Source organism: Aquabacterium sp. J223 (assembly GCF_024666615.1).
In the GTDB taxonomy this organism is placed as follows: Bacteria; Pseudomonadota; Gammaproteobacteria; order Burkholderiales; family Burkholderiaceae_C; genus J223.
This window is the reverse complement of sequence record NZ_CP088297.1, coordinates 1-57,671: the sequence shown is the minus strand read 5'-3', so window position 1 is coordinate 57,671 and position 57,671 is coordinate 1. Positions and strand designations below refer to the sequence as shown.

General features: G+C 71.8%; 36 protein-coding genes, 5 pseudogenes and 1 riboswitch (1 of these 42 running past the window's edge). Of the genes and pseudogenes, 14 read left to right on the top strand and 27 right to left on the bottom strand.

Annotated elements, in window-relative coordinates:
• The 3 genes in view from LRS07_RS00205 to LRS07_RS00195 are tightly spaced (at most 13 nt apart) and all read right to left on the bottom strand, a layout consistent with a single transcriptional unit that may run on beyond the window.
• A protein-coding gene (locus tag LRS07_RS00205) for a FecCD family ABC transporter permease (RefSeq protein WP_260500044.1) crosses the window boundary here: on the bottom strand, nt 1–911 show its 5' portion. Its footprint begins 61 nt before the window's first position; 911 of the gene's 972 nt are visible here — the first part of the coding sequence; its start codon is at nt 909–911; its stop codon lies beyond the left edge, outside the window.
• Nucleotides 908–1,792, bottom strand: a complete 885-nt coding sequence (locus tag LRS07_RS00200) for an ABC transporter substrate-binding protein (RefSeq protein WP_409450582.1) — start codon at nt 1,790–1,792, stop codon at nt 908–910. Before LRS07_RS00200 ends, LRS07_RS00205 begins: the two co-directional genes overlap by 4 nt.
• Nucleotides 1,793–1,805: 13 nt before the next feature.
• A complete protein-coding gene (locus LRS07_RS00195; RefSeq protein ID WP_260500042.1) occupies nt 1,806–3,812 on the bottom strand; it encodes a TonB-dependent receptor in 2,007 nt (668 codons plus the stop codon).
• A 75-nt stretch (nt 3,813–3,887) separates the two neighbouring features.
• Nucleotides 3,888–4,137, bottom strand: a riboswitch (cobalamin riboswitch).
• 58 nt (nt 4,138–4,195) lie between these two features.
• Between LRS07_RS00195 and LRS07_RS00190 the strand changes: the two genes are divergently transcribed.
• Entirely contained in the window at nt 4,196–4,843 is a 648-nt protein-coding gene (locus tag LRS07_RS00190) for an arylsulfatase (RefSeq protein WP_260500041.1), read from the top strand.
• On the opposite strand, the gene LRS07_RS00185 is transcribed toward LRS07_RS00190, so the two are convergent.
• A complete protein-coding gene (locus tag LRS07_RS00185) occupies nt 4,811–5,917 on the bottom strand; it encodes an NAD(P)/FAD-dependent oxidoreductase (protein ID WP_260500040.1) in 1,107 nt (368 codons plus the stop codon). The two genes, LRS07_RS00190 and LRS07_RS00185, sit on opposite strands and share 33 nt — an antisense overlap.
• Before the next feature lie 92 nt (nt 5,918–6,009).
• Here LRS07_RS00185 and LRS07_RS00180 point away from each other — a divergent pair, with 92 nt between their 5' ends.
• The gene (locus LRS07_RS00180) at nt 6,010–6,780 is read left to right on the top strand and encodes an SDR family oxidoreductase (RefSeq protein ID WP_260500039.1); all 771 of its coding nucleotides are present in this window, start codon (nt 6,010–6,012) and stop codon (nt 6,778–6,780) included.
• A gap of 4 nt (nt 6,781–6,784) precedes the next feature.
• On the opposite strand, the gene LRS07_RS00175 is transcribed toward LRS07_RS00180, so the two are convergent.
• The gene (locus tag LRS07_RS00175) at nt 6,785–9,241 is read right to left on the bottom strand and encodes a DUF3772 domain-containing protein (protein ID WP_260500038.1); all 2,457 of its coding nucleotides are present in this window, start codon (nt 9,239–9,241) and stop codon (nt 6,785–6,787) included.
• 376 nt (nt 9,242–9,617) lie between these two features.
• Between LRS07_RS00175 and LRS07_RS00170 the strand changes: the two genes are divergently transcribed.
• Entirely contained in the window at nt 9,618–10,382 is a 765-nt protein-coding gene (locus tag LRS07_RS00170; RefSeq protein ID WP_260500037.1) for a GGDEF domain-containing protein, read from the top strand.
• Nucleotides 10,383–10,400: 18 nt separating this feature from the next.
• On the opposite strand, the pseudogene LRS07_RS00165 reads toward LRS07_RS00170, so the two are convergent.
• Nucleotides 10,401–11,979, bottom strand: a pseudogene (locus LRS07_RS00165) (malonate--CoA ligase).
• Between the two features lie 190 nt (nt 11,980–12,169).
• On the opposite strand from LRS07_RS00165, the gene LRS07_RS00160 reads away from it, so the two are divergent.
• Entirely contained in the window at nt 12,170–13,603 is a 1,434-nt protein-coding gene (locus LRS07_RS00160) for a sigma-54 interaction domain-containing protein (RefSeq protein ID WP_260502206.1), read from the top strand.
• Between the two features lie 19 nt (nt 13,604–13,622).
• Here LRS07_RS00160 and glgX read toward each other — a convergent pair whose 3' ends face one another.
• Nucleotides 13,623–15,740, bottom strand: a complete 2,118-nt coding sequence (gene glgX / locus LRS07_RS00155; RefSeq protein WP_409450581.1) for a glycogen debranching protein GlgX — start codon at nt 15,738–15,740, stop codon at nt 13,623–13,625.
• A gap of 451 nt (nt 15,741–16,191) precedes the next feature.
• Here glgX and LRS07_RS00150 point away from each other — a divergent pair, with 451 nt between their 5' ends.
• The 7 genes and pseudogenes from LRS07_RS00150 to LRS07_RS00120 all read left to right on the top strand — a co-directional run bounded on the left by LRS07_RS00150 (nt 16,192) and on the right by LRS07_RS00120 (nt 24,292).
• Complete coding sequence (locus LRS07_RS00150) at nt 16,192–17,424, top strand: substrate-binding domain-containing protein (protein WP_409450580.1); 1,233 nt, start codon at nt 16,192–16,194, stop codon at nt 17,422–17,424.
• 89 nt (nt 17,425–17,513) lie between these two features.
• Nucleotides 17,514–18,299, top strand: a complete 786-nt coding sequence (locus LRS07_RS00145; protein WP_260500036.1) for an ABC transporter ATP-binding protein — start codon at nt 17,514–17,516, stop codon at nt 18,297–18,299.
• Nucleotides 18,292–19,041, top strand: a complete 750-nt coding sequence (locus LRS07_RS00140) for an ABC transporter ATP-binding protein (RefSeq protein ID WP_260500035.1) — start codon at nt 18,292–18,294, stop codon at nt 19,039–19,041. Before LRS07_RS00145 ends, LRS07_RS00140 begins: the two co-directional genes overlap by 8 nt.
• Nucleotides 19,042–19,049: 8 nt before the next feature.
• A complete protein-coding gene (locus LRS07_RS00135) occupies nt 19,050–20,081 on the top strand; it encodes a branched-chain amino acid ABC transporter permease (protein WP_260500034.1) in 1,032 nt (343 codons plus the stop codon).
• Nucleotides 20,082–20,089: 8 nt separating this feature from the next.
• Nucleotides 20,090–21,208, top strand: coding sequence for a branched-chain amino acid ABC transporter permease (locus LRS07_RS00130; protein ID WP_260500033.1), 1,119 nt, complete (start codon nt 20,090–20,092; stop codon nt 21,206–21,208).
• Nucleotides 21,205–23,433 carry a 3-hydroxybutyrate oligomer hydrolase family protein gene (locus LRS07_RS00125; protein WP_260500032.1) on the top strand — a complete coding sequence of 743 codons (2,229 nt, stop codon included), beginning with the start codon at nt 21,205–21,207 and terminating at the stop codon, nt 23,431–23,433. The genes LRS07_RS00130 and LRS07_RS00125 overlap by 4 nt, the downstream gene beginning before the upstream one ends.
• A gap of 17 nt (nt 23,434–23,450) precedes the next feature.
• A pseudogene (locus LRS07_RS00120) lies at nt 23,451–24,292 on the top strand (alpha/beta fold hydrolase).
• A 16-nt stretch (nt 24,293–24,308) separates the two neighbouring features.
• Here the strand turns inward: LRS07_RS00120 and LRS07_RS00115 are convergent.
• Genes LRS07_RS00115 through LRS07_RS00100 form a run of 4 tightly spaced genes read right to left on the bottom strand, consistent with a single transcriptional unit; the run spans nt 24,309 to nt 29,243 of the window.
• Entirely contained in the window at nt 24,309–25,871 is a 1,563-nt protein-coding gene (locus LRS07_RS00115; RefSeq protein ID WP_260500031.1) for a DHA2 family efflux MFS transporter permease subunit, read from the bottom strand.
• Nucleotides 25,871–27,190, bottom strand: coding sequence for an HlyD family secretion protein (locus LRS07_RS00110; RefSeq protein ID WP_260500030.1), 1,320 nt, complete (start codon nt 27,188–27,190; stop codon nt 25,871–25,873). The genes LRS07_RS00115 and LRS07_RS00110 overlap by 1 nt, the downstream gene beginning before the upstream one ends.
• Nucleotides 27,191–27,204: 14 nt before the next feature.
• Nucleotides 27,205–28,683 carry an efflux transporter outer membrane subunit gene (locus LRS07_RS00105; RefSeq protein ID WP_260500029.1) on the bottom strand — a complete coding sequence of 493 codons (1,479 nt, stop codon included), beginning with the start codon at nt 28,681–28,683 and terminating at the stop codon, nt 27,205–27,207.
• 41 nt (nt 28,684–28,724) lie between these two features.
• Complete coding sequence (locus tag LRS07_RS00100) at nt 28,725–29,243, bottom strand: MarR family winged helix-turn-helix transcriptional regulator (RefSeq protein WP_260500028.1); 519 nt, start codon at nt 29,241–29,243, stop codon at nt 28,725–28,727.
• A 131-nt stretch (nt 29,244–29,374) separates the two neighbouring features.
• Between LRS07_RS00100 and uvrA the strand changes: the two are divergent.
• Nucleotides 29,375–35,229, top strand: a pseudogene (uvrA, locus tag LRS07_RS00095) (excinuclease ABC subunit UvrA).
• Here uvrA and LRS07_RS00090 read toward each other — a convergent pair.
• From LRS07_RS00090 to LRS07_RS00065, 6 genes are all read right to left on the bottom strand, one after another.
• Nucleotides 35,204–35,764 carry a hypothetical protein gene (locus LRS07_RS00090; RefSeq protein WP_260500026.1) on the bottom strand — a complete coding sequence of 187 codons (561 nt, stop codon included), beginning with the start codon at nt 35,762–35,764 and terminating at the stop codon, nt 35,204–35,206. The pseudogene uvrA and the gene LRS07_RS00090 sit on opposite strands and share 26 nt — an antisense overlap.
• A gap of 98 nt (nt 35,765–35,862) precedes the next feature.
• Nucleotides 35,863–36,504, bottom strand: coding sequence for a protein-methionine-sulfoxide reductase heme-binding subunit MsrQ (gene msrQ / locus LRS07_RS00085; protein WP_260500025.1), 642 nt, complete (start codon nt 36,502–36,504; stop codon nt 35,863–35,865).
• Nucleotides 36,504–37,496 carry a protein-methionine-sulfoxide reductase catalytic subunit MsrP gene (msrP, locus tag LRS07_RS00080; protein ID WP_260500024.1) on the bottom strand — a complete coding sequence of 331 codons (993 nt, stop codon included), beginning with the start codon at nt 37,494–37,496 and terminating at the stop codon, nt 36,504–36,506. Before msrP ends, msrQ begins: the two co-directional genes overlap by 1 nt.
• Before the next feature lie 87 nt (nt 37,497–37,583).
• The gene (ccsB, locus tag LRS07_RS00075; RefSeq protein WP_260500023.1) at nt 37,584–38,966 is read right to left on the bottom strand and encodes a c-type cytochrome biogenesis protein CcsB; all 1,383 of its coding nucleotides are present in this window, start codon (nt 38,964–38,966) and stop codon (nt 37,584–37,586) included.
• A 12-nt stretch (nt 38,967–38,978) separates the two neighbouring features.
• The gene (locus LRS07_RS00070) at nt 38,979–41,126 is read right to left on the bottom strand and encodes a cytochrome c biogenesis protein ResB (protein ID WP_409450579.1); all 2,148 of its coding nucleotides are present in this window, start codon (nt 41,124–41,126) and stop codon (nt 38,979–38,981) included.
• A 44-nt stretch (nt 41,127–41,170) separates the two neighbouring features.
• A complete protein-coding gene (locus tag LRS07_RS00065) occupies nt 41,171–41,737 on the bottom strand; it encodes a c-type cytochrome (protein ID WP_260500016.1) in 567 nt (188 codons plus the stop codon).
• A 120-nt stretch (nt 41,738–41,857) separates the two neighbouring features.
• On the opposite strand from LRS07_RS00065, the gene yihA reads away from it, so the two are divergent.
• Entirely contained in the window at nt 41,858–42,577 is a 720-nt protein-coding gene (gene yihA, locus LRS07_RS00060) for a ribosome biogenesis GTP-binding protein YihA/YsxC (protein ID WP_260500015.1), read from the top strand.
• A 12-nt stretch (nt 42,578–42,589) separates the two neighbouring features.
• On the opposite strand, the gene LRS07_RS00055 is transcribed toward yihA, so the two are convergent.
• The 9 genes and pseudogenes from LRS07_RS00055 to LRS07_RS00015 form a co-directional block, all read right to left on the bottom strand.
• Complete coding sequence (locus LRS07_RS00055; protein WP_260500022.1) at nt 42,590–44,128, bottom strand: DUF1631 family protein; 1,539 nt, start codon at nt 44,126–44,128, stop codon at nt 42,590–42,592.
• A gap of 150 nt (nt 44,129–44,278) precedes the next feature.
• A pseudogene (gene groL / locus LRS07_RS00050) lies at nt 44,279–45,926 on the bottom strand (chaperonin GroEL).
• 33 nt (nt 45,927–45,959) lie between these two features.
• Nucleotides 45,960–46,250, bottom strand: coding sequence for a co-chaperone GroES (groES, locus tag LRS07_RS00045; protein WP_047493456.1), 291 nt, complete (start codon nt 46,248–46,250; stop codon nt 45,960–45,962).
• A gap of 379 nt (nt 46,251–46,629) precedes the next feature.
• Entirely contained in the window at nt 46,630–47,439 is an 810-nt protein-coding gene (locus tag LRS07_RS00040; RefSeq protein WP_260500012.1) for an alkaline phosphatase D family protein, read from the bottom strand.
• A complete protein-coding gene (locus LRS07_RS00035; protein ID WP_260500021.1) occupies nt 47,384–49,546 on the bottom strand; it encodes an alpha/beta hydrolase in 2,163 nt (720 codons plus the stop codon). Before LRS07_RS00035 ends, LRS07_RS00040 begins: the two co-directional genes overlap by 56 nt.
• On the bottom strand, nt 49,503–52,811 hold the full coding sequence (locus LRS07_RS00030; RefSeq protein WP_260500020.1) for a GMC oxidoreductase: 3,309 nt from the start codon (nt 52,809–52,811) through the stop codon (nt 49,503–49,505). The genes LRS07_RS00035 and LRS07_RS00030 overlap by 44 nt, the downstream gene beginning before the upstream one ends.
• 54 nt (nt 52,812–52,865) lie before the next feature.
• The gene (locus tag LRS07_RS00025) at nt 52,866–53,201 is read right to left on the bottom strand and encodes a response regulator (RefSeq protein ID WP_260502202.1); all 336 of its coding nucleotides are present in this window, start codon (nt 53,199–53,201) and stop codon (nt 52,866–52,868) included.
• Nucleotides 53,090–54,766: a sensor histidine kinase gene (locus LRS07_RS00020; protein WP_260500019.1), complete on the bottom strand. Its 1,677-nt coding sequence runs from the start codon at nt 54,764–54,766 to the stop codon at nt 53,090–53,092. Before LRS07_RS00020 ends, LRS07_RS00025 begins: the two co-directional genes overlap by 112 nt.
• A gap of 16 nt (nt 54,767–54,782) precedes the next feature.
• Nucleotides 54,783–55,562: a response regulator gene (locus LRS07_RS00015; protein WP_260500008.1), complete on the bottom strand. Its 780-nt coding sequence runs from the start codon at nt 55,560–55,562 to the stop codon at nt 54,783–54,785.
• A gap of 406 nt (nt 55,563–55,968) precedes the next feature.
• Between LRS07_RS00015 and LRS07_RS00010 the strand changes: the two genes are divergently transcribed.
• Nucleotides 55,969–56,382: a helix-turn-helix transcriptional regulator gene (locus LRS07_RS00010; protein WP_260500018.1), complete on the top strand. Its 414-nt coding sequence runs from the start codon at nt 55,969–55,971 to the stop codon at nt 56,380–56,382.
• 4 nt (nt 56,383–56,386) lie between these two features.
• Here the strand turns inward: LRS07_RS00010 and LRS07_RS00005 are convergent.
• Nucleotides 56,387–57,452 (bottom strand): annotated as a pseudogene (locus LRS07_RS00005) (VWA domain-containing protein).
• Nucleotides 57,453–57,671: the final 219 nt, after the last annotated feature.

The following is a 57,671-nucleotide window of genomic DNA, read 5'->3' as shown; positions in this document are numbered from 1 at the left end:
ACGCCGACCGGCAGTTCCTGCGGCGCGACGAGCCGGCGCGCCGCGATGTCGGCGCCCAGCAGCAGCAGGCCGCCCAGCCCGGCGCTCGCCAACAGGCCGCGTCCGTGGCGGCCCGGCGCCAGCGCGCGGGCCAGGTGAGGCGCCACCAGGCCGACGAAGGCCACCAGCCCGGCCTGCGACACCGCGGCACCCGTGGCCAGCGCCATCAGCAGCACCAGCGCCAGCCGCTGCCGCGCCAGCGTCAGGCCCAGGCTGCGTGCGGTGTCCTCGCCCAGCGTCAGCGCGTCGAGCAGCCGGGCCCGCCGCCAGGCGAGGGGCAGGACCATGAGCAGCGCGCCGGCCAGCCAGCCCACGCCCGACCAGCCGAGCAGGGCGGTGCTGCCGAGCAGGAAGGCCTGGCGGCCACGCAGCGCCTCGCCGGACCAGGTCGTCACCAGGTCGGCCACCGAGCCCAGCAGCACGCCGACCACCACGCCGGCCAGCAGCAGCCGCGTGGCCTGTCGCGCGCCACCGGCCAGCAGCAGCGTCAGGCCCACGCCGCCGGTGGCGCCGACGAAGGCCGCGGCCACCACGCCGAGCTCGGCCAGGCCCTGCGCGGTGGACGGCGCCAGCGCGCTGCCCGCGGCCGCCAGCACCCCCACCACCGCCAGGCTGGCGCCGGCCCCGGCGCCGAGCAGGTAGGGGTCGGCCAGCGGGTTGCGGAACAGGCCCTGGGCCAGCGCGCCGGCCAGGCCGAGCAGCGCCCCGGCGAGCCAGGCGCCCAGCGTGCGCGGCAGGCGAATCTGGCCGACGATGAGCGCCGGTTCGTCGGCCGGCCAGGCCCACCCCTGCGGTCCCGCCGCCAGGCCGGCCAGCACCAGCGCGGCCGTCAGCAGCAGCACGCCGGCCGCCAGCGCGCCGGAGCGGTTCACCGCGCCAGCCCCTGCAGGCAGTCGGCCAGCACCCCGGCGGCCTCGCCCAGGCGCGGTCCCGGGCGCAGCAGCAGCTCGTAGCGTCCCGGCGGGAAGCCGCAGTGGCGGCCGCCGCGCAGCGCGGCCAGGCCCTGCCAGCCCGGCCGCGACGGCATGGCCTGCACGGCGGCGCGCGCGCCCATCACCAGGTCGGGCCGGGCGCGCACGACGAACTCCGGGTTGAGCTGCGGGAAGGGCCCAAGCGCAGGCGGCACCACGTTGACCAGGCCCAGCCGGGCCAGCGTCTCGCCGATGAAGGAGGCCGCGCCGGCGGCATGCGGCGTGCTCGCCACCTCGAAGTACACCGTGCGCCCGCGGAGCCGGGCCGGCACCCGGCGCGCGGCCTCGTCCAGTTGCGACTCCACGGTGGCCCAGGCCGCCTCGGCCGCCGCCGGCGTGCCGAGCAGCGAGGCCAGCCGCGACAGCACCCGCCGCACGTCGGCATGGCTGTCGGCCTCGAACGCCAGCACCGGCAGGCCGAGCGCGCGCAGCCTTGGCCCGGCGGACGACGACCGCGACAGCAGCACCAGGTCGGGCCGCAGCGCGACCACGCCCTCGACCTGCGGGTCCTCCAGGCCACCGAGCCGCGGCAGCCGCTGCACCTCGGCCGGCCAGTCGGCATAGCGGTCGACGCCGACCAGGCGGTCGCAGCCGCCGAGCACGCACAGCGCCTCCGTCAGCGACGGCTGCAGGCTGACGACGCGCCGCGGCGGCGCGGCGAGCGCCACGGTGTGGCCGAGGTCGTCGGTGACCTGCACCGGTGCGGCGACGCCCGCGCCCGGCACGGTGAGGAGCAGGCCGAGCAGGCCCACCACACCGATCCGGACGCCGCGCCACCGCATCGCCGTCAGCCGCTCAGAACCACCAGCGCAGCGACGCCGTGGCGCTGCGGCCGGGCTCGGGGTAGAGCGAGGTCGGCGCCGCGCCGTTGCAGGCGAAGGCCTGCGTGACGTAACGCCGGTCGGTCAGGTTGGCGATGGCCAGCGCGGCCTCCAGCGCGCCCCAGGTCTTGGCGTAGCGCAGGTCCAGCGTGGTGTAGCCGGCCAGGCTGCACTGGTTGGCCAGGTCCGGGTGCGAATGGCCGACGTGGCGCAGCACCGCGTCCACGCGCTGGTCGCCGGTGGGCCGCCAGTCGGCGCGCAGGCTCACCGTGCTGCGGGGCGCCAGCGGCACGTCGCGGCCGGCGTAGGCGCCCTCGACGAAGCGGGCCTGCCGGCGTGCGGCCACCAGGCCGACCTGCCACTGCGCGTTCACGCGGTGGCGGGCCTCCAGTTCCAGGCCCTGCCGCCGCGTCGGGTCGAAATTGGTGTTGGCGCCGAGCCCGCCGAAGGGGTTCGCCACCGCCGGGTCGAAGCCGATCTCGTCACGCAGCGCGCTGCGGTAGGCGCGCAGTTCGAGGCGCGTCGGCACCGTGGTCCAGCGCAGGCCCAGCTCGTGGTCGCGCGAGACCTGCGGCCGCAACGTCACGCCGGGCGCTGTGAAGGTGAACTCGTCGGCGTTGGCGACGCGGAAGCTGCGGCCGGTGCGGCCATAGGCTGCCCAGTCGCCGCCGAGCGATTGCGTCAGCCCCACGTCCCAGGCGGTGAGGCGGGCGTCGAGCGCAGCCACCGTCGCGTCCTTGTCCAGCCGCTCGCGCCGCACGCCGGCGGCGAGCCGGGTGCCGGTGGGCAGCGCCACCTCGTCGCGCAGGTACAGGCCCACGCTGCGCTGCTCGGCGGTGCTGCCGAAGGCACCGAGCACGCTGCGCGTCCAGTCCTGGCGGTCGACGCCGGCGCTGACCTCGTGGCGCAGGCCGCCGAGGTCGAGCGCCCGCCGTGCGCGCAGCGACTGCTGGCGCGCCTGCACGTCGTAGTCGTAGGCCGAGAAGCCGAAGGGGCTGCTGGTGACGCTGCGCAGCGCCTTCTGCCGCCAGGCGAGGTCGGCCGCCACCTGCCAGCCGGCCAGCGTGACCTGGCCGAACAACGATGCCCGCTCGTTGCGGATGTTGGCCCGGTCGGTGGGGTGCGTGGTCTGCCGCGGGTCGGCGGCGTACTCGGCATCGGTCAGCGCACCGGGCAGGCCGGTCTTCAGGTCGTCGGCGGCGAGCCGGCCGCCGAACGACAGGCCCTGGTCCTGCCAGCGCAGCCCCAGTCCCAAGCCCTCGCTGTCGGAGCGGAAGTTGTCGCGGTGGTTGTGCGCTTCGCGCTTCTGCAGGGCGAGGTCGCCCGTCCAGGGACCGCGGCCCACGCTGCCGGAGGCGCGCAGTTCGCGCAGGCCGAAGCGGCCCACCGCGCCGTACAGCGACGAACGCGGCGCGCCGCCGCCCGCGCCGAGCCGCGTGGTGATGACGATGGCGCCGGCGGTCGCGCCCTCGCCGTACAGCACCGCCGCGTTGCCGCGGACGACCTCGATGCGCTCCACCGTGTCGATCGGGATGCCGGCCAGCCGGGTGCCGCCGGTGTCGGCCTCGCTCAGGCGAACGCCGTCGAGCACGATGACCTGGTTGCTGTCGGCGCTGCCGCCGAAGCCGCGCAGGTCCAACGCCAGCTCGCCGCCACCGTAGAAGTCCTGTCGGCCCGGCACGCCGAGCAGCTTGGACACCGCCTCGCCGACGGTCGCCACGCCGGACGTGCGCAGGTCCTCGGCGGTGAGCACCGAGACGCCGAAGGGCAGGTCGGCGCGCGCCTGCGGGAAGCGCGTGGCCTGGACGAGCACGTCCTGGCTGTCTTGGCCGTGGTGGGTCTGCGCCAGGGCGGCGCTGCTGCACAGCGCGGCCGCGGCCAGCGACCGCCGCCAGTGGCGCCGCGAGGGAACGACGAGGGACGGCCTGCGCAGCGCAGGCACATGGGCCGGGCGGTGCCGGCCGAAGGTGGTACGGGTCATGGTGTGGATGGGAACGGACGCCGTGGCCACCTGCCTCCCCGCAAGGGCCACCGTGCAGCACCGTCGCCCCACGGGCGTCGGCACCTCCTGTTGGCCGGTATCCGGGCTGGGCGGATGCAACCCGTGTGACCTTCCCAGATCCTTTCGGACCCAGTGGCTTCGACACGAGCGGGTGACCTTCGCCCGAGGGCTTGGGAGCACCGTCCGCCGACCGTTGCGGGGGCAGCTCAGGTGGGGCGCGGTCGGTTGCGGCCGCCGTGCCGTCCTGATTCCCGTTGAACTGCACCTTGTGAGGGGCGCGAGCACCAACGGCGCGGATTCTAGGGCGCCCCCTGCACGGCCGGCCTCGGCGCGGGGGCCGGGCGTTGACCGACACTTCGGCCATGAACCGCATCGCCCTCATCCACGCGCTCGCGCATTCGGTGGCGCCGGTCAACCAGGCCTTCGAGCGGCTGTGGCCGGAGGCCCGGCGCATGAACCTGCTCGACGACTCGCTGTCGGCCGATGTCGCGGTCACCGGCCTGGACCAGGCCATGCACCAGCGCTTCGACCGGCTGTCGCAGTACGCGCTGGACTGCGGTGCCGACGGCATCCTCTTCACCTGCTCGGCCTTCGGGCCGTGCATCCAGGCGGTGGCCCGCCAGCACCCGGGCGTGCCGGTGCTGCGGCCCAACGAGGCGATGGTCGACGAGGCGGTGGCCGCCGGCGGGCCGCTGGGCCTGGTGGCCAGCTTCGGGCCGACGCTGCGGTCGATGCCGGCCGAGTTCCCGCCCGGCTTTGCGCTGGAGCTGGTGCTGGCCGAAGGCGCGCTCGACGCGCTGAACGCCGGCGACGGCGCGCGCCACGACGCGCTGGTCGCGCAGGCGGCGGTGGAGGCCTCGCGCCGCGGCTGCCGCGAGGTGGCGCTGGTGCAGTTCAGCCTGGCCCGCGCCGCCCGCGCCTGCGAGGCCGCCACCGGCCTGCGCGTGCGCACGACGGTGGACAGCGCCGTCCACGCGCTAAGGGGGCGTCTCGGCGCCCGCGTCGGCTGAGTCGCCCGTCGCCGCGCGCCGGCGCGCGGCCTCCTCCTGCCGGCGCAGGCTGTTGTGCAGGGCGGTGGCGGTGGTGGCGCCCTGCGCGCAGGCGACGCTGATCTGGTCCAGCCCGCTGACCACGTCGCCGGCGGCGTAGAGGCCTTGGACGTTGGTGCGGCCGTGCACGTCCGTCACCAGGTTGCCCAGGCCGTCGACGCGCGCACCGAGCATCACGCCGAGCTGCACGTGCGGCTGCACGCCGAGCGCGCCGTAGGCGATGTCGAAGCGCTCGCGGGCACCGTCCACCCGCTCGACGGCCAGCCCGCCGTCGGCGTCGTGCAGCGCGACCACGCCGCCGGCGAGCACGGCGATGCCGGCGGCGTCGAGATCGGGCTGCAGCGGCGCCGGCGCGCGGGTCTCGTCGCCCACCGGCACGTAGGTCAGGTCGGCGCTGAAGCTGCGCATGAAGAGGGCCTCGCGCACGCCATGCGCGCCGCGGCCCAGCACCGCGATGCGCTGTCCCCGGTACTCGTGGCCGTCGCACACCGGGCACTGGCGCAGCTTGCCGCGCTGCCACAGGTCCTCGGCGCCGGGCAGCGGCGGCAGCAGGTCGCGCACGCCGGTGGCCAGGATCACGCGGCGGGCGCGCACGCGGTCGGGCGCCGATCGGCGCACGCCGGCGGCGCTGTCCTCCTGCGGGTCCGGCTCGGCGTCGATGCCGGCGTCGGGCTTGCCGATCTCGGCCTCGAACCAGGCGCCGTCGACGTCCGCAGGGCTCACCCGAGCGCCGGGCCGCCCCAAGCCGGGGGCACCGTCCACGCGGCGCAGCCGCAGCACGCGGCCGGCGTGCACCTCGCCGCCCATGTCGTGCAGCTGACGGCGCAGCCGCTCCAGCAGCTCGCCGCCGGCGATGCCGCCCGGAAAGCCCGGCACGTTGTGCGAGCGCGGGATGCCGAGCACCCGGCTCGACCCCGCGTCGACCACCAGCGGCCGCCGCTCGAAGCGCTGCAGGTAGTAGCCCGCCGTCAGGCCGCCGGGGCCGGCGCCGACGACCAGGGCGTCGAACACGGGCGCGGGGGTGTCGGGCGTCATGGGCATGGGCGTGCAGGGCAAGCCCCGCACCCGACGCCCTGCCGGCGGCGCCTAGACTGCCGCCTCCGCAACGCCCCAGGAGACACCCGCCCATGCCCGCCCACGACCGCATCGCCCTCGTCACCGGTGCCGGCAGCGGCATCGGCCGCGCCGCCGCCCACGCCCTGCTCGACGACGGCTGGCGGGTCGTGCTCGCCGGCCGCCGTGCCGACGCGCTGCAGGCCAGCGTTGACGGTGGCCCGTCGCGGCATGGCGAGGCCGCCGCCCGCACGCTGGTCCACCCCTGCGACGTCACCGACCCGGACGCGGTGCGCGCGCTGTTCGACGCCGCGGTGGCCCGCTTCGGGCGCCTCGACCTGCTGTTCAACAACGCCGGCGCGGGCGCGCCGCCGCTGCCGCTGGACCAGCTGACCGCGCAGCAGTGGCGCGCCGTGGTCGACCTCAACCTGAACGGCATGTTCTGGTGCCTGCAGCAGGCCTTCCGGGTGATGAAGGCGCAGTCGCCGCAGGGCGGCCGCATCATCAACAACGGCTCCATCTCGGCCCATGCGCCGCGGCCCAACAGCGCGCCCTACACCGCCACCAAGCACGCGGTGACCGGCCTGACCAAGGCCGCCTCGCTCGACGGCCGCGCCTTCGACATCGCGGTCGGCCAGATCGACATCGGCAACGCCGCCACGGAGATGGCCGCGCCCATGCGCGCCGGCACCGCGCAGGCCGACGGCTCGATCAAGGTCGAGGCGACGATGGACGTGCAGCACGTCGCCGACGCCATCGTGCACATGGCCGCGCTGCCGCTTCAGGCGAACGTGCAGTTCATGACGATCATGGCCACGACGATGCCGTTCGTCGGCCGGGGTTGAGCGATCAGGCGGGCGGCAGGTCCGGGGAGGGCAGCGGCGCGGCCGGTGCCGCCCCCACCACGCCGATCGCCCGCAGCCGCCGCAGCGCCTCGAACAGCACGTCGCTCTTGACGGCCGCCGCCTGCCGCGGCGAGGCGACGAAGCCGGTGGCGGCGAAGACCAGCTTGTCGACCTCCACGCCCTCCAGCCGCACCGACGGCGCCGGCGTGCCGAGCACCGACTCGTGGCCGGTCAGCGTGGCCATCAGTTCGTCGCGCACGCGGTCGGCCGGCACGTCCAGCGGCAGGGGCAGCTTTAGCTGCACCAGGCCGATCGGGTCGGCGTGGGTGATGTTGCGGACCGTCTTGGTGATGAACTCGGAGTTGGGCACGATCACCGTGGAGCGGTCGCCCATCTGGATCTCGGTGGCGCGCACGTTGATGCGGCGGATGTCGCCCTCCACGCCGGTGCCCAGCGACACCCAGTCGCCCACCTTGACCGGGCGCTCGGCCAGCAGGATGAGGCCGGACACGAAGTTCGACACCACCGCCTGCAGGCCGAAGCCGATGCCCACCGACAGCGCGCTGGCCACCCAGGCGATGCGTTCCAGGCCGAGGCCGATGGCCGACAGCGCCAGCGCCACCGCGAACACCACGCCCACGGTGCCGAGCAGCGAGGTGGCCGACGCCCGCATGCCGGCGTCGAGCCGGGTGGTGGGCAGGAAGCGCTGCTCCAGCCAGCGCTGCAGCAGGCGCACGCCCAGCAGCCCGAGCACCAGCACCAGCACCGCCTGCAGCACGGTGGCCGGCGCCAGCCGGATCTCGCCGACCAGCAGGCCCTCGCGCAGCGCGCTGGTGCGCGCCAGCAGCTCGGACGGCCCCTGGCCGAACGGCGCCGCGATCAGCACCAGCGCGAACAGCACCAGCGCCAGCCGCAGCACGCCGGACAGCAGCACCGCCAGCTGGTCGCGCAGCAGCGGCGGCGCGCCGGCCTCGCCATCCTGCGGGGCCGGTGCAGCGACCCAGGCCATGCAGGCGTCGTCGACCAGCACGCACAGCAGGTAGGTGGTGGCCAGCACCAGGGCGATCCACACCACCTGTCGCACGATGAAGGTGCCCATCGCGACGTAGCCGCTGAGCAGGCAGAGCAGGCTGAAGGCCACCAGCAGCGAGCCGGCGATCAGCAGCGCCGAGGCCCACAGCGGCCGCGCCCCGCCGTCCGCCTGGCCCGGTTCGGCGCCCGCCTGCCGCGCCAGCCGGTGCGAGCGCCGCATCGCCTGCACGATGAGCAGCGTGACGGCCAGCGCGAACAGGCCGTTGAAGGCCACGAGCGTGGCCAGCGAGGCGTTGACCGAGGTGGCCAGCCGGTCGGCCAGCCAGCCCAGCACCAGCACCAGCGCCAGCCGTGCGGGCAGGCGGCGCAGGCCGAAGGCCACCGCGTCGGGCACGCGCGGCAGCCGCCAGCTCGGGCGCCGCGCGGCCAGCAGCGCGCGGCCCAGGCCCGACAGGTAGGCGCCGAAGACCACCGCGCCCACCGCCGTGATCAGCAGCGACTGCAGCGCCGGCGTCGGCGTGCCCTCCGACAGCAGCACGGCGCGCAGGCCGTGCGCCGCCACCAGCGGCACCAGCAAGGCCAGCAGCGTCGAGCCGGTGGCCAGCGCCGAGCGGCGCAGCCGCCCGGCCGGTGCGCGGTCGGTGACCCAGCGCATCAGCACCGCGCCCAGCCAGCGGCGCAGCACCACCGCCGCCGCCACCGCCAGCAGCCAGCCGCCCCAGGCCGCGGCCGGTGCCGCCCGCGCCAGGGCGGCCAGTTCCGCGCCGAGGGCGACCACCCGTGGCCGGTCCCGGGCCAGGCCCTGGCCCAGCTCGCGCCAGAAGGGCGGCGCCAGCACCGAGCCCGTGCGGCCGAACAGCTCCGCCTCGAAGTGCGTGCGGCGCTGCTCGGACAGGGTCTCCAGCGCCTGCTCGGCCTCCACCCCCAGCAGCCCGGCCAGCTTGAGCTGGGCGCCCAGCGCCGCCCGGCTGTCCTCCAGCGACTTGCGCTCGCGGGCGATGTCGGCCGGCTCGGCGCCCTCCTTCGGCGGCGGGCCCAGTTCGCCCAGCCGGGCCTCGACCCGTTCCAGCGCAGGCGCCAGCTCCTCGGCCAGTTCGGCGGCCTCGGGTTGCAGCGCCAGCACCTCGTCGCGCAGGGCCTGCAGCTGGGCGGTGGTGGCGTCGGCGGCCAGCCGCTTCTGCACCGCCTGCAGGCGGTCGCGCGCGGCGTCGAGCCGGTCCTCGGGGTCCGCCGGCGCGGCGGCCGCGGCCGCCGCGGCCTGGGCCGTCGCCGGTGCCGGATTCAGCAGGAGGGTGGCGCAGGCCAGCGCGAGCGCGACCCACCAGCGGCCGGCGCCCGCCTGGCCATGGTGCACACTGCGCGCCGGCAGCCAGCACAACAGCCGACGGGAGACGGCGCGGCGGCCGGCATCTGTGTTCTTCGATGTCATCGACGTCCTCTTCGGGTCCCATCCCTGTTGCAGCGAGCTGGCCGCACCGGCTCGTGGACCTGCTGCTCTCGCGCGATGCCAAGCGCCGCATCCGGGTGGCGAACACCCTGGTGGGGGGTGGCGATGATGCCGGTCAGCGTGGCGGCCATGGGGTTCGCCGTCCGCATGGGCCTCATGGCCCGGCCCCAGGTGGTGGCGTTCGCGGGGTTCGGCCTGGTCACCACCGCCCTGCAGTACCTGGTGGTGCGCAGCGGCGCGTCCGACCGCTGGGCCGATCCCTCGTTGACCATGGTCCAGATGGTCAACGCGCTCATCTGCTGTGCCTGGGGCTATGCCATCGCGGGACCGTTGCGGGGGGGCCGCCTTCCCGGTGGGCATGGCCGTGCTGGCCTTCGCCATGTTCTCGCTGCCGCCCCGGCAGGTGGCGGCGGTCGGCGGCATCGCCGTGTTGTTCTACGGGACGGTCATGGCGGCGATGGCCTGGTGGCAGCCGCAGCGCTATCCGCCCATGGTCGAGGCCGGTCACTTCGTCATCTTCCTGGCGGCGGTGTCGCTGATGGGGCTGCTGGCGGTGCGGGTGGGCGCGTTGCGCCGGCGGCTGCAGCGCCAGCGCGCCGAGCTCGCGCTCGCGCTGGAGCGCATCCAGTTCCTCGCCAACCGGGACGAGCTGACCGGCCTGGTCAACCGCCGGCAGGCGTCCGAGCTGCTGCAGGTCGAGCAGCGCCGAGCCGACCGCCACGGCAGCCCCTTCTGCATTGCCCTGATCGACCTCGACCACTTCAAGCAGGTCAACGACCGGCACGGCCATGCGGCCGGCGACGAGGCGCTGCGCCGCTTCGCCGTCGAGGGCGCGAAGCGGGTGCGCGCCACCGACACGCTGGCCCGCTGGGGCGGCGAGGAGTTCCTGCTGCTGCTCGCCGAGTCCGGCCTGCCGCTGGCGCGCGAGGGCGCCGAGCGCCTGCGGCAGGCGTTGGCCGGCATGACGATCGAGCACGGCGACGTGCGCATGTGCCTCACGCTGTCGGCCGGCGTGGTGCAGTACCGGCCCGGCGAGACGCGGGTGCAGCTGCTGGAGCGGGCCGACGCGGCGCTGTACCGGGCCAAGGCCGAGGGCCGCGACCGGGTGGTGGTGGGGGATTGATCGCGCCACCGCCCGCCTTCACCCGGCCGCGGCGAACAGGCCCTGGTGCTGCTCGCGCAGCAGGTTCTTCTGCACCTTGCCCATGGCGTTGCGCGGCAGCTCGGGCGCGACGGACACCCGCTTCGGGCACTTGTAGGCGGCCAGCCGGCCCTTCAGCGCGGCGATGAGCGCCGCCTCGTCGAGCACCGCGCCGGGCCGCGGCACCACCACCGCCACCACCCCCTCGCCGAAGTCCGGGTGCGGCACGCCGACCACCGCCGATTCGGCCACCCCGGGCTGGGCGTCGAGTTCGGACTCCACCTCCGCCGGGTAGACGTTGTAGCCGCCGCTGATGATCAGGTCCTTGCTGCGGCCGACGATCTGCAGCACGCCGTCGGCGTCCAGCCGGCCGACGTCGCCGGTCCTGAACCAGCCGTCGGCGCCGAAGCTCTCGGCGGTCTTGTCCGGCAGCCGCCAGTAACCGCGAAAGACGCCCGGCCCGCGCACCTCGACCCCTCCCGGCTCGCCGGTGGGGCAGGGCCGGCCCTGGCCGTCGACCACCCGCAGCTGCACCCCCGGCAGCGGCCGGCCGACGGTGCCGGCGCGGCGGCCGGCCACGCCGCCGTCGCGCGCGTGGTAGGGGTTGGAGGTCAGCATCACCGTCTCGCTCATGCCGTAGCGCTCGACGATGGTGTGGCCGGTGCGCGCCCGCCAGGCCTCGAAGGTGGCGGGCGGCAGCGGTGCCGAGCCGCTGACGAACAGGCGCATGCCGGCGCAGGCCTGGGCGTTCAGCGCCGGCTCGGCCAGCAGGCGGGTGTAGAGCGTGGGCACGCCCATGAAGACCGAGGCCTCGGCGAAGCGCCGGATCACCGCGCGCGGCTCGAACTTCTGGAACCACAGCAGGCGCGCGCCGGCCAGCAGCGCGCCATGGCAGGCGACGAACAGGCCGTGGATGTGGAACAGCGGCAGGGCGTGGATCAGCACGTCGCCGCCGTGTTCGTCCGCGTCGCGCCAGCCCCAGAAGTCCTTCAGCACCCGCGCGTTGCTCAGCATGTTGCCGTGGCTCAACATGGCGCCCTTGCTGCGCCCGGTGGTGCCGCTGGTGTAGAGGATGCAGGCCAGGTCGCCGGCGTCGCGCGCGACGGGCGCCTGCGTGTGCGGGGAAGTGCGCCGCCCGTTCCAGCAGCAGGCCGCTGCGGTCGTCGTTCAGCGTGTAGACATGGCGCACGCCGAGGCCGAAGGCCAGCCGCGACAGCGGCTGGAAGCGCGCGTCGTCGCAGACGAACACCGCCGGCTCGGCGTCGCGCAGGAAGTGCTCCAGCTCGGCGGCGGTGTAGCCGGTGTTCAGCGGCAGGTAGGCGAAGCCGGCGCGCAGCACCGCCAGGTAGAGCATCAGCGCCTCGACGCTCTTGTCCACCTGGGCGGCGACGACGGGCGGCGCGCCGTCGGCCGACCGCGGCAGGTCCAGCGACTGCAGCAGGTTGGCGACCATGGCGCTGCCGCGTTCCAGGTCGCCCCAGGTGTAGCGGGCGGGGGCGAGCGGGCCGTCGCAGGTCTCGACGGCCACGCGGTGCAGGTCGGCGGGAAAGCCCCGCCGCAGAGCGGTGTACAGGTTCATGGTGAACGGGCGTCCGGCGGTCGATGGCGGCCGGGGCGCGCAGTGTGCCTGGGCGTCATCCCTCTGGCGGGCCGGCGCCGTGCACGGATAGAGTGCCCCACCATGCCGTCCCCCGCCGTCCCCGCCCACGAGCCCCCTGCCCGCCCTGCCGGCCGATGCCGACGGCGTGCTGCAGCTGGCCGCACAGTCGATGTTCGACGTCTTCGCCCGCACCGCGCAGGGCATGCTGGTGGTCGACCGGGCGCACCGGGTGGTGTGGATCAGCGAGGGCTACAAGCGCTTCCTGCCCGCGCTGGGCTTCGCCAGCGAGGGCGACTTCGTCGGCCGGCGGGTGGAGGACGTGGTGCCCAACACGCTGATCCCCGAGGTCATCGAGACCGGCCAGCCGATGGTGGTGGACCTGCTGACCAACCAGGCCGGCACCTTCGTCGTCAGCCGGCTGCCGCTGCGCGACGCGCAGGGCCGGGTCATCGGGGCGCTGGGCCTGGTGCTGCTCGACGAATCGCCCGGCACGGCGGGCCGCGAGCGCTCGACCCTGCAGCCGCTGGCGAGCAAGTTCTCGCGCCTGCAGGCCGAGCTGCACGACGCGCGGCGGCAGCTGGCCGCGCACCGGCGGCCGAAGTACACCATCGCCAGCTTCGTCGGCGACAGCCCGGCCGCGCTGGAGGTCAAGCGCCAGGCGCGCCGGGTGGCGCAGGGCCACAGCACGGTGCTGCTGCTGGGCGCCACCGGCACCGGCAAGGAGGTGCTGGCGCAGGGCATCCACGCCGCCAGCCCGCGCGCCGGCCGGCCGTTCGTCGCGGTCAACATCGCGGCGGTGCCGGAGTCGCTGCTGGAGGCCGAGTTCTTCGGCGTCGCGCCCGGCGCCTACACCGGCGCCGACCGCAAGGGGCGCGAGGGCAAGTTCGCCACGGCCGACGGCGGCACGCTGCTGCTCGACGAAATCGGCGACATGCCGATGGCGCTGCAGGCCAAGCTGCTGCGGGTGCTGCAGGAGCAGGAGTTCGAGCCGCTGGGCAGCAACCAGGTGCGGCGCGCCGACGTGCGCATCGTCGCCGCCACCAGCTGCGACCTGCCGGCCATGGTGGCGGCCGGCCGCTTCCGCGCCGACCTGTACTACCGGCTCAACGTGCTGCCGATCCGGCTGCCGCGGCTGGCCGACCGCCTGGCCGACCTGCCGGCGCTGGCCGAGGTGCTGCTCGACGACATCGCCCGCCGCAGCGGGTTGCCGCACAAGGGCCTGCACCCGGACGCGCTGGCGCTGCTGGCCCGTCACGACTGGCCGGGCAACATCCGCGAGCTGCGCAACGTGCTGGAGCAGGCGGTGCTGATGGGCGACGAGCCGGTGCTGACCGCCGAGCGGCTGGCCCAGGCGCTGCCATTGGCCGGCGAGGCGCCCGCCGCCGCGCCGGCCGCGCGGCCACCGGTGGCCGACGCCGACGGTGCCGCGTCGCCGCCAGCCGCCATCACGCCGCTGCCGCAGGCGGTGGCCGACCTCGAGGCGCGGGCCATCCGCCAGGCGCTGGCCGCCACCGGCGGCAACAAGCAGGCGGCCGCCAGGCTGCTGGGCATCGCCCGCGCGACGCTGTACGAGAAGCTGGCCCTGCACCCGCCCGAGGCCTGACGCCGCACGCCGGCGGGCGCTACACCGCGCGGAACACCAGCAGCGAACGGCCGGTGACGAGGAAGGGGTGGCCGCCGTCGAAGGCGTCCTGTCCCGCGGCGGACGGGTCGGCGGTGTCCAGCTCGCGCTGCCAGCGTTCGCCCTGCGGCGGCACCGGCAGGGTGAAGGACACCGGCTCGTGCCAGCCGTTGATCACCAGCAGCACCGACGCGTCCTCGCCGGGCCGCACCACGCCGGTGGGTTGCGCGCGGCCGTCGAGCAGCAGGCCGAAGCAGCGCAGCTGCGGGTCCTCCCAGTGCGCCGGCGTCATCTCGGTGGCGTCGGGCGTCAGCCAGGTCGCGTCCTTGACCTGCAACGCCTCGTTCCAGGCGCCGGTGAGGAAGCGGCTGCGGCGCAGGATGGGCTGCGCGTCGCGCAGCGCCAGCAGCCGGCGGGTGAAGTCGAGCAGCGCCCGGCCGCGCTCGTCGATCTGCGCCCACTGCAGCCAGGACAGGTCGTTGTCCTGGCAGTAGGCGTTGTTGTTGCCCTGCTGGCTGCGGCCGAACTCGTCGCCGGCCACCAGCATCGGCGTGCCCTGCGACAGCAGCAGCGTGGCCAGCAGGTTGCGCTGCTGGCGCGACCGCAGTTCCAGCACCTCCGGATCGTCGGTCGGGCCTTCGACGCCGCAGTTCCAGGAGCGGTTGTCGCTGTGGCCGTCCTGGTTGTTCTCGCCGTTGGCCTCGTTGTGCTTGTCGTTGTAGCTGACGAGGTCGGCCAGGGTGAAGCCGTCGTGCGCGGTGATGAAGTTGACGCTGGCCCAGGGCCGCCGGCCGCGCCGGTTGAAGGTGTCGCCGCTGCCGGTCAGGCACTGCGCCAGCCGAGCGGCCATGCCCTCGTCGCCCTTCCAGAACGCGCGCACGGTGTCGCGGAAGCGGTCGTTCCATTCCGCCCACCCGGGCGGGAAGTTGCCCACCTGGTAGCCGCCGGGGCCGCAGTCCCACGGCTCGGCGACGAGCTTGACCGACGACAGCACCGGGTCCTGGCGGCAGCTCACCAGGAAGCCGCCGCTCTCGTCGTAGCCGTGCGGCTCGCGCGCCAGGATGGTCGCCAGGTCGAAGCGGAAGCCGTCGACGTGCATCTCGCTGGCCCAGTAGCGCAGGCTGTCGGTCACCATCTGCAGCACCCGCGGGTGGCTCAGGTTCAGCGTGTTGCCGGTGCCGGTGTCGTTGATGTAGTAGCGCGGCTGGTCGGGCAGCAGCCGGTAGTAGCTGGCGTTGTCGATGCCCTTGAACGACAGCGTCGGCCCCAGCTCGTTGCCCTCCGGCGTGTGGTTGTAGACCACGTCGAGGATGACCTCCAGGCCGGCTTCGTGGAAGCGGTCGACCATGGTCTTGAACTCGTCGATGTCCGGCCGGTGGAAGTAGCGGGGGTCGGCGGCGAAGAAGCCGATGGTGTCGTAGCCCCAGTAGTTGGACAGCCCCTTGTCGAGCAGGAAGGACTGGTCGAGGAAGGTGTGCACCGGCAGCAGCTCCACGCTGGTGACGCCGAGCGAGCGCAGGTGCTCGATCACCGCCGGCTGGCCGAGCCCGGCGAAGGTGCCGCGCAGCTCGGCCGGCACGCCGGGGTGGCGCTGGGTGACCCCCCGCACATGCGCCTCGTAGAACACGGTGCGGTCCCAGGGCACGCGCGTCGCCGCCCGCTCGGTCCACCGGAAGCGCGAGTCGACGACCACGCACTTGGGGACGAAGGGCGCGCTGTCGCGCTCGTCGAAGCTCAGGTCCGCGTCCGGGTGGCCCACGGTGTAGCCGAACAGCTCGTCGCGCCACTGCAGGCGCCCGACATGCGCCTTGGCGTAGGGGTCGAGCAGCAGCTTGTTCGGGTTGAAGCGGTGGCCCTTCTCGGGCTCATACGGACCGTGCACCCGGTAGCCGTAGCGCGTGCCGGGGCCCAGCCCCGGCACGAAGCCGTGCCACACCTCGTCGGTGAACTCGGGCAGGGTGTGGCGGGCCACCTCGTGCTGACCGCTCTCGTCGTAGAGGCAGACCTCGACGCGGGTGGCATGGGCCGAGAACAGCGCGAAGTTGACGCCGCCGTCGAGGTGGGTGGCGCCCCGCGGGTGGGGAAAGCCTTCAAGGATGGGGCTGGACGCGGAGGGCATGGGCAGGCGGTGCGGGAGGATCGGAAGGGGGGGTCGAGGGGTGCAGCGCGTCGTGCACGGCCGGCCCACCATAGGCACCGCCGGGCGCCGCCGCCAGCAGCGTTGCGTCCTTCCGCTTGTGGGGCCTTCCTCACGCGGCCCGAGCGCCGCCGGCGGCGCCGGCGCGTCGGGGTGGCGCCGCCGCGGCCGTTCACCGCTTGGCCTTGCCCCACGCGGCGCCCTGCATGGCCTGGCCGCCGGGTCGCTGCGCTGAGCGTCCCGGTCTGTCCGGCCGCCGGACAGATGACCGGACACCGAACGCGTTGTCCGTCCGTCCAGCCGACGCAGCGGCGACGCAGCGCCGCAGCCGTGCAGCGTCGCGCCCGGCAGGGTCAGGGTATGCCCTGGTTCGGTGCGAATTGGCCTGCCTCTTGCGCTGGACCCTGCACACACAAGCGCAAGGAGACCGCCGATGCCCCGACACACCGCCCCCCGACGGACCGCCCTGGCCGCGCTGGCGACCCTCGGCGCGGCCGGCCTGGCCGCGCTGGCCATGGCGCCGCAGCCGGCGCTGGCCCAGGCCAAGGGCGAGGTCCGCATTGCCCACGTCTACAGCAAGACCGGCCCGCTGGAGGCCTACGCCAAGCAGACCCAGGTCGGCCTGATGATGGGCCTGGAGTACGCCACCGGCGGCACGATGATGGTGGCCGGCAAGAAGCTGGTGGTCATCGAGAAGGACGACCAGGGCAAGCCCGACGTCGGCAAGACGCTGCTGGCCGCGGCGTATGCCGACGACAAGGCCGACCTCGCCGTCGGGCCCACCGCCTCGCCGGTGGCGCTGGCCATGCTGCCGGTGGCCGAGGAGTACAAGAAGGTGCTGCTGGTCGAGCCCGCGGTGGCCGACTCCATCACCGGCGACCGCTGGAACAAGTACATCTTCCGCACCGGCCGCAACAGCAGCCAGGACGCCATCAGCAACGCGGTGGCGCTGGACAAGGCGGGCAACACCATCGTCACGCTGGCGCAGGACAACGCCTTCGGACGCGACGGCGTCAAGGCCTTCAAGGAGGCCATCAAGAGCGCCAAGCTGGTCCATGAGGAGTACCTGCCGCCGGCGACCACCGACTACACCGCGGGCCTGCAGCGCATCGTCGACCGGCTCAAGGACCAGCCGGGCCGCAAGTTCGTCTGGGTGGTGTGGGCCGGCGCGTCCAGCCCGTTCAGCAAGTTCGCCGAGCTGGAGCTGCAGAAGCGCTACGGCATCGAGCTGGCCACCGGCGGCAACATCCTGCCGGCCATGGTGGCCTACAAGCAGTTCCCCGGCATGGAGGGGGCGCTGTACTACTACTTCGGCATCCCGAAGAACCCGGTCAACGAATGGCTGGTGGCCAACCACTACCGCCAGTTCAAGGCACCGCCGGACTTCTTCACCGCGGGCGGCATGAGCGCCGGCATCGCCATCGTCGAGGCGCTGAAGAAGACCAACGGCGACACCGGCACCAACAAGCTCATCGCCGCGATGGAGGGCATGAGCTTCGAGTCGCCCAAGGGCCGCATGACCTTCCGCAAGGAGGACCACCAGGCGATGCAGTCGATGTACCACTTCAAGATCAAGGCGGACCCGGCCTTCGCCTGGGGCGTGCCCGAGCTCATCCGGGAGATCAAGCCCGAAGAGATGACGATTCCGATCCGCAACGGCCGGTAGGCCGCTGCGGACCGGATCGCCATCGGCGGTTCGTTGAACTCCCCCGGCCCCCTCCAAGAGGGGGCTCCAGTCAGAACGTTGAGGGTGTCGTGCTGAAGACCGAGGGTTTGACGATCCGGTTCGGCGGGCATGTGGCGGTCGATGGCGTCACGTGTTCGTTCGAAGCGGGCACGCTGACGGCCATCGTGGGCCCCAACGGCGCGGGCAAGACCACCTACTTCAACCTCATCTCGGGGCAGTTGAAGGCCAGCGCGGGTCGCGTGCTGCTGGACGGCGAGGACATCACCCACCTGCCGGCGCCGCTGCGCACCCGCAGGGGGCTGGGCCGGGCCTTCCAGCTGACGCAGCTGTTTCCCAACCTCAGCGTGCTGGAGAACGTGCGGCTGGCGGTGCAGGCGCGGCAGCAGGGCCGGGGCGAGGGCGGCGGCGTCGGCGGGCTGGACCTGCTGCGGGTGTGGCTGGACCGCAGCGCCTGGATCGACGAGGCGAACGCGCTGCTCGGGCAGGTGCGGCTGGCCGACAAGGCCGAGGCCACCGCGGCCAGCCTGCCGCACGGCGACCAGCGCAAGCTGGAGGTGGCGCTGCTGATGGCGCTGGACCCCAAGGTCTACCTCTTCGACGAGCCCACCGCCGGCATGAGCGTGGACGAGGTGCCGGTCATCCTCGACCTCGTCCGCATGCTCAAGTCGCGGCGCGACCGCACGCTGCTGCTGGTCGAGCACAAGATGGACGTCGTGCGCGAGCTGGCCGACCGCATCGTGGTGCTGCACAACGGGCAGAAGGTGGCCGACGGCGACCCGGCGGAGGTCATCGCCTCGCCCGTGGTCCAGCAGGCGTACCTGGGCACGGCACCGGCGGAGGCTACGAATGGCTGACGCCCTGCTCACGCTGAGCGGCGTGCACACCCACATCGGCGCGTACCACATCCTGCATGGCGTGGACCTGCAGGTGCGCGAGGGCGAGGTGACCATGCTGCTCGGCCGCAACGGCGCCGGCAAGACCACCACGCTGCGGACCATCATGGGCCTGTGGCCGACCGGCCGCGGCCGCATCGCCTTCGACGGTCGCCCCATCGGCGGTCCGGGCGGCCAGATGGCCACGCCCGACATCGCGCAGTTCGGCATCGCCTACGTGCCGGAGAACATGGGCATCTTCGGCGACCTCACGGTCAAGGAGAACCTGCTGCTGGCCGCCCGCGGCGCGCGCACCGCCGACGACCTGGACACCCGGCGGCTGGAGTGGATCTTCGGCCTCTTCCCGGCGCTGAAGAAGTTCTGGCTCTACCCGGCCGGCAAGCTGTCCGGCGGGCAGAAGCAGATGCTGGCCGTGGCCCGCGCCATCGTCGAGCCGCGCCGCCTGCTGCTGATCGACGAGCCGAGCAAGGGGCTGGCGCCGTCGATCATCCAGAACCTCATCGCCGCCTTCAACGAACTCAAGCGGCAGCGCACCACGCTGCTGCTGGTGGAGCAGAACTTCATGATGGCGAAAGCCCTGGGCGACCGCGTCGCGGTGATGGACGACGGCCGCGTGGTGCACGCCGGCGACATGGCCGAGCTGGCCGCCGACGAGGGCCTGCAGCAGCGGCTGCTGGGGCTGTCGCTGGCGGCGCACCAGTGAGCGACGCGATGAGCAGCACCGCCACGACCCTGCCTGGCACCAGCGCACCCGCCGCCGTGCCGAAGGCCAGCTTCGATTGGAAGCCGCTGGCGCTGCTGGTCGCGCTGGCCGCCATCGCCCTGCCGCTGATCGGCAGCCCCTCGACCTGGCTCACGCTCACCGTCGCCGGCCTGGCGATGGGCTTCATCGTCTTCATCATCGCCTCCGGCTTGACGCTGGTCTTCGGCCTGATGGACGTGCTGAACTTCGGCCACGGCGTGTTCATCGCGCTCGGCGCTTTCGTCGCCACCAGCGTGCTCGGCGGCATGGCCGACTGGGCGGGCTCGGGCGTGGTGTGGCAGAACCTGGCCGCCGTGTTCGCCGCGATGCTGGTGGCGATGGCCGCGGCCGGTGCGCTGGGCCTGGCCTTCGAGCGGCTGATCGTCCGGCCGGTCTACGGCCAGCACCTGAAGCAGATCCTCATCACCATGGGCGGCATGATCGTCGGCGAGGAGCTGATCAAGGTGGTGTGGGGGCCGCAGCAGGTGGCGCTGCCGCTGCCCGAGGCGCTGCGCGGCGCGGTGATCTTCGGCGACGCCGCGGTGGAGCGCTACCGCCTGCTCGCGGTGGCCATCGGTCTGGTCGTCTTCATCGCGCTGCTGTGGGCGCTGAACCGCACCAAGGTCGGCCTGCTCATCCGCGCCGGCGTGCAGGACCGGGAGATGGTCGAGAGCCTGGGCTACCGCATCCGGCGCCTCTTCGTCGGCGTCTTCGCCGCCGGCTCCGCGCTGGCCGGCCTGGGCGGCGTGATGTGGGGCCTGTACCAGCAGAGCGTGACGCCGCAGATCGGCGCCCAGGTCAACGTGCTGATCTTCATCGTCATCATCATCGGCGGGCTGGGGTCCACGCTGGGCTGCTTCGTCGGCGCGCTGGCGGTGGGCCTGATGGCCAACTACACCGGTTTCCTCGCGCCCAAGGTGGCGCTGTTCTCCAACATCGGGCTGATGGTCGCGGTGCTGCTGTGGCGGCCGCAGGGCCTGTACCCGGTGACGAACCGGTGAGGCGGTCGATGCTGAATCGGATGCTGTCGCACGACCTGCCGAAGAGCCGCTGGCTCTCGCTGGCCCTGGTGCTCGTCTTCCTCGGCCTGCTGGCCGCGCCCTTCCTCTTCCCCGGCAGCAAGGCGCTCAACGTCGCGGCCAAGATCCTCGTCTTCGTCCTGCTGGTGGCCAGCTACGACCTGCTGCTGGGCTACACCGGCATCGTCAGCTTCGCGCACACGATGTTCTTCGGCATCGGTGCCTACGGCGTGGCCATCGCCAGCAGCAAGCTGGGCGCGGGCTGGGGCGCGGTGGCGATCGGGCTCGCGCTGGCGCTGGCCGTCTCGCTGGTGGTGTCGCTGGTGATCGGGCTGTTCTCGCTGCGCGTCAAGGCCATCTTCTTCGCCATGATCACGCTGGCGGTGGCGGCGGCGTTCCAGACGCTGGCCTCGCAGCTGTCGGACTTCACCGGCGGCGAGGACGGCCTGACCTTCCGCAACCCGGCCTGGCTGTCGCCGTCGTTCGAGCCGTTCGAGGAACCCTTCCTCGGCGTGACGGTGGACGGCAGGCTGCTCACCTACTACCTGATCTTCGTCGCCGTGGTGGTGCTGTTCGGCCTGCTGCTGCGCATCGTCAACTCGCCCTTCGGCCGCGTGCTGCAGGCCATCCGCGAGAACGACTTCCGGGCCGAGGCGATCGGCTTCCGCACCGTGGTCTACCGCACCTGGAGCAACGTGCTGTCGGCGCTGTTCGCGACCGTGGCCGGCGCGCTGCTGGCGCTGTGGCTGCGCTACACCGGGCCGGACACCACGCTCAGCTTCGAGATCATGCTGGACATCCTGCTCATCGTCGTCATCGGCGGCATGGGCACGCTGTACGGCGCGGTGATCGGCAGCGTGCTCTTCGTCGTCGCGCAGAACTACCTGCAGGACCTGATGAAGCTGGCGTCCACCGCCATCGACGGCGTGCCCGTCGCCGCCCAGCTCATCTCGCCCGACCGCTGGCTGCTGTGGCTGGGCGTGCTTTTCGTGCTGTCGGTCTACCACTTCCCGACCGGCATCGTCGGCCGGCTGCGCCAGCGTCGCGGCCCGCGCCTGCCCCGTCCCGCTTCGCCTTCATCGCCACAACAGACAGGGAGACAACGATGATGCCGAAACCTTCCACCCTTCACGCCAGCGCGGCCCGGCTGACGCCGCTGGCCGCGGGCACGTGCCTGCTGGTCGCCTGCGGCGGCGGCGACCCTCCGGTCAACCGCCTGCCGCAGGGCGTGACGGTGGTGTCCACCACCACCTATGCGGCCACCACGCCGGGCAACGGCACCAGCGCCGCTACGCAGGACCTGTTGACGGCCGGACTCGGCCGCATCGGACTGGCGGCCGCCGCCGTGCCGGTCTACGCCGATCCGTTGAACCCGACCGCGCTGGAGCTGCGCCGCAACGCCATCTACAGCAACTACCGCGGGTTGGTGGACTTCACCGCCAACGGCGGCTTCGGCCGGCTCTACGGCCCCAACGTGGCCATCGACGGCACCGTCACCGCGGGCGAGGGGCTGGTGCCGGGCCGCGAGTCGCTGGCGGTGCTGGACGACGGCAGCGGGCGCAAGCAGACCGTCATGGCGGTGCAGGTGCCCGACAGTTTCAACACCGCCCGGCCCTGCATCGTGCTCGGGCCGTCGTCCGGCTCGCGTGGCGTCTACGGTGCCATCGGCACCTCCGCCGAGTGGGGCCTGAAGCAGGGTTGCGCGGTGGCATTGACCGACGCCGGCAAGGGCATCGGGCTGTACGACCCCGGCGACGACTCGGTGAACCGGGTCGACGGCCCGCGAGCCGCGCGCTCGGCCGCCGGCGCGCTGGCCCATTTCGTCGCCGGCCTCACCGATGCCGCGCGCACGGCGTTCAACGCCGCCCTGCCGAACCGGCTGGGGGTGAAGCAGGCGCAGTCGCAGCAGAACCCGGAGAAGGACTGGGGCAGCGACACGCTGGTCGCCGCCCGCTATGCGCTGTACGTGCTCAACGAGCGCTACGGCGATGCCCAGAACCCGGTGCCGTTCACCGCCGCCAATACGCTGGTCATCGCCGGCTCGGTGTCCAACGGCGGGGCGGCGGTGATTCGCGCCGCCGAACTGGACGGCGACGGCCTGATCGACGGCGTGGTCGCCGGTGAGCCGGTCACCGAGATGCCCACCGCCAGCGGCTACGCCATCCAGTTCGCGGGCGCGCCGGTCACCGGGCAGGGCAAGACGCTGGCCGACTTCGTCACGCTGGGCAACCTGTACCAACCCTGCGCCGCGCTGGCCCCGGCCGCCGCGATGGCCGAGGTGTCGGTGTTCAACCTGATCCGCGGCAACGCCACGCTGACGGCCATCGCCACCAATCGCTGCGCCGGCCTGGCCGCCAAGGGACTGGTGAGCGGCGCCACCACCGACCAGCGCGCTGCGGATGCGCTGGCCAAGCTGCGCGCCTTCGGCTGGACCGCCGAGCACGACCTCATGCACAGTGCGCACTACGGCCTGGGCAACGGTCCCATCCTGTCGGCGATGTACCCGTGGGCCTACGGTCGCTTCCCTTTGGACGAGAACCTGTGCAACACCAGCTTCGCCGCGGTGGACGCGACGGGCTCGCCGGTGGCGATGACGGCGGCGGGGAAGGCGCAGAGCTTCGCGCTGCAGAACGGCACGGCCAACGGCGGTGCGGGCAACAACCTGCCGGCGGTGGTCTACAACAACTCGGTGGGCGGGGCCAAGCTGTGGTCGTTCGCGGTGTCGCCGTCCACCGGCGTGCTCGACTTCGGCCTCGACGCCGCGCTGTGCCAGCGCGCCCTGGTGACCGGCGTGGACGAGACCGGCGCGGCGCTGACGGCCACCGCCACCAGCACCCGGCCCACTGCGGCGCAGAGTGCGGCCGTGCGGGCCGGCATCGCGGAGGTGCTGGTCAACGGCAACCTGCGCGGCAAGCCCACGCTGATCGTCGCCGGCCGCAGCGATGCGCTGATCCCCGTCAACAACAACGCCCGCGCCTACACCGCCTTCAACCAGGTGACCGAGGGCAGCGCGAGCCGGCTGCGCTACATCGAGGTGACCAACGCGCAGCACTTCGACGGCTTCCTGCCGTTCAGCGGCTTCGACAACCGCTTCGTGCCGCTGCACGTCTACTTCAATCAGGCGATGGACGCCATGTGGGCCCACCTGCGCAGCGGCACCGCGCTTCCGTTCAGCCAGGTGGTGCGCACCACCCCGCGTGGCGGCACACCCGGCGCGGCGCCGGCGTTGACGACGGCCCATGTGCCGGCGATCGCCGCCACCCCGGCGCTGGGCAGCGCCATCGGCTTCATCGCCACCGCCGGGTCGTCTCTCGCCATCACGGTCCCCGACTGAGCGAAGGCGTGATCCCGATGTCGTCCATGCACTCCCGCTACCTGCGCTGCGCCGGCCGCGAGCTCCACTACACCGAGTGGGGGCCGAGCACGCCGAGACGGTGATCGCCTGGCACGGCCTGGCGCGCACCGGGCGCGACATGGACGACATCGCGGCGCACCTGTCGCAGCGCTGGCGGGTGATCTGCCCGGACACGGTGGGCCGCGGCCTGTCGCAGTGGGCCGAGGACCCGGCGCGCGAGTACTGCCTGGCGTCCTACGTCGGGCTGGCCGGCGCGCTGCTCGACGGCCTGAACCTCGACCACTGCCTGTGGCTGGGCACCTCGATGGGCGGGGCGATCGGCCTGCTGGCGGCGGCAACCGAGCTGAGGGGCCGCATCCGCCGGCTGGTGCTCAACGACATCGGCCCCGAGCTGGCCGCGCCGGCGCTGGACCGCATCCGGCGTTACGTCGGCGACCCGCCGGCCTTCGCCACGGTGGGCGAGCTGGAGGCCTTCTTCCGGGCCGCCTACGCGCCCTACGGCGAGCTGACCGATGCGCAATGGCGCCGGCTGACCGAGACCTCCACCCGCCGCCTGCCCGACGGCCGGGTGACGCCGCACTACGACCCGGCCATCGTGCGCCAGTTCACCGACCACCCCGACGACTACGCCCGCTGGGAGGCCTGGGACTCGCTGGCGTTGCCGGTGCTGTGCCTGCGCGGCGAGGACTCCGACCTGCTGCGGCCCGAGACCGCCGAGGCGATGCGACGGCGCGGCCCGCGGGCGCTGGTGGTCACCGTGCCCGGCTGCGGCCATGCGCCGGCGCTGAACACGCCGGGGCAGTGGTCGGTGGTGGAGCGGTTCCTCGCCGCCGTGTGAAGGCGGCGGCGCCGCCTCAATGGGCGCCGCCGGCGTCCACCGCGGCGCCCCGCGCCGGCCGGCGCGTGAACCAGACCAGGCCGATCAGCAGCAGGAAGAGCACCGCCGAGCCGAAGAACACATCGTCCACCGCGCGGGTGAAGGCCTGCTGGTCGACCAGCCGGTTGAGCTGCACGGCGATCTGCTCGGGGCTGAGGCCGGCGGCGGCCAGGCGGGTCCAGGCGTCGGCGGTCTGCGGCTGGCCCGGGCCGCCCATCTGCTCGACCAGGTGGGCGTGGTGCAGGGTGGCACGGTCGTCCCACAACGTGGTGGCGATGGAGGTGCCCATCGCGCCGGCGGTGATGCGCGCGAAGTTCGACAGGCCCGAGGCCGCCGGCATGCGGTCCGGGCTGAGGCCGGACATGATGATGCTCTGCAGCGGGATGAAGAAGAGCGCCAGCGCCGCGCCCTGGATGAGGGTGGGCAGCAGGATGTGCCAGAGGTCGGTCTGCGTGGTGAACTGCGCGCGCATCCACAGGATCAGCGCGAACAGCAGGAAGGAGCCGGTGGCCATGGCGCGGGGATCGAAGCGCGTCACGTTGCGGCCCACCCAGGGCGACAGCACGATGGCCATCAGGCCCACCGGCGCCAGCGCCATGCCGGCCGCGGTGGCGGTGTAGCCCATCCACTGCTGCAGCCACAGCGGCAGCAGCACCACGTTGCCGAAGAAGAGGCAATAGGCCACCGACAGCGTCGCGGTGCCGAGCGCGAAGTCGCGGCGGCCGAAGAGGCGCAGGTCCACCACCGGGTGCTTCTCGGTCAGCTCCCACGCCAGGAAGAACAGGAAGCCCACCAGTGCCACCAGCGCCAGCACGACGATCAGGCCGGAGTGGAACCAGTCCAGCTCCTTGCCCTTGTCCAGCATGATCTGCAGCGCGCCCACCCAGACGACGAGCAGGGCCAGGCCGATGCCGTCGATCGGCAGCTTGCGGGTCGGCGTCTCGCGCTTGCGGTAGAGCGCCCAGGTGGCGGCGGCCGCGGCCAGGCCCACCGGCACGTTGATGTAGAAGATCCACGGCCAGGCGATGTTGTCGGTGATCCAGCCGCCCAGCAGCGGCCCCACCACGGGCGCGACCAGCGTCGTCATCGACCACATCGCCAGCGCGGTGCCGGCCTTGGACCGCGGGTAGCTGGACAGCAGCAGCGTCTGCGACAGCGGGATCATCGGCCCCGCCACCAGCCCCTGCATGACGCGGAAGGCGACCAGCCATCCGAGCGACGGCGCGAAGCCGCACAGCCAGCTGGTCAGCACGAACAGCAGGATGCTGCCGGTGAACAGCCGCACCGCGCCGAAGCGCTGCGTCAGCCAGCCGGTCAGCGGCACGCTGATGGCGTTGGCCACGCCGAAGCTGGTGATGACCCAGGTGCCCTGGTGGGGACTGACGCCCAGGTCGCCGGCGATGGCGGGCAGCGACACGTTGGCGATCGACGTGTCCAGCACGTTCATGAAGGTGGCCAGCGACAGCGCCAGCGTGCCCAGCACCAGCGCGCCGCCGGTCAGCGGCGGCGGCGCGGCGGCGTCCTGCGCGGCGGCCGACATCAGGGCTTCACGGCATGGGCCACCACGTGCGCGGCGTCCTGGCGGTCGGTGACGGGCCGGCGCTGGGCGCTGGCGCGGGCCAGCGCGGGCGCCCTGCCGCCGTGGGCCGAGATGATGCGGCGCACCTCCTCGTCGGCGTCCCGGTTCAGCCGGTCGAAGACCTGGGTCTGCGCCACCGGCTGCCGGCGCGGCGCGTCGGCCAGCACCTTGCCGTCGGTGTTGCTGACGTCCACCCTGGCCTCCATCGACAGGCCGACGCGCAGCGGGTGCGCGGCCACCTGCTCGCGGTTCAGCGCGATGCGCACCGGCACCCGCTGCACGATCTTGATCCAGTTGCCGGTGGCGTTCTGCGCCGGCAGCAGCGAGAAGGCGCCGCCGGTGCCCGCGCCCAGGCCCTCGACCACGCCGTGGTACTCGACCTTTTCGCCGTAGACGTCGGCCGTGAGCGTGGCCGGCTGGCCGATGCGCAACTGGCGCAGCTGGCTTTCCTTGAAGTTCGCGTCGACCCACAGGTCCTGCAGGCCGACCACCGTCATCAGCGGCGCGCCGGCCTGCACCCGCTGGCCGAGCTGCACGTTGCGCTTGGCCACGTAGCCGTCCACCGGCGCCGGCAGGTCGACGCGCTTGAGCGCCAGGTACGCCTCGCGCACCCGGGCCGCGGCGCGCTGCACGTTGGGGTGCTGCTCGACGCTGGTGTTGTCGGTCAGCGATTCGGCCGACAGCAGCTGCTCCTTCGCGGCGGCGACGGCCGACTGCGCGGCCTGCACGCCGCTGCGGGCGGCGGTGAGCTGCGCGTTGGCGTGGTTGAACTCCTCCTGCCCCACCGCGCCGGTGGCCACCAGCGGCGCGCGCCGCGACACGTCGTCCTGCGCCCGCGCCAGGTCGGCCTGGGCGCGGGCGGCATCGGCCTGGCGCAGCGCCACCTGGGCGCGCAGCGCGGCGTTGTTGGCGTACAGGGTGCGCACCTCGCGCACGGTCTGCGCCAGCTGGGCTTCCGCCTGGTCGAGCGCCACCTGCGCATCGGCGGTGTCCAGCCGGACCAGCGTCTGCCCGGCCTTGACGAAGTCGGTGTCGTCGGCGCCGATGGCGAGCACCGTGCCGCCCACCTGCGGCGTGATCTGCACGATGTTGCCCTGCACGTAGGCGTTGTCGGTGCGCTCGAAGTGGTTGAGCACCAGCGCCCAGTAGGCGCCGTACGCCGCACCGCCGAGCAGCATCGCGGCGGCCACCGCGCCCAGCGCCTGGCGCCGGCGGGGATGGCGCTCGTGGGCCTCGGCGCGCGCGGGGGCGGGTGGTGCAGGCGTGTCGTTCGGGTTCATCGTCGTCTTCCGGGTCAGGGGGCGCGGGCCAGGCGCGGGTCCGGGCCGTAGCCGCCGCCCAGGGCGCGCAGCAGCGCCACCTCGGTGTCCAGCGTGCGGGCCTGCAGGTCGGCCGCGGCGCGGCGCTGCGCCAGCACCGCGGTCTCGGCGGTCAGCACGGTGAGGTAGGGGCTCAGGCCGCTGCGGTAGCGCTGCACGGCCAGGTCGTAGGCGCTTTCGGCGGCGGCCTGTGCCTGCACCTGCTCCTGCCGCTGGCGCTGGAGGGCGCGCAGCGAGGCCACCTGGTCGGCGACGTCGCGCACCGCGTCCAGCACCGCGCCGTTGTAGGCGGCGACGGCGGCATCGACGTCGGCCGCCCGGCCGCGGTGGTTGGCGCGCAGCCGGCCGGCGTCCAACAGCGGCAGCCGCAGCGCCGGCGCGACGCCGGCCTGGCGGCTGCCGAGGTCGAGCAGCCGGTCCAGCCCGACGGCGTTGAAGCCGGCGAAGGCGGTGAGGTTGACGCTGGGGAAGAACTGCGCCCGCGCGGCCTGCAGGTCGGCCGCGGCGGCCTCGACGCGCAGCCGGGCGGCGTCGACGTCGGGCCGGCGCGCCAGCAGGTCGGCCGGCAGGTCGTCCGGCAGCGGCCGGGCGCCGCCGTCCCGCAGCGTCACCTGCAGGCCTTGCAGCGCCCCGGGCGGCTGTGCCGTCAGCGCGGCCAGCGCATGGCGGGCGAGCGCGATCTGCTCGTCCAGCGCCTCGATCTGCTGGCGCGCCTCGGGCAGGGCGCCTTCGCCCTGGCGCAGCTCGACGTGGGTGTCCAGGCCGGCGCGGACCCGCTGCTGGATCAGGCCCAGCAGCTGGCCGCGCTGGGCCAGCGTGCGGTCCGCCACCCCACGCTGCGCCTGCAGCCGGCCGAGCTGGAAGTAGGTGCGCGCGACGTTGGCGGCCAGCGCCACCTTGACGCCCTGCGCCTCGGCCTGCGCGGCGCGTTCGGCGCCGAGGGCGGCCTGCAGCTCGTGGCGGTGGCGGCCGAAGAAGTCCAGCTCCCACGACAGGCCTGCCTGCAGGGTGCCGAGGTTGCGCACGCTGCCGGCCAGCGGCGGCGGGACGATGCCGTTCTCGGTGAAGCGCTGGCGGCTCACCTCCAGGCTGCCCTGCGCCTGCGGCGACCCCGCGGCGTCGATGCCGGCGACCGCGGCGCGCGCACGCTCCAGGCGGGCGGCGGCGGCGGTGAGGTTGGGGTGGTCCTGCAGCGCCTTGGCGACCAGGGCGTCGAGCTGGGCGTCGCCGAAGGTGGTCCACCAGGTCTCGGCGACCACCGGCGCGGCGCCCGGCTGCAGGCCGGCCTGCGCCGCGGCCAGCGGCTGCGCCCGCGGCCGCATGTCGCCCGGGCCGGCGCAGCCGGCCAGCGTCAGCAGCGCGGCCATGGCCAGCGCGCCGAGGGCGGTCAGGGCGGTCAGCGCCAGGCCGCGCGCGGGCGGGCGGGCATCGAGGCGGAGCGGTGCGGCGGGCATGGCGGTCTGCGGGGGGCCAAGGAGGAACCCAGGCGGCGAGGTCAGTCGACTTCCGTCACCTCGGGCGGCGGCGTGGCGGCGCGCAGCGCCTCGGCGTTGTCGTGCACCCGCTGCAGCAGCGACAGCAGCGTCTGCCATTCGGCGCGGCTGAGGCCGGCCAGGTGCGCGTTCTGCACCTCGGCCAGCACGGGCGGCAGGGCGGCGGCGGCGGCCTCGCCGGCCTCGGTGAGCGCCACCCAGACCACCCGCCGGTCGGCGGTGCAGCGGTCACGTCGGCACAGGCCCTTCTTCTCCAGCCGGTCGAGCAGCCGCGTCATGGCGCCGGGGTCCATCTGGGTGTCGCGGGCGATCTCGGCCACCGGCAGGCGCCCCCGCTCGCGCAGCTTGACCAGCGGCACCCATTGCGCATTGGTCAGGCCCACCGGCGCCAGCCGGGCGTCCACCTGCTGGCTCATCGAGGAGACGATCCGCTTCATCAGGTAGCCCACGCTCTCGCTGGAGCGGTAGTGGGCGCCGTCGTACAGCGGCGCCGGACGGGCGCGGGAGGTCGAGGAGGCCATCCCGCGAATTTGAATGCCTAAGCAATGATTGTCAAGGCTGAAATTGTCCAGGCGGCGACTTGCGTCCCGGCCCGCCCCGGGCTCGGGGCATGGGCCGGGCGGCCGGCGGCCTCCCCGGGGGGCTCCCTAGAATGCCCGGCCCTCCTTCCGCCTCCCCTGCAGGACCCCCCATGACCAGCGGCGTCATCCGCATCCGCGGCGCGCGACAGCACAACCTGAAGAACCTCGACCTGGACCTGCGCACCGGCGAGCTGACGGTGGTGACCGGCCCCAGCGGCTCGGGCAAGTCCAGCCTGGTGTTCGACACCGTCTACGCCGAGGGCCAGCGCCGCTACGTCGAGACCTTCAGCGCCTACGCCCGGCAGTTCCTCGACCGCATGGACCGGCCGGCGGTGGACAAGGTGGAGGGCGTGCCGCCGGCCATCGCCATCGACCAGACCAACCCGGTGCGCAACTCGCGCTCCACGGTCGGCACGATGACCGAGCTGAACGACCACCTGAAGCTGCTCTACGCGCGGGCGGCGGTGCTGTTCGACCGGCAGACCGCGAAGGCGGTGCGCCACGACACGCCGGAGACCATCCAGGCCGACCTGCGGCGGCGGGCCGAGGCGGCCGGTGATCCCCGGCTGGTGCTCACCTTCCCCGTCGAGCTGCCCGGTGGCGTGAGCGACGCCGAGGTCGAGCAGTGGCTGTCGGCCAGCGGCTTCACACGGGTGCAGGGCCGGCGCGAGATCGACACGCCGAAGGGCCGGCACACGCTGCTCGACGTGGTGGCCGACCGCTTCCGCATCGCCGGGGCGGACAAGGCGCGGGTGGGCGAGGCGATCGAGCTGGCGTTGAAGCGCGGCGGTGGCCGGGTCGATGTGCACGTGACCCGGGAGGATGGATCGACCGATTGCTGGCGCTATTCGACCGGCCTGCACTGCCCGGAGAGCGACCTGCGCTACGCCGACCCGCAGCCCGCGCTCTTCAGCTTCAACTCGGCCTACGGCGCCTGCGAGGCCTGCCGCGGCTTCGGACGCGTCATCGGCGTGGACTTCGGGCTGGTCATTCCCGACGAGAAGAAGACGCTGCGCAACGGCGCCATCAAGCCGCTGCAGACGCCGGCCTGGAAGGAGTGCCAGGACGACCTGATGAAGTACGCGGGCGACGCCGGCATCCCGCGCGACACGCCGTGGAACCAGCTCACCGAGGCGCAGCGCCAGTGGGTCATCGAGGGCTCGCCGAACTGGAAGGGCGACTGGAACAAGCAGTGGTACGGCGTGCGCCGCTTCTTCGGCTACCTGGAGAGCAAGGCGTACAAGATGCACATCCGCGTGCTCTTGTCCAAGTACCGCAGCTACACCGAATGCCCCACCTGCAAGGGCGCGCGGCTGAAGCCCGAGGCGCTGCTGTGGCGGCTGGGCGCGGACGGGGCGCCGTCGCACGGCCGCTCCGAAGACGGTGCCCAGCCCCCTCGGGGGCGGTCGTCGTACCCGACGACCAGGGGCCGTCAGGTCTTTTCGCCGACATCCTCGACCCGGCGCAGCGTTTCCTGCCCCCCGGCGTCGACTGGACCCGCGAGCAACTCGAGGCGTTGCCCGGCCTGGCGCTGCACGACCTGATGCGCCTGCCGATCGCCCGGCTGCGCCGCTTCTTCGACCGCGTGCGCTTCGACGACGCGCTGCTGGACGAGGCGCTGAAGCTGCTGCTGGACGAGGTGCGCAACCGGCTGCGCTACCTCTGCGAGGTGGGCCTGGGCTACCTGACGCTGGACCGGCAGAGCCGCACGCTGTCGGGCGGCGAGGTGCAGCGCATCAACCTGACCACCGCGCTCGGCACCTCGCTGGTCAACACGCTGTTCGTGCTGGACGAGCCCAGCATCGGCCTGCACCCGCGCGACATGGCGCGCATCGTCGAGGCCATGCACCGGCTGCGCGACGCCGGCAACACGCTGCTGGTGGTCGAACACGACCCGGCCGTGATGCTGGCCGCCGACCGGCTGATCGACATGGGTCCGGGCCCCGGCGAGAAGGGTGGCCGGATCGTCTTCGACGGCACGCCGGCCGAGGCGGCGCAGGCCGACACGCTGACCGGCGCCTACCTCGGCGCGCGCAAGCAGATCGGCATGGGCATCCGCCGCCACGTGGGCGATTCGACGCCACGGCTGGTGCTCGAAGGCGCGCGCGAGCACAACCTCAAGGACGTGCACGTCGAGTTCCCGCTGCAGCGGCTGGTCGCCATCACGGGCGTCTCCGGCTCGGGCAAGTCCACGCTGGTCCAGGACGTGCTGTACCCCGCGCTGGCCCGCCACTTCGGCAAGGCCACCGAGACGCCGGGCGCGCACGACCGCCTGCTCGGCGCCGAGCTGCTGGCCGACGCGGTGTTCGTCGACCAGAGCCCGATCGGCAAGACCGCGCGGTCGAACCCGGCCAGCTACGTCGGCGCCTTCGACGAGATCCGCAAGCTGTTCGCCACCGCGCCGCTGGCACAGGAGCGCAGCTACGGCGCCGGCATGTTCAGCTTCAACGCCGGCGACGGCCGCTGCCCCACCTGTGGTGGTTCCGGCTTCGAGCACGTCGAGATGCAGTTCCTGTCCGACGTGTACCTGCGCTGCCCCGACTGCGACGGCAAGCGCTTCCGCGCCGAGATCCTCGACGTGCGCATCGAACGCGGCGGTCGGTCGCTCAACGTGTCCGACGTGCTGGACCTGACGGTGAGCGAGGCGGTGGCCTGCTTCGCCACCGACCGCGAGGTGGTCAACAAGCTGCAGCCCATCGTCGACGTGGGCCTGGACTACGTGCGGCTGGGCCAGCCGGTGCCCACGCTGTCGGGCGGCGAGGCGCAGCGGCTGAAGCTGGCCGGCTTCCTGGCCGAGGCGGCCAGCCAGCGCAGCGCCACGCGCCAGGCGGTGGCGAAGAAGGGCACGCTGTTCCTCTTCGACGAGCCGACCACCGGCCTGCACTTCGACGACATCGCCAAGCTGATGCGGGCGCTGCGCAAGCTGCTGGAGGCGGGCCATTCGCTGATCGTCATCGAGCACAACCTGGACGTCATCCGCAGCGCCGACTGGATCGTCGACCTGGGGCCCGAAGGCGGCGAGGGCGGCGGCGAGAAGGTGTTCGACGGCACGCCCGACGACCTGCGCGCCGACACCCGCTCGCACACCGCGCAGGCGCTGCGCGAGTACGAACGCTCGCTGGGCCTCGGCGTGCCCAAGGCCGAAGAGGGCGTGCCGCTGTCCACCGTGCTGCGCAACGCCCGCCGCGACGCGGCCGGGCGCCGCGAGGCCGAGGACGCGATCCGCATCGTCAACGCGCACGAGCACAACCTGAAGTCGCTGAGCGTGGACATCCCGCGCGGCAAGTTCACCGTGGTCACCGGCGTGTCGGGCTCGGGCAAGAGCACGCTGGCCTTCGACATCCTGTTCAACGAGGGCCAGCGGCGCTACCTCGAATCGCTCAACGCCTACGCCCGCAGCATCGTGCAGCCGGCGGGCCGGCCGGAGGTGGACGCGGTGTGGGGCATCCCGCCCACCGTGGCCATCGAGCAGCGGCTGTCGCGCGGCGGCCGCAAGAGCACGGTGGCCACCACCACCGAGGTCTGGCACTTCCTGCGGCTGCTGTGGGTGAAGCTGGGCATCCAGCACTGCCTGAAGGACGGCACGCCGGTGGTGCCGCAGAGCGCCGAGAGCATCGCCGCGCAGCTGCTGCGCGACCACCGGGGCCAGCACGTCGGCCTGCTGGCGCCGCTGGTGGTCAACCGCAAGGGCGTCTACACCGACCTGGCCAAATGGGCCAAGGGCCGCGGCCACACCCACCTGCGCGTCGACGGCGAGTTCATCAAGGTCGATCCCTGGCCGCGGCTGGACCGCTTCAAGGAGCACACGCTGGAGCTGCCGGTCGGCGACCTGGTGATCGGCCCGGAGAACGAGGCCGAGCTGCGTGCGCTGCTGACCAAGGCGCTGGACCTGGGCAAGGGCGTGATGCACCTGCTGACGCCGCTGGACGGCCTGGCCGAGGCGCTGGAGGCCGGCCGTTCGGTGCAGGGGCTGGGGCAGGTCAAGGTGTTCTCCACCAAGCGCGCCTGCCCCACCTGCGGCACCAGCTACCCGGAGCTGGACCCGCGGCTCTTCTCCTACAACTCCAAGCACGGCTGGTGCGGCACCTGCGTCGGCACCGGCCTGGCGCTCACCCGCGAGCAGCGCAAGGCCTTCGACGATTCGGTGCGCGAGGACAACGACCGCGGGCGCGAGCAGAGCTTCCCGTCCGAGGAGCCCGAGGTGGAGGACGTGGCCGACGCGCCCTGCCCCGAGTGCGAGGGCGCGCGGCTGAACCCCACCGCGCGGGCGGTGCGCTTCGACGGCAAGCCGATCAGCGAAGTCGCGTCGTGGTCGGTCGGTGAGTCGCGCGACTGGGTGCGACGCCTGCAGGCCGAAGGCGCGCTGGCCCGGCGCGACGAGGCCATCGCCCGCGACGTGGTGACCGAGATCGCCAGCCGGCTGCAGTTCCTCGAGCAGGTGGGCCTGGGCTACCTGACGCTGGACCGGGCGGCGCCCACGCTGTCGGGCGGCGAGGCGCAGCGCATCCGCCTGGCGGCGCAGCTGGGCAGCCACCTGCAGGGCGTGTGCTACGTGCTCGACGAGCCCACCATCGGCCTGCACCCGCGCGACAACCGCATCCTGCTCGACGCGCTGCAGACGCTGTCCGACCAGGGCAACACGCTGGTCGTGGTGGAGCACGACGAGGACACCATCCGCCGCGCCGACCACCTGATCGACATCGGCCCCGGCGCCGGCAAGCGCGGCGGCACGGTGGTGGCGCAGGGCAGCGCGCAGGACCTGTCCGACGCGCCGGCCTCGCTGACCGGCCGCTTCCTGGCGAACCCGCTGGTGCACCCGCTGCACACGCGGCGGCCGGTGGCGGCCGACGGCCTCGCGCTGCAGCTCAAGGGCGCGAACCTGCACAACCTGCAGTCGGTGGACGTTGCGGTGCCGCTGCAGCGGCTGGTGGCGGTGACCGGGGTCAGCGGCTCCGGCAAGAGCACGCTCGCCCGCGACGTGCTGCTGGCCAACGTGCACGCGCAGGTGTCGAACCGCGGCAAGGCGGTGCTGCTGTCGGGCTGCGAGGGCCTGACCGGCTCCGGCGCCATCGACCGCGTGCTGGAGGTCGACCAGACGCCGATCGGCAAGACGCCGCGCTCCTGCCCCGCCACCTACATCGGCTTCTGGGACGCCATCCGGAAGTTGTTCGCCGAGACGCTGGAGGCCAAGGCGCGCGGTTATGCGCCCGGCCGCTTCAGCTTCAACACCGCCGCCGGCGGCGGGCGCTGCCCGGCCTGCGAGGGCCAGGGCGTGCGCACCATCGAGATGAGCTTCCTGCCCGACGTGAAGGTGCCCTGCGACAGCTGCCACGGCCAGCGCTTCAACGCCGAGACGCTGGCGGTGAGCTGGCGCGGCAAGAGCATCGGCGACGTGCTGACCATGGAGGTGGACGAGGCGGTGGACTTCTTCGCCTCGATGCCGAACATCGCCCACCCGCTGCAGCTGCTCAAGGACGTCGGCCTGGGCTACCTGACGCTGGGCCAGCCCTCACCCACCTTGAGCGGCGGCGAGGCGCAGCGCATCAAGCTGGTCACCGAACTGAGCAAGGTGCGAGACGACGTGACGCGAAGGGGTCAGAAGCCGCCGCACACGCTCTATGTGCTGGACGAACCGACGGTGGGCCTGCACATGGCCGACGTGGAACGGCTGATCCACGTGCTGCACCGGCTGGTCGACGGCGGCCATTCGGTGGTGGTGATCGAGCACGACCTCGACGTGATCGCCGAGGCCGACTGGGTCGTCGACCTGGGCCCCGAGGGCGGCACCGGCGGCGGCCGGGTGGTGGCCGCCGGCACGCCGGAGCAGGTGGTGGCCGCGGGCACGCACACCGGGGTGGCGCTGGCGCCGGTGCTGGGTCGCCAGCGCGCGCCGCAGGCGGCTACATCAGCGGCTGCGGTGCCGTGAGCTGCGCGGCCGGCGTGCAGACGCCGGCCTCCTGGCGGCACATCATGTCCAGCGCGCGGCACTGCAGGGCCAGCGCGTCGTGGCGGTCGCCGCAGTGCTCCAGCACCTCGGCCACGCGGACCAGCACGCGCACCTCCCAGTGCGGGTCGGCCACGTGCCGGGCCTGCGCCACGGCGGCGTAGCAGTGGTCGCGGCAGCGCTCCAGCGCCGCGCGGGCGGCGCCTTCGTCGCCCTGTTCGCGGGCCTCGCCGGCCAGCGCACGGGTGACCTCGGCCAGTTCGCACTGCAGGTCCACCGCCAGGTCGGGCGCGCCCAAGGCCAGGGCCAGCGACAGCGCCTGCTTCAGCGACCACTCGGCCTCGCGCCAGCCGCCCATCTCGCGGTAGGCGGTGGCCACCTGGCCCAGCGCCTCGGCGCGGGCGGCGGCGCCGGCCTGCTGCTCCACCTGGTCGAGGCGGTTCAGGGCGTCGCACAGGCGGGCACGGGCGGCGGTGAGGTCGGTGGGTGTCATCAGGCTGGGGGTGTGCATCGGCATGGCCCATCCTACGAAGGCCTCCGCCGTGCCACACGCCCCCGACCGGAGGGTGGCCGCCGCCGGCGCCTCCCCCAGCCGCGGGGAGGCTGTGCAACCCGTCACGCCCGGCGCGGCGACCGGCGCGCCCGCACGATGCGCCAGCCCAACAGCACGCCGATGACGGCCAGGTAGACGAGCGGCTCGCCGAAGTTGTTCTTGCCGGCGCGCATCCAGAAGAAGTGCAGCAGCGCCAGCCCGGCCGAGGCGTAGACCAGCCGGTGCAGCGCCTGCCAGCGCCGGGCGCCGAGGCGCCTGATGGCGGCGTTGAACGAGGTCGCCGCCAGCGGCAGCATCAGCAGCAGCGCGGCGCTGCCGGCCAGGATGAAGGGCCGCTTGGCGATGTCGGCCACCACGGCCGGCCAGTCGAAGCCGAAGTCCAGCCAGGCGGTGGCGAGGAAGTGCAGCAGGCCCCAGCCGAAGGTGAAGAGGCCGAGCGCGCGCCGGAAGCGCGCCAGCGCATGCCAGCCGGTGAGCTGGCGCAGCGGGGTGACGGCCAGCGTGGCGCAGAGCAGCCGCAGGGTCCAGTCGCCGGAGCCGCGCACCAGCGCCTCCGCCGGGTTCGCGCCCAGCCGGTCGGTGAAGGCGGCGAAGACCAGCCAGGCCAGCGGCGCCAGGCACAGCGCCCACAGCACCGGCTTGGCCAGCGGGTGCAGCAGCGCGCGCTGCACCGCCGGCGACCGACGGCCGGCGACGGCCGACATCAGTAGAACCTTTTGAGGTCCATGCCGGTGTAGAGCTGGCCCACCTGCGGCTCGTAGCCGTTGAACATCAGCGTCTTGCGGCGCTTGGCGAAGGGGCCGCCGGCGTCGCCGATGCGGCGCTCGGTGGCCTGGCTCCAGCGGGGGTGGTCGACGTCCGGGTTCACGTTGGAGTAGAAGCCGTACTCCCGCGGCGCGGCCACCTGCCAGGCGGTGGCCGGCTGCTTTTCGACGAAGCGGATCTTGACGATGGACTTCGACGACTTGAAGCCGTACTTCCAGGGCACCACCAGCCGCACCGGCGCGCCGTTCTGGTTCGGCAGCACCTCGCCGTAGACGCCGAAGGACAGCAGCGTCAGCGGGTGCATCGCCTCGTCCAGCCGCAGGCCTTCCTTGTAGGGCCAGTCGAGCACGGACAGGCTCAAGCCCGGCATCTGCCTGTTGTCGCCCAGGGTGGTGAACTCGACGAAGCGGGCGTTGCCGGTGGGCTCCACCTGCCGGATCAACTCGGCCAGCGAGTAGCCCACCCACGGGATGACCATGGACCAGCCCTCGACGCAGCGCATGCGGTAGATGCGCTCTTCCATCGGGCTCAATTTCAGAAGGTCGTCGATGCCGAAGGTGCGCGGCTTCTTCACCTCGCCCTCGACGGAGACGGTCCAGGGCCGGGTCTTCAGCCGCTTGGGCGCGGACTGGGCCGGGTTCGACTTGTCGGTGCCGAACTCGTAGAAGTTGTTGTAGGTGGTGACGTCCTCGTAGGCGGTGAGCTTCTCGTCGGTGCTGGCCCCGGCCACCTTGCTGGCGGCACCGGGCAACGCGGCGAGCTTGCCGGGGGCCGTCACGGCCCGCGCCGCGTCGGGCAGCAGGGCGGCGGCACCGGACAGCGTCAGCGCGCCGGCCTGCAGCAGCGTGCGGCGCTGCTGCCAGACCGCCGGCGGCGTGACCTCGGCGGCGGCGGGCTGGCCGTACCGAAGGGGGTGCTTGAGCAGGTGCATCGACGTCTCCAGTTGGGGCGGGGCGGCCGCCCGTCTCCACCAACCCTACGAGGCGCGCCGCAGGCCGGATGCGACCGGCCTGCCGCCTCAAAGTTCGCCGTAGGAGTGCAGGCCGGTCAGGAACATGTTGACGCCGAGGAAGGCGAAGGTGGTGACCACCAGGCCGACCAGCGCCCACCAGGCCGACACCGTGCCGCGCAGGCCCTTCATCAGCCGCATGTGCAGCCAGGCCGCGTAGTTGAGCCAGACGATCAGCGCCCAGGTCTCCTTCGGGTCCCAGCTCCAGTAACCGCCCCAGGCCTCGGCGGCCCAGAAGGCGCCGAGGATGGTGGCGATGGTGAAGAAGGCGAAGCCGACCGCGATGGACTTGTACATCACGTCGTCCAGCAGGTCGAACGCGGGCAGCCGCGCCGCGATGCGCCGGCGCGCGGCCAGGATGCCGGCGACGATCAAGGCGCTGAGGCCGAAGTACACCACCCAGTAGCCGCTGCCCGACGGCGCGCCGCGGCGGAAGACCAGCGGCTCGAAGCACAGCACCACGCCCAGCGCCCACAGCGGCGCCAGCTTCCACCAGCGCGTCTCGCCGGCGTGGTGCTTGACCAGGTACGCGAAGGCCACCATGGCGGCGATGGCGAAGGTGCCGTAGCCGATGAAGTTGGCCGGCACGTGCAGCTTCATCCACCAGCTCTGCAGCGCCGGCACCAGCGGCTGGATCTCCTGCGCCTCGCGCACCACCGTGTACCAGAGCAGGAAGCCCACCGCCGCGCTGACCACCAGCATGGCGAAGGCGCCGAGCGCGCGCGCCGCGTAGCGCTGCTCGAAGTAGAGGTAGAACAGCGCCGTCATCCAGCAGAAGAGGACGAACACCTCGTACAGGTTGGACACCGGGATGTGGCCGATGTCGGGGCCGATCTGGTGGCTCTCGTACCAGCGCACCATCGTGCCGACCAGCGCCATGAACACCGCGGCCCAGGCCAGCCGCGAGCCGATGCGCGCCGCGGCCGGGTCGCCGCCGCCGGCCGGGGCGCGGCCGACCAGCCCGATCCAGTAGAAGGCGGTGCTCATGAAGAACAGCACGCCCATCCACAGGATGGCGCTCTGGCTGGACAGGAAGTACTTGAGCAGGAAGACCTGCTCGCCCGCGGCCAGGTCGGCGCCGAAGGCATCGGGCGTGCGGGCGTACAGGCCGATGGCCAGCAGGCTGGCCGCGCCGACCGCCAGCGACAGCGTGCGCAGCGGCCCCCAGAACCAGCCCAGGCCGATCAGCACCGGCACCGCACCGGCGAGGATGCCCTTCTCGTAGCCGTCCATCGCGGCGCCGTAGCGCGCGAAGGCATAACCGGCGCCGACCACCACCAGCAGCGCGTAGAGCCAGTCGTAGCGTGTGCGGCCGGCGAGCGGGCCGCCGGTGTGCAGCGGCAGCGTCCGGCCGTCGGTCGGCGTGGGGGGAGGGGTGGAGAGCAGGGTCATCGGGGGGCCTCGTCAGGCGGCCGGCGCGGGCGTCGGCGCGGCGGCGGTGCCCAGCACCGCCTGCTGCAGCCGCTCGAACTCGCGGTCGGTGTCCAGGGTGCGGCGGGTGCTCGACAGCGCCATGGTGGCGCGGCTGCCGCCGCCATGACCGTCTTCGAGCCAGACCCACAGCCGGCGTTCCCGCACATACAGCATCGCGAAGACGCCGATGATGAGCAGCACCGCGCCCAGGTAGACCAGGGTCTTGCCCGGTGCGCGCGCGACCTGGAAGACGCTGGCCTGCACCTGGTCGAAGCCGGTCAGCGACAGCAGCAGCGGCGCCGGGTAGTGGAAGCTGTCGGACAGCGAGATCACCGACTGCGTCATGAAGGCCTGGGTGGCCTCGTCGGCGGGCAGCGGCGGCAGGCCAGCGCGCTCGCGCGACAGTTGCGCCAGTTCGAGCAGGCAGCCGTTGAGCACCCGCAGCAGCACCTCGGAGATGCGGCCGCGTTCGGCCTCGGGCACGGTGCTTTCGAGGAAGTCGGCCAGCGCCTGCAGCCCCCCACGCGGCTGGGTCGCCCCGTCGCCGGTCGGCACGGCGCCGGCGAACAGCGCCAGCGCGCGGTCGGCGGTGGCGCGCAGCTGCTCGGCCATCTCCGGCCGGTCGGCGGGCGCCGCACGGCGCACGTAGCGCTGCACCGCCTGGTCGCGCAGGGCGCCGTCGGCCAGGGCGTGGCGCAGCCGCAGCCAGCCGTCGAGCGCGCCGGTGTCGTCGGCCGGGATGCGCAGGTAGCGGAAGCTCTGGTCGGGGCTGTCGCGCACGCCGGCGAGGAAGACGCGCTGGCCGTCCACCTCCACCGGCAGCATGTAGTTGTGGAATTCGCGCGCCTGGCCGGCGGCGTCGCGCAGCTTGTAGTTCACCGACGGGCCGACGTTGCGCAGCGTCTTCGGCTTGTTCGACTTGGCGCCCGAGCCGAGGTGATCGCCCAGCGCGCTGGCCAGGTCGACCCGGCGCACGTCGGTCGAGCCCGGGGCGCCGGCGCCGCTGCCGCCGAGGTTCTCCACGTTGATGACACGCAGGCCGCTGAATTCGAGCGTCAGCGTCTGGTCGGCGCCCGCCTTCAGCTCGGTGCTGCCGCCCACGGTGCCCTTGACCTCGAACGGCGCGCCGGCGCCGTTCAGCGGCAGCGCCCGCAGGGTGACGCTGGAGCCGCCGTCGTCGAAGCTGCTCTGGTAGATGGCGATGCCGCGGTGGAAGGCCGGCTCGTTGACCTTCACGGTGGCCGCCTTGCGCTCGCCGGTCTCGCGGTCGTGGATGACGACCTGGCTGGCGAACAGCTTGGGCATGCCCGTGTCGTAGTACTCGACGATGAACTTCGTCAGCTCGATGTCGAAGGGCAGCTCCTGCAGCACCACCCCGCGCGGCTGGTTGATCACCGCCACCCCGGCACGCGCGCCCTCGGGCACCAGCAGGTTGGCGCGGAAGGTCGGGTTGTCGGCGCCCAGGCGGTGCTGGGCCGGCACGTCGCGCAGCAGGCCACCGCCGGTGAAGACGCTCTTGTCCTGCCACCACATCTGCGCGCGCACCACCAGGTCGCCATCGACCAGGCCGCCCAGGCAGATCAGCACGATGGCCGAATGGGCGGCGAGGTAGCCCACCTTGTTGGCCGCGCCCTTGCGCGCCGCGATCATCACGCCGTGCGGGCGCTGATGCACCCTGGGGCGCCAGCCGGCGGACTGCAGCAGCGTGCTCACGCGCTGGAAGGCGCTGTCGCGGTCTTCGGCCAGCCGGCCCTGCGCCTTGTGGTGGAAGGCCTGCAGCGCCTGCTCGCGCAGGCGTTCCTTGGTCGAGCGCAGGTCGGCGGCGATCTTCGGCGCGTTGCGCGCGATGCACAGGCTGGTCGAGGCGACCAGGAAGGCCAGGATCAGCAGGAACCACCAGGTGCTGTAGACGGTGTACAGCCCGACCCGGCCGAACAGCTCGGCCCAGAAGGGACCGAACTGGTTGACGTAGTTGGCGGTGGGCTGCTGCTGCTGCACCACGGTGCCGATCACCGAGGCGATGCAGATGACGGTGAGCAGCGCGATGGCGAAGCGCATCGACGCCAGCAGTTCGAGCGCGTCGCGCCAGGCGCGCGCACGGCGGGCGTCGGCAGGGCGGCTCAGGAGGCTGGCGGACATCGCAGGATTATCCGGGCCGGACCAAGCCGGACCCTGCGGCGGGCCTATCGCAGCCCGGCGATGTAGTCGGAGACCGCCTGGATCTCCTTGTCGCTCAGTCGGGCGGCGATCTGCTGCATCGGCAGGTTGTTGGCGCGCGCGCCGCTGCGGAAGGCGGTGAGCTGGGCCTGCGTGTAGTCGCCGTGCTGGCCGCCGATGCGCGGGTACTGCACCGGGATGCCGGCGCCGGTGGGGCTGTGGCAGCCGGCGCAGGCGGGCACCGCCTTCTCGGCGACGCCGCCGCGGTAGATCTTCTCGCCCAGGGCCACCAGTTCCTTGTTCTTGGCGAAGCCGGGCTTGGCCGACTTGCTGGCGTAGAAGGCGGCGACGTTGCGCATGTCCTCCTCGGACAGCGCCGAGGCGAAGCCCTTCATGATCGGGTTCTTGCGCTTGTCGGTCTTGTACTCGACGAGTTGCTTGACCAGGTAGTCGGCGTGCTGGCCGGCGATGATGGGCTGGGCCGGCGAGCCGCGGCCACCGTCGAAGGCATGGCAGGACGCGCAGACCTGCGTGGCGATGGCCTGGCCGCGGGCCAGGTCGATCTTGGGTGCGGGAGCGTTCTCCGCGGCCATGGCAGGGAGGGCAAGGCAGAAGGCCAGGGCCACCGCGTGAAGGTTCGCGAGGCGGATCGGGGAAGCCGTCATGGGGTGAGGTGCCGCGAGAGGGAAAACCCACCGATTTTACAATGGCCCATGAGCACCGACGCCCGCGACCCTTCGGTCGCCCCCGCAGACCCTTCCGCCCCGGTGCCCAGCGTCGATGCCAGGACCGCCCTCGGCTGGACCCACACCGCCCGTTTCCTCACCACCGCCAGCCGGCTGGACCAGCTGCCGCCCACCGAGCTGCCGGAGATCGCCTTCGTCGGCCGCTCCAACGCCGGCAAGTCCACCGCCATCAACACGCTGGCGCAGCAGAGGCGGCTGGCCTTCGCGTCGAAGACACCGGGCCGCACGCAGCACATCAACCTCTTCGAACTCGGCCCCAAGGACGCCGCCGACGCGCTGTTCGCCGACCTGCCGGGTTACGGCTACGCCGCGGTGGAGCGCAGCGCCAAGCTGCGCTGGCAGGAGGTGATGGCGCGCTACCTGGAGATCCGTCGCAGCCTGTCGGGCGTGGTGCTGATGGTCGATTCGCGCCTGGGCTTCACCGACCTCGACGACCAGCTGCTGGACTTCGTCGCGCCGCGGGCGGGCACCGGCGAGGTCAAGCTGCTGGTGCTGCTGACCAAGGCCGACAAGCTGAACCGGCGCGAGGCCGATGCCGCCTTGCGCACCGCCGGCGACCGGCTGGGGGCGCTGGCCGGCGGGCAGGCCGACATCGGCGTCACGCTGTTCTCGGCGTTGAAGCGGCAGGGCGTCGACGACGCCGCGGTGCTGCTGCACGGCTGGGCCCATGCCCAGCCCCGGGCCTGAGGCCGGACGGCCCTATTCGGCCAGCGGTGCCAGGTCCTTGAGCACCCGGCGGGCGGCGCGTTCGAGCAGCGAGCGCGGCAGCAGCGCCTTCGCCAGCCCTTCGGCGCGCAGCCGCTGCAGCGCGCCGCGGCGCAGGCACCACGGCCGGCCGTCGTCGCCGGCGTAGAGCCACAGTTCGCCGCGCGGACCGCTGCCGATGGCCTGCAGCGCGCGCCACTCGCCCTGCAGGAAGAAGCGGCACCAGTCGCCCGGGCGCTGCGCTTGCAGCCAGCGCTCGGCCTCGGTGGCGTCGCCGTGCGCGCCGGGGGTGTCGAGCAGGTCGGCCGGCACCGTGAGCAGGTTGCCGACGTCGAGCGTGGTCGGCACCGCGTCGCGAGGCGGGGCGAGGCCGGCTTCGGTGCGTTCGAGCTCGGCCAGCGACGGCGCGAACTGCTGCCGGCGCTGCTCGAACTGGTGGCGCTCGAGTGCGGTCAGCCGCTCCAGCGCCCATTGGTAGCGCCGCTCATCCTGCCGCGGCTCGGCGACCAAGTTGTCGACCAGCGAGGTGAGGTGCGCCTGCGCCGCCGGCGACCGGTCGAGCAGGAAGGCCGCACGGTCGAGGAACTGCCACAGCGGGTGGTGGTAGCCGTCGAGCAGCGTCGGTTCGTTCAGCAGCAGGCGCAACGCGGCCGACTGCAGTCGGGAGACCAGCCATTGCACCGGTTGCCGCAGCTTCCCGTCGCGCAGCAGGCTGTCGAAGAGGCGGCCGAGCAGTTCGATCTGGCGGGGGTCGGCGGCCGGGGCACTGGCCGGCGCGGCGCTGGCCGCTGGGGCGGGCGCCGGGTCCAGCGGCATCGGCAGGCTGTCGCGCAGCACCTGCAGGTTGGTGTTGGGCCGCAGACCGGCGTCCCAGCGGGTGCGGGTGCCGGCGTTCAGCACGATGGTGCGGTAGGCGCCGGGCTCCACGCCCGCGGCTTCCAGCCGGCTGGTGGCCGCGGCATAGGCGCGACGCAGCGCCTGCGCCAGCGGGAAGGCGGCCTGACGCATGAGCAGCAGCCGATGCGCCGGCGACAGCGGCAGCGCGTTGGCCAGCGCCTGCAGCGCCCGTGCATGGGCGTCCGGCCGGAAGGGGTTCGTCTCCTGCGCCACGTCGACGTCGCCGACCAGCGCGGCGGTGTAGGTGCGCAGCTCGCGCACCTCGTACTCGGCGACGCTGGCGATGGCCTCGACGGTGCGCGACAGCTGCACTTCGGCCGCCACCGCGTCCTCGTCGACCAGCTCGAGCGTCGCCGCCCGGGGCGCGCCCTGCGCCGGCGTCGACTCGCAGCCGGCCGCCCGCAGCGCCTGCTCGCGCAGCGCCTCGACGTAGCGCCCGACCAGCGCGGCGCCGTGGCGGCGCAGCGCTTCGGTCAGCTCCATCGACTGCTGGCGTTCGCCCGGCGTCTGCCGGGCCAGCGCGGCCGGGATGGCGTCCGCCGTGCGCCTCAGCATGTCCTCCACCATGGGCGGTGTCTGCTGCAGTTCCGCCTCGATGAAGGCGAGGAGGGCGGGGTGTGGCGTTTCGCTGGGCATGAACCGGGAATTTTCCTGTCGGGCCGACGCCCCGATCCCCTGAAAAGGCCCCCGGTCCTGCCGACAAATGCGCAGAAGAAAAGGCAAAGAAAAAGGGCCGCATCGCTGCGGCCCTTTCGGAGGCTGGGCACGAGGCCCGGCCACGGACGATCACATGTCCATGCCCATGCCGCCCATGCCACCCATGCCGCCGCCGCCCGGCATGGCCGGGGCGTCTTCCTTCGGCGCCTCGGCGACCATGGCCTCGGTCGTCAGGATGAGCGAGGCCACCGACGCGGCGTTCTGCAGCGCGGTGCGGGTCACCTTGGTCGGGTCCAGGATGCCCATCTCGATCATGTCGCCGTAGGTGTCGTTGGCCGCGTTGAAGCCGTAGTTGCCCTTGCCGGCCAGCACCGCGTTGACGACCACCGAGGCTTCGCCGCCGGCGTTGTAGACGATCTCGCGCAGGGGCGCTTCGATGGCCTTCAGCACCAGGCGGATGCCCGCGTCCTGGTCGGCGTTGTCGCCCTTGATCTCGCCCACGGCCTGCTTGGCACGCAGCAGCGCGACACCACCGCCGGCGACGATGCCTTCTTCCACCGCGGCACGCGTGGCGTGCAGGGCGTCTTCGACACGCGCCTTCTTTTCCTTCATCTCGACTTCGGTGGCGGCACCGACCTTGATCACCGCCACGCCGCCGGCCAGCTTGGCCACGCGCTCCTGCAGCTTCTCGCGGTCGTAGTCGCTGGTGGCTTCCCTCGATCTGCACGCGGATCTGCTTGACCCGCGCTTCGATGTCGGCGGCGGCACCGGCGCCGTCGATGATGGTGGTGTTCTCCTTGCCCACCTCGACGCGCTTGGCCTGGCCCAGGTCGGACAGCTGCACCTTCTCCAGCGTCAGGCCGACCTCCTCGGCGATGACCTTGCCGCCGGTCAGGATGGCGATGTCCTCGAGCATGGCCTTGCGGCGGTCACCGAAGCCCGGGGCCTTGACGGCGACGACCTTCAGGATGCCGCGGATGGTGTTGACCACCAGGGTGGCCAGCGCCTCGCCTTCGACTTCCTCGGCGATGATCAGCAGCGGCCGGCCGGCCTTGGCCACCTGCTCCAGCGTGGGCAGCAGGTCGCGGATGTTGCTGATTTTCTTGTCGAACAGCAGGACAAACGGGTTGTCCAGGATGGCCGACTGCTTGTCCGGGTTGTTGATGAAGTACGGAGACAGGTAGCCGCGGTCGAACTGCATGCCCTCGACGACGTCGAGCTCGTTGTTCAGGCTCTTGCCGTCCTCAACGGTGATCACGCCTTCCTTGCCGACCTTGTCCATCGCCTCGGCGATGATCTGGCCGATGGAGTCGTCGCTGTTGGCCGAGATGGTGCCGACCTGCGCGATCTCCTTGGAGGTGGTGGTGGGCTTGCTCTGGGCCTTCAGCTGCTCGACCAGCGCCACGACGGCCTTGTCGATGCCGCGCTTCAGGTCCATCGGGTTCAGGCCGGCGGCCACGTACTTGAAGCCCTCGCGCACGATGGCCTGGGCCAGCACGGTGGCGGTGGTGGTGCCGTCACCGGCGTTGTCGCTGGTCCGGGAAGCGACTTCCTTGACCATCTGCGCGCCCATGTTCTGCAGCTTGTCCTTGAGCTCGATCTCCTTGGCGACCGAGACACCGTCCTTGGTGACGGTGGGGGCGCCGAACGAGCGCTCCAGCACCACGTTGCGGCCCTTGGGGCCCAGCGTGACCTTGACCGCGTTGGCCAGGATGTTCACGCCTTCGACGAGGCGGGCGCGGGCGTCACCGCCGAATACGACTTCTTTAGCTGCCATGTGAGTTCTCCGGGGATTCGAGTTCTGTTGCGATTACTTCTCGACGACGGCGAAGAGGTCTTCCTCGCGCATCACGAGCAGTTCGTCGCCATCGACCTTGACGGTCTGGCCGCTGTACTTGCCGAACAGGACGCGGTCACCGACCTTGATGTTCAGGGCGATGAAGTCGCCCTTTTCGCTGCGCTTGCCCGGGCCGACGGCCAGCACTTCGCCCTGGTCCGGCTTCTCGGCGGCGTTGTCGGGGATCACGATGCCCGAGGCGGTCTTGGTTTCCTGTTCCAGGCGCTTGACGATCACGCGATCGTGCAACGGACGAAGTTTCATCGCATCTCCTTGCGGGTTGGCTCGTGGGGTGCGCCCGGCCGAGGCGGCTGGGCGAAATGCTTCAGCACCTGGACCCGGCGCTGCCGGTCCGGCACTGTTAGCACTCGCCGTAGCTGAGTGCTAGCAAGCGGATTATAGGGGACCCGGGCGCCGGTTCAAGAGGGGCGCCTGTCGTCGGGTTCACCCTTGCGCCTGTGGCGCAAGGCGAGTCCGAGAAGGCCTGCAGGACCAGGCGAGGCCCTCCGGCTCATCGAGCAGCGCCAGGACAGTGCTGCCAGCGAGCGCATCGCGCCGACGGCATCGCCAATGTCGGGGATGAAGTCCAGTCCGGGTCGGGTCAAAAAGCGCCGTGACTTACGCGGGAGGGGGAACGGCTCCGCTAAAACACCAGCGTGGTCATGCCCACGGCCGTCAAGTCGCCCGGAGGTGTGCCGTCCAGGCCTACAAAGCTCGCGACCAAGGTCCAGGTGCCATCGCTGGCTCCGGCCACCTCGACCACGCAGGCGCAGTCCTCGTCGCTCTGCGTTCTGGTTGTGTAGGACAAGCGGGGGCCGGAGCCGGGCTCGCTACCGGGCGCTGGTCGCAAGGACGCCTGAATCGCTCCTCGCGGTGTGCCCATACTGGGCAAGGGCGCGTTGAGCGCCGACGCGACGACGCTGACCACGGACATCGAATGCCCCGCATCTGCCAGGGTGCCCTGTGCCACATGAGACAGGTGCGGGTTGCCGGCCAGCAGCACCAAGCGGGGCACCTTCGCCTTCAGCAGAAGCGAGAAGAACTCGGCAAGGCTGTCGGGGTAGGCGCTCCAACCATCGCCGCGCCCCAGATCCTCTGCCGAGCCTGCCCCGTCGTTGAACGGAAACACCGGAATGGAACCGGCCACGAACAATGGTCGTCCTTCCTTGATGTGGTCCGCGGACGCAGCGAGCCAGCTCTGGAACCAGTCGCGCTGCGTCCGCGACCAGATGCGGCCTCCCGGCGGCATGCGCTCGGTCCTCAGGTCGAGGACGGCGAAGCGGAAACCCGAGGTCTCGAACGAGTACCAGAACCGGTCGGCGGCGACGCCGCCGCCCAGGCCAGCCATCAGGCAGCCGAAGGCGGCTTCTCGGCGCAGGGTGTCGTTCGCGGAATCGTCACGCCCGTTGCGCAGTCCATTGAACCAGTCGTCGCGGATCTCGTGGTCGTCCACGCACAGCCAGGTCGGCACCCGGCTGGCGAGGGCGCCTGCGGAGCCGCACCACAGGTCGGCGTATTGGGCGCGCAGCCGGGCGGCGGTGGGGGGTGTCCATCAGGCCGTAGGTGGCATCGGCGTAGACCAAGTCGCCCAGCAGCAAGGCGGCATCAAGGCCGTCCAACAACGTGGCGTTCTGCGCGTCCGGCGCCTGGAGGACGATGCGCGCCAGCACCCGGTCAGCGTGCTGCTGCTCGAAGCCGCTGGCTTGGTAACGGCAGGAACCGATGAGCAGCCGCACGTCGTTCTGCCGTGACAGCTGTCGGAATGCCCGCGCGTTAAGGCGGACGCTGCCGACGGGATGATGGTGCCGGCTTTGGAAGGCCCGCAGGTAGTCGGGATGGAGTCCGCCGCGGGTGCCGGAAGAGCTGGTTCTAACCTCTGCATCGAAGAACCTCGGCAGAGTTCTCGGTCCCAGGATCTTGTTGAAGGTGCTGCCGACGTTGCCGAACTTGGGTAAGCGGTGTTGACCAGCCCCGGCCACGCCCAAATGCGGCCCCTGGTCCTTGGCGAGATGCGGGCCCATAGTGGGACTGGTCGGATCGAGGCAGTCCCACCAGACGGCGTGTCCAGTACCTTTTTCGATGTCGTTGGTTCCAGGAAACAAGGCCGCGGCCGATTCCCGGCAGACGACGCAGATCCACCAGTGTTGTAGGCGAGCCGGCAGCTGGACTTCCAATGTGCCCGCTCCGTAGAGCAGGTCGATGTTCGTCCAGTCCTTCAGCACTTCGAACTGGACGCTCGGGTGGACGGCCGCGCCGCTGACGCCGACCGCAACCACCTGGCACCAGGCTCCGCCGTGTTCCGCGAACGGCCAGGCGAACGACAAGCGCAGGAGCCCGTGCTGTGCGTCTTGACCGGGCTGCCACCTGCCGATGCGCAGCCATGAGGGCAGTCGCCTTTGTTGCTTTGACGGCGGCGCAGCGGTGCCGAGGGCAGGCGTTCCCGTCGGCGCCCGGAGAAACTGGACCAAGGCGTCGAAGAACTGCGGGGCGTCCTCGCTCACCCACAGGTCGAAATGCCCCCACGGGCGTGGCGGCGTTATGCCCCGGGTCCCGCGGCGCTGTCGGAGCACCAGCCGGCAATGGGGATACGCCGGCTGTAGCCGATCGAGGCGGATCTTCGATCGCCGTGTGGTGCCCTGCGCGAACGTCGTGGCGAACGGACCATGGACGAACAGCACGGGGAAGTCGTAGTGGGCGGCGATCTTGTCGTCGTGGACATAGACGTCCTCGCCATGGAAATTGACCAGCCGTCCGGCGCGTTCCATTCGCATGAGATGGCGAATCGCCCGCATGCTGGCATGGCGAAACAGCTCCGGCAAGTGACGCCGGACATCGTCGCCGACGTTGTCCCAGGACAGGATGCGGCCGTAGAGGGCGCTGATGCGGCGCATGCCAGGCACCTCGTCCTGTCGGGGCAGGTTGAGCCGGTTGTCGCGCATGCGCATGGCGTCGACATCGTTGACCGGCCAGCTCCATAGCAGCCGGTCGACCACCGCGGCACCTCGGCGCCGGGCGGTCAAGGTGCGGGTGTCGGCCACCACGTCGACCTGCTCCACCCCCAGTGCCCATTCCATGGCGTGAAGGAGTGTCGATTTGAGGTGGTTCGGATAGCTGGGGACGATGTCCATGGACACCTGTACCTGCACCGAAGAGGCCACCATCGATTTCCCGCCACTGTCGCGCAGATGGCCGCCCAGCACCGCCATGTTGAAGACGGCCGACCCCATGCACTGCGCCACGACGTGGATGGGGCGATTGCCGCTTGCCTCGAAGACATGGCGCACCGCAGCGGGCACGTCCTCCCGGCCCAGCACATCGAAGTCCCAGTCCTGGTGACTGGAGGGCAGCGCCACGCTCGTGCGCAGGTCGACGACCCAAATGTCGAAGCCCGCCGCCGTCAGCGCCTGCACGGCGTTGGTCGGCGCTCTGGGCGTAGCGAACATGTACCCCGAGGTGACGAAGGCATGGATGAGCAGGACGGCTGACCGAGGCATCGACGCAGGCACTGCCTGTGGCTCAAAGCGCGTCAGCGCGATCTTGACCGGCCTGTCCTTGACCATGGGCACGAACGTCCGGGTGATTCGCACGCCGGGCCAGTCGGCCTCTACATAGCGGCCTGTGACCGTGTCGAGCGTCTGCCCTGGCAGCGGACCCAGCGTCTGGTCGGCCCCCAGCGTGTAGTCGTTGGGCAGGGGGGTTGGGCGCGCTGGGTAGCGGCGTCGGGTAGTGAGGCAGCCGCAGTCGCCAGAAAGACGATTGGAGGAAGCAGCGCGCGACGAAGGCCGCCAGCGACGCGGTGTCCACCCATGCATCGGCCAGCGTGGCATGGTCCCTGAGCTGCGGCATGTCGGTGGTGAGCAGCGGCAGGTTGTTCACCGTCCACGTGCCGCGACCGAGCACACGCCAGTCCTGGCGCCTGATGTCCGCCGGCCACTGATCCACCGGCCAGTCGTCGGCCGAGATGGCCTCGCCCTGCGAACCCTCGGCGATCACCAGCACGTGCAACTCGTGCAGCGCCCGCCAGAAGTGGGTAGGCACGCGCGGGGGCAGCCACGGATCGAGCGCGCCCGTGCTGGGGCGCTGGCGGTAGCCAGGACCATCACCGTAGTGCACCCGCTTGGCCGTAAGGATGCGCACGGGCCCGGAGAATGGCCACGCCACGCCTGCCGGCGGTGCCACCGTTCCGAGGTCATAGCGCAGTACCCGGGCCTCGCCATGGTGGCTCGCCACCTTCAACAGGCCGACCAGGGTTTTCTGAAGCGACCGGCCCAGGAAAGGCGGCAGCGGCAGCTTCTCCACAGCGAAAAGTATGGACTGTCGAGCGCTGCGGCTTTCCAGGCTAAGCATCCATAGGAGAAGGCGCAGCGCTCGGCGCCTCAGGCCCTGCTGAACGATCCAGTCGTGAAGCTCCGCGCGCCCTCGGCTGTGCAGCCAGTGCCGCATGGCGCGCCATACCCTTTCCTCCCGGTTTGATGGCAGTGGCTCCAGCAAGGTCACGCTCACCGTCGGGATGGCCACTTTGACCCGGGCCGTCTCACGTCGTTGCGCATCCGGTGTCGGCAAGGAGGCGGTGAACCACAGCAGATCGAGTTCGGCCGTGGCACGGCTGACTGCGTGCCGAGGGTCTCGCAGCAAGTCCTCCAGGTCGTCAACCTCGGCGCTGACGGTGAGGGTGGCCCGCACGTCTCGGCGAACGTTTGCGGAGGGGGCGTCCGTCCAAGCCGGCACGGGGTCCACCGTGAGTTGCAGTCCACCGGTCATCGATTCACGGAAACGAACCGCGGTGGGCACCCGCCGCCAAGGCAACGGTGCGACCGGCGGCGGCAACTGGGGAGGCGGCTTCGCGGGCGGATTGGCCTGTTGCGTGAGGCCCCAGGTCTGCGCCAATGCATCGCAGGCTCGATCGGCCAGTGCCGCAATGGTCAGCAAGGGGTTGATGCCCAGCGAGGTCGGCACGATGGAGCCGTCCAGCACGACGAGGCTGTCGTGCACGTCCGTGCCGACCGCGGAGGAGAAGACTTGTCCGATCGAGTTGACGACGCCACGTTCTGCGGAATCGGCCATGCGGCACCCGCCCAGTGGATGGACGGTGACCGAACGCTCGGCGAGCACCGGCGCCACAGCCTTCTCGCCTGACGGCAGCTGTTGACTGGACTTGGTGGCATCCAGCAGGTCGGCGGGCGCCGGCGACCACAGGGGATTGGGTACATACCGTCCACCGAAGCGCCCACGGGCCAACGCGCTCACCACTTTGTCGACATCATTCTGGCGGCAGCGTTCGGTCTTGAAGCTTGGCTCTTCTTGGCGGGGCGCCAGGCTGACGCGGGTCAGGGCAACGGTGTGCCTCCCATCGCCGGCCCGCGTGGCCGAAGAGGTGAACTGCATGTGCCAGCCTGCGTCATCGTGGCCCATCAGCAGCAGGAACTGGGTGCGTTGCTGCTTGTGTGAGTTCAATGCCAGCGGGTCGTCGATCGCGGCATCCGTTTCGCCCCGCATGTTCCAATCGGCGGTGGCATGCGCCGCGGAGAAGGTCGTCACGGCCTCCTCGAACAGGCGGGCGAACGGGTACGGCACGGCGCCGTCCTGGATGATGAAGCGGTCCCTCAGGCTTCGCCGGTCGCTCAGGCTCCGCCGGGTGCGCAGGTCGATCATGCCGGTCGCGGTCGGACCAACTGTGGCGCGACCCGATCCCGACCGCAAGGGATCCGTGCCCTGGCTGCCGACTTCCATCTCACGGGCCTGGGCGTGAATGGCCGCGATGCCGTCGCCATTGCAGGACACGCCCTTGCCGAGTTGCCCGCCGCTGCCCGGATCGAGGTGCCCCAAGGCGCGTCGACCGGCCTCTGTGGACAGTGACTGGTGAAGGATCTGGGGCGTGCCGAAGGTGCCGGCGCACAGCACCACGCGGCGGGCCGTCAACCGGTGCACGCTGCCGGGGACATCGCGCTCGCGCCGGTCATGCGTTCGGCGCAGAGTGACCACCCACCCGGGCTCGTCTGTCGACGAAGGCTCGACCGCCAGCACCGTGGCGCCGGTGTACAGCTCTGCCCCCTGCTGCCAGGCAAGGGCGAGGTAGTTCATGGGCAGGGTGTTCTTGGCGGCGAAGTTGCAACCGGTGATGCAGTTGCCGCACCGCGTGCAAGGCGCCTGCCGGACGCCCGCCGAGTTAGGCAGTGTGAGCGGCACCGGTGCAGGCTGAGGCGTGCCTTGCGTGACGGCAACGTTCGGTGGGCGAACGCGTGGCGTTGCACCGGCGGCCCGGGACAACGGGTCAAGGTCATCGACCAATGCGCTGGACTTGGCAGGCGTCGGCACGAAGGGCCCGGCACCCAGCATGCGCTCCACCGAGGCGAACGCCCCGTCCAAGGCCGTCGCATCGCCGGCGCGAGCGGGAGTACGCAAAGCGGTCGGCCAGAGGTCACGGTCGAAAACGGCTGCCTCTGGACGCTCCACAACGCCGGCATTGATCAACGACCCACCGCCCAGGCCGTTGCCAACGATGGCTGTGACCTCATCGCTCAGGCGAATGTCGAACAAGGCGTGATCAAGGCCCTGCTGCGCCTCATCAATGGCCTGCCCCTGCTTCAACGGCCGCTCAATGCGAGTCTGGGGGATCAGTTGCTCGAACCGGTCGGGGAAGGCGCCCGGCAAAAACTCATCGCCACGCTCGAGCACCACCACGCGCAGCCGTTGCGTCGTGTCCGCCGCCGCCATGGCAGATAAACGCGCCGCCGCGACCGATCCGCCGTAACCGCTACCGACGATCAGCACGTCGATTGGCCGGGTCAGGTCGAGGTGTCTGCTGTCGTCAAGCAGAACCTCCACGCCTCGAGAGAGCCAGTGAGCGGGGACGTGTCGCGTGGAGGTCATGTCAGGCCTTCATGGCTGCGAGGACCGTGGGTGATCCTCGCGCTCCACGCCGATGGTGGCGCGCACCAGCGCCACGAGGCGGGACGGGCTCACCGGCTTGTGCAGCACAAGGAACCGGCCATCGTCGGCGCCTTGCTCCAACTGCGGCGTGGTGTCGCCTGTCAGCAGGATCGCCGGCACCTCGTCCAGCCGCTGCCGGAGCCTGTCGAGCACTTCCAGCCCCGTCTCTTCGGTCAAACGGTGGTCAAGCAGGAGGATCTCGGGCCTAAAGCCGGCCTCGACATGGGCGACGGCGTCGGTCCCGTCGATGGCGGATCGCACGTCGCAGCCGAGGTCGTTAAGCAGCCCGGAAAGGGAACGGAGCAACATGGGATCGTCGTCAACCACCAGGACTCGCGCATCCAAGGCGTCGGCTGCGACCCCTTCAGCCGTCGTCGGCGGGAGCTGCAGTTCACTGGGGGTTGCGTGGCGACTGGCAACAACACACGGAAGGTTGTCCCCGCGCCCACGGTGCTTTGGACCGACACCGTGCCCTCCATGCGATGCACCAGTCGTCGCACGATGGAAAGGCCAAGCCCCAGGCCTTGATGGCGGTCCCGCGCCTGGTTGCCGACCTGGTAGAACTCTTCAAAGATGCGCGGCAGTTCCTCGTCAGCAATCCCCGGCCCGGTGTCTTCGACGCTGAAGACGATGCGGGGCGCCGCGTCACCGACGTCACCGGCAGCGGGCGCCTCGGACAGCTCGACGTGCCCCATTTCAAGCCCTGCCCGGACCCGCACCTGTCCGGCGGTGGTGAACTTCAATGCGTTGCCGACCAGGTTGCCGAGAATCCGCAGCAGGTGATCCCGATCGGCGTTCACCCACAGCGTGGCGCGCTTCTCGTCAGCGGACGTTGTCTCGACCCAGGTCTCAAGATCCAGCCCTGCCGCAACCGCCTGCGCCGCGAACTGCATGCGGACGGCCTCGACGACGGAGGCAACGTCCAGCGATCGGAGCCGAACCGGCACCGATCCCGCATCCAGGCGCGAGATGTCGAGCAGTCCCTCCAGCAATTTCTCGCTGTCGTCCAACGACTGCGCCAACGTCTCACCAAGATCTACCACCTTCGGGTTCACCGGCGGGCTGCGCGCCCACCGTTGAAGCTGCGCCACCTGGTATCGGAGGGCTTGAAGCGGCTGTCGCAGGTCGTGATTGGCCGCAGCGAAGAAACGGGTCTTGGCGCGGCTGGCCTCTTCCGCCCGATCCCGCTCATGGCGCAGCGATTCGGCGATGGATTCCATCTGCCGGCGCAGCGACAGGACCTTGTGCATGGTGCCGGCACCCTCCCTGACCACCGCGACCAGCGCCGCCATCAGCAAGACCATCAGCAAGCCGATGGGGACGGTTTGGGAGGTGCCCTGCAGCAGCCAACCGATGATCGTCGGCACGCTCATCGCGGCCGCCCATAAGGCGAAACCTCGGGTCAGTCCCACCATGGAGCCGGTGGCGCCTGCCATCTGCCCGACCAGCACAGTGGTGCAGATGTAGTGGGTGATGCCGACAGGTTGCAGGAAGAGAGGAACCGCGATCAACCCGCGCACCACGCCGGTCAGCGATGTCACCACCTCCAGGTGTCGCTCGGTCTGAAGGGCGGAGCCTCCACGTGCGAGGTAGCGGCGGGGAATGCTCCAGCGCCACATGTGCATGGCCTGGTGCAAGGCCACCATCACGGCGGCGATCCAGCCCTGTCCGATATCCGCCATCAGCCACACGATGTACAGGTCCAGCAGCAGGATGGACCACCGGACCCTTCGGGCCTGGTCGACGATCAGCCGCAGCTTCTCGTGAGCAACCTGTTCCTCTAGGGCGGAAATGTCGCCGCCCAGGTCTGGGCCGGGTGCGTTTGCGGAATGGAGCCATTGATCGAACAATGTTCTTAGACCTCGGTCAAGCCACACGAAAGCCCTCCCGGGAAGCGAGCAACACGGCCTGCGTCCGGTTGGACACGTTGAGGCTGGCGAACACAGCCGACAAATGCGTTTTGACGGTCGACTCTGCAATGCCCAGTTCACGGGCGATCAGCTTGTTGCTGAGTCCGCGCATCGCTGCCCGGAATACAGCCAATTGGCGTCCGGTCAGCGATGGAAACCGCGCGTCCAGCTCGACCAACGCGGCCGCAGCAGGTTCGGTGGCACTGGCGCCGCGTTTCGCAGACGCGTGCTGCGGATCTGCTTGCTTCAAGGGATTAGCGATCGGGTCGCCGATGGCGCGGGCATCTGTGGCCGCGGGCAGCCTGCCGGCATGCCCCAGCACTTCTGGCGGAAGGAATACGCCGCCGTGAATCACGACGCCGAGCGCTGCCGCCAGCAAAGCCATGTCGTAGGTCTTCGGTATGAAGCCGGCCGCTCCTGCCTGGAGCGCCAGAAGTATTCTTTCGGTGGAGGCATCACCCGAAAGGATCACTACCCTTGCGGTGCAACCCGAGTCATGAAGTTGGCGAACGGTATCGACGCCCTTGCCATCGGGCAGATGCCAATCGAGGATCACCAGCTCGTAGGTCTTTTCGCCGACCGCCTGCAGTGCCTTCCCAAAACTCGACGCCATGTCGATTTCCAGGCCAGGAGCCGACTCCAGAAGCGAGGACCTGATTGCCTGCAGGATCATGACGTGGTCGTCCACCATCAGCACTCGTTGGAGTTTCGAGCCCCAGTCGACCAGGTTTGACATCGTCAGACATCCTCCATTGGTAGCGGAATCGTCTTAGCGCCAACGGTGGAGGCGCGGCCGTGCGCATCGGGATAAGGTGCATTTCGCCCGTTCACTTCGGCGAACGCTGTGATCGACGACATGCACATAACCTTTGAACGCAACGTCCATGCCGGTACCCGTTCGGCGCCGGCATGGGCCGATCGGCAGCCTGAATCTTCGGCGGACGATCTACGTCAACGTCCATCGATCCAACTGCTGGAAGCGATGCTCGATGAAGTCGACTTGCCGATGCTACTGGTGAACGTGAAAGGTGTTGTTGTTCACATGAACCGGGTGGCTCGGCTCAGCTTGGACGCAGGGCCCATCTGCCTGGACCGGGACAACGGGGTGCATGTTCTGCGTGTGAAGAGTGCGCAGCCGGGCCTTGGTCGTCGACTCGCGGCGGCGTTGGCAAAGCCCGTACCGGCAAGTGGTATGTGCCGAGGAGGGCGATCGATCGGTGATTGCCAGTGTGGTGCCCATCAATCAGGAATTCGGTGCCGACGACCGGTTGGCGCTGTTAATCCTCGGCCGTCGCCGACCCGTTCAGCCGCTGGCCGTCGACTGGTTTGCACGGTGCAATGGCCTAACGCCGTCAGAGACCCGCGTGCTGACGATGCTGTGCTCTGGCTTATCGCCTCACGACATTGCGAAGGAGAACGGCGTCGCGGTGTCAGACCATCAGGACGCAGGTGGCCAGCATTCGGACGAAAACCGCGACCCGCAGCATGCGCGATCTCGTCGCCAAAGTGGCCGCACTCGCCGCCGATGGTCGGGCTTCACCAGAACGGTGTCTTGACGCCTCAGCTCACCCTGTGGAACCAGAGCAGCGACAGCCCGCCGGACAGCAACAGCAGCACGGCGGCGGCGGCCGCCAGCAGCGCGGACACCTCGGTCTCGCGCGTCTCCAGCGACAGCTGGGCGCAGCGTCTGGTAGACCTTCTGCAGGTCGGGCGCGGTGCCGGCGTAGTAGTACTCGCCGCCGGTGGTGTTGGCGATCTGTTTGAGCGAGGCCTCGTCCAGGCGCACCCGCATCGACCAGCGCGTCGCCGGTCAGCGTCCCGCCGTTGTCGGTGCCGACGCCGACGGTGGTAGACGCGCACGCCGCGTTCGGCGGCCATGCGCGCGGCCTCGATGGGGTTGGGGCCGGTGGTGGTCTGGGTGTCGGCCAGCAGCACGATGACCGCCGAGCCGTAGGAGCCCGGCGGTACGGGCGGGGGCGGCGGTTTGGTGCCGCTGCCCGGGTTTAAGTCGATCGGCCAGCCGCCGCCGGAACTGGCCGAGCGCCGCGGGTCGCTGCGCAGCAGCTCCTCCGAAGTCCATGTCCGGGAAGATGGTCTGCAGCGAGACCAGGATGCCGCTGCCCACCGCCGTGCCGTGCTGGAAGTTGAAGCGGCCGATGGCCGCCATCAGGTCGTCCTTGGTGAACGTCGGCGGCTCGCACCAGCGCCGCGGTGCCGGCGAAGGTGACGATGCCGATGCGGGTGGACGCGCCGGCTGCGCCTGCAAGAATACCGGGCGCGCCGCCGCCTGCATCGCCAACATGCGGCCGGGCTTGACGTCGGTGGCGCGCATGCTGCCCGAGACGTCCATCGACAGGATCAACATGCGCCGCTGGGACGGCAGGGTCAGCTTGACGCTGGGCCGCGCGGTGGCCAGCAGCAGGGGCGGCCAGCGCCAGCAGCAGCAGCAGCGGCGGCAGATGCCGGGCGCCAGGCGCCGCCGCGGCCCTGCGCCTCTCGCACCAGCGTCAGGCCGGAGTAGGCGACCGCGGCCTTCCTTGCGCCGCGACAGCAACCACAGGTACAGCGCCACCAGCAGCGGCAGCGCCGCCAGGGTCCACAGCAGTTCGGGCCAGAGGAAGGTCATCGTGGCGCCCTCGGTCCGTCGGTCGGGAAATGGGCGGTGGGCATCAGGCGGCGCATCAGGCGGTGCGCATGGCGCCGGCACGACGCTGGCGCAGTCGGCGCAGCGCCATGAAGCGCCGCAGCGCGAGCAGCAGGTCGTCGTCGGTGGCCAGCTCGAAGGCGTCGACGCCAGCGTCGGCGAAGGCCAGCTGCAGTTCGGCCTTCGCGCCGTGCCACCGCG

Bases quoted from the DNA above. Each gene is read 5' to 3' on its own strand.
- LRS07_RS00115 (WP_260500031.1), bottom strand. From the start codon at position 25,871: ATGTCGGCCGCCGCGCAGGACGCCGCCGCGCCGCCGCCGCTGACCGGC.
- LRS07_RS00170 (WP_260500037.1), top strand. From the start codon at position 9,618: ATGGCCGTGCTGGCCTTCGCCATGTTCTCGCTGCCGCCCCGGCAGGTG.
- ccsB (WP_260500023.1), bottom strand. From the start codon at position 38,966: ATGACCCTGCTCTCCACCCCTCCCCCCACGCCGACCGACGGCCGGACG.
- LRS07_RS00180 (WP_260500039.1), top strand. From the start codon at position 6,010: ATGCCCGCCCACGACCGCATCGCCCTCGTCACCGGTGCCGGCAGCGGC.
- msrP (WP_260500024.1), bottom strand. From the start codon at position 37,496: ATGCACCTGCTCAAGCACCCCCTTCGGTACGGCCAGCCCGCCGCCGCC.
- LRS07_RS00195 (WP_260500042.1), bottom strand. From the start codon at position 3,812: ATGACCCGTACCACCTTCGGCCGGCACCGCCCGGCCCATGTGCCTGCG.
- LRS07_RS00055 (WP_260500022.1), bottom strand. From the start codon at position 44,128: ATGCCCAGCGAAACGCCACACCCCGCCCTCCTCGCCTTCATCGAGGCG.
- LRS07_RS00015 (WP_260500008.1), bottom strand. From the start codon at position 55,562: ATGTCAAACCTGGTCGACTGGGGCTCGAAACTCCAACGAGTGCTGATG.
- LRS07_RS00135 (WP_260500034.1), top strand. From the start codon at position 19,050: ATGAGCAGCACCGCCACGACCCTGCCTGGCACCAGCGCACCCGCCGCC.
- LRS07_RS00100 (WP_260500028.1), bottom strand. From the start codon at position 29,243: ATGGCCTCCTCGACCTCCCGCGCCCGTCCGGCGCCGCTGTACGACGGC.
- LRS07_RS00175 (WP_260500038.1), bottom strand. From the start codon at position 9,241: ATGACATCGAAGAACACAGATGCCGGCCGCCGCGCCGTCTCCCGTCGG.
- LRS07_RS00140 (WP_260500035.1), top strand. From the start codon at position 18,292: ATGGCTGACGCCCTGCTCACGCTGAGCGGCGTGCACACCCACATCGGC.
- LRS07_RS00150 (WP_409450580.1), top strand. From the start codon at position 16,192: ATGCCCCGACACACCGCCCCCCGACGGACCGCCCTGGCCGCGCTGGCG.
- LRS07_RS00070 (WP_409450579.1), bottom strand. From the start codon at position 41,126: ATGTCCGCCAGCCTCCTGAGCCGCCCTGCCGACGCCCGCCGTGCGCGC.
- LRS07_RS00190 (WP_260500041.1), top strand. From the start codon at position 4,196: ATGAACCGCATCGCCCTCATCCACGCGCTCGCGCATTCGGTGGCGCCG.
- groES (WP_047493456.1), bottom strand. From the start codon at position 46,250: ATGAAACTTCGTCCGTTGCACGATCGCGTGATCGTCAAGCGCCTGGAA.
- LRS07_RS00125 (WP_260500032.1), top strand. From the start codon at position 21,205: ATGATGCCGAAACCTTCCACCCTTCACGCCAGCGCGGCCCGGCTGACG.
- LRS07_RS00130 (WP_260500033.1), top strand. From the start codon at position 20,090: ATGCTGAATCGGATGCTGTCGCACGACCTGCCGAAGAGCCGCTGGCTC.
- LRS07_RS00065 (WP_260500016.1), bottom strand. From the start codon at position 41,737: ATGGCCGCGGAGAACGCTCCCGCACCCAAGATCGACCTGGCCCGCGGC.
- LRS07_RS00200 (WP_409450582.1), bottom strand. From the start codon at position 1,792: ATGCGGTGGCGCGGCGTCCGGATCGGTGTGGTGGGCCTGCTCGGCCTG.
- glgX (WP_409450581.1), bottom strand. From the start codon at position 15,740: ATGCCCTCCGCGTCCAGCCCCATCCTTGAAGGCTTTCCCCACCCGCGG.
- LRS07_RS00185 (WP_260500040.1), bottom strand. From the start codon at position 5,917: ATGACGCCCGACACCCCCGCGCCCGTGTTCGACGCCCTGGTCGTCGGC.
- LRS07_RS00160 (WP_260502206.1), top strand. From the start codon at position 12,170: ATGTTCGACGTCTTCGCCCGCACCGCGCAGGGCATGCTGGTGGTCGAC.
- LRS07_RS00090 (WP_260500026.1), bottom strand. From the start codon at position 35,764: ATGCCGATGCACACCCCCAGCCTGATGACACCCACCGACCTCACCGCC.
- LRS07_RS00110 (WP_260500030.1), bottom strand. From the start codon at position 27,190: ATGAACCCGAACGACACGCCTGCACCACCCGCCCCCGCGCGCGCCGAG.
- msrQ (WP_260500025.1), bottom strand. From the start codon at position 36,504: ATGTCGGCCGTCGCCGGCCGTCGGTCGCCGGCGGTGCAGCGCGCGCTG.
- LRS07_RS00035 (WP_260500021.1), bottom strand. From the start codon at position 49,546: ATGGTCAAGGACAGGCCGGTCAAGATCGCGCTGACGCGCTTTGAGCCA.
- LRS07_RS00105 (WP_260500029.1), bottom strand. From the start codon at position 28,683: ATGCCCGCCGCACCGCTCCGCCTCGATGCCCGCCCGCCCGCGCGCGGC.
- yihA (WP_260500015.1), top strand. From the start codon at position 41,858: ATGAGCACCGACGCCCGCGACCCTTCGGTCGCCCCCGCAGACCCTTCC.